The following is a 52549-nucleotide window of genomic DNA, read 5'->3' as shown; positions in this document are numbered from 1 at the left end:
GCGTACGTGCTCTACACCTCCGGCTCGACCGGCCGGCCCAAGGGCGTGCTCGTCTCGCACGGCGCGTTGGCGAACCAACTGGCCTGGGTCCAGGGCGAGTACCGGCTCGGCCCCGCCGACCGGGTGCTGCACAAGGCACCGATCGGGTTCGACGTGTCGCTGTGGGAGCTGTTCTGGCCACTGGGCGAGGGCGCCGCCGTCGTGTTGGCCGCCGCCGAGGGGCACCGCGACCCCGCGCACCTGGCCGCGCTCCTGGCCACCCACGCGGTCACCGCGGCGCACTTCGTGCCGCCGATGCTGGACGCGGTACTCGACACCGTCGAGGCCGGATCCGCGCCCCGCCCCCCGTCGTTGCGGCTGCTCCTGTGCGGCGGCGAGGTGTTGCCGCCGGCCACCGCGGCGCGCAGCGCCCGAGTACTCGGCCTGATGCCGCACAACACGTACGGGCCCACCGAGGCCACCATCACCGCAACCGCGTGGAATCCGGCCGCACCGGGCGCCGGCTCGGACACGGACGCGGTACCGATCGGCCGCCCGGTGTGGAACACCGGTGCCCTGGTCCTGGACGCCCGACTGCGCCCCACGCCGATCGGCCTGCCCGGCGAGCTGTATCTGACCGGCGCCCAACTCGCCGACGGATACCTGCATCGGCCCGGACAGACCGCCGAACGTTTCGTCGCCGACCCCTACGGCCCCGCCGGCACTCGGATGTATCGCACCGGCGACCTGGTGCGCCGGCGCGCCGACGGCGTCCTGGTCTATCTGGGCCGCACCGACCGGCAGGTCAAACTGCGCGGGGTGCGCGTCGAGTTCGGCGAGATCGAAGCGCACCTGAACCGTCGGACCGACCTCGCGACCGCCGTCGTCGGCGCCCGACCCGGGCCGACCGGCGCGCCGATCCTGGTCGCCCACGTGGTGCCCGCCGCGGCGGCCGACGTGGACCCCGAGGCGCTGCGCGCCGAACTGGCCGAGCACCTGCCGGAACACCTGGTCCCGGCCGCGATCGTGGTGCTGTCCGCGCTTCCGCTGATGCCCAACGGCAAGCTCGATCGGGCGGCGCTGCCCGATCCGGTGGTCGCGCCGAGCACTCCGGACACCGTGCCGAGCGACGGAGCGCAGGCCGAACTGGCCCGGATCTTCGCCGAGGTGTTGCGGGTGGACCGGGTCGGCGCGCGGGACGGGTTCTTCGCACTGGGCGGCGACAGCATCGGCGCCACCCTCGTGGCGACCAGGGCCCGGTCGATCGGGCTGCGGTTCACGGTCAAGGACGTCTTCCGACACCAGAGCGCCGCCGCGCTCGCCCGGGTCGCCCGACGCGAGGACCCGAAGGCGGCGGTGTCGGCCGCACCGGCCCCGCCCGCATCGGTGCCGGCCGCGCCGGTGCCGCTCGCCGATCCGCCGCTGTCGCACGTGTTCCGCGACGGCGGGACCGGGCCGAACGGCCACCACGTGTGCGCCGTGCGCCCGATCGCGGCCGGCCGGGACGAGTTCCCGACCGGGGCAGTGACCGAACTCGTCGGTCGATACCCGGCCTTGCGGCTGCGGATCGAAACGGTCGGCAAACGGCTGTGGCGCACCACCTCGGTCGCCGAGGCGGACCCCACCGTGCGCGTCGTCGCGAGCACGACGGCGGACCCCGCGGGGGAACCGGGCCGGATGGCCGCCGAGTTGGATGTGACGCGCGGACCGACGCTGGCGGTGACCCTGACGCCGGAGCGCCTGTTCGTGGTCGCGCACGCGCTCGCGCTCGACGCGGCGGCGGTCGAACGGGTCGCGGACGAACTGGCCGCCGTGTTGGCGGAGGAGTCGCCGGGGACACCGTCGCCGCCCACGGCCGGGACGCTCGACGCGGACCCGGACGAGGTGGCGCGCGCCGACGCGGACGAGAGCACCTGGGCCGAGGAACTGCGCGACGCGGCACCGGCACCCGCCGTCCAGGGCACGGCTTCGGGCCGCCCCCTGTTCCTGGCGGCCGTCGTCGCCCGCGCCGGCGGAGCCGACCCGGACGAAGCCGTCCGGGCCGCCGCCTGCGCGGCGTTCCTGAGCGCCCTACAGGCACGCACCCCCGACGTGGAGAAGTTGCTGATCGACCGGCTCGTGGATCCGTTCCGCCGCCGAGCGCCCGAATCGGCGCCCCCGGTCGGCTCGTTCGCCTACGTCTACCCCCTCACCGTCACCCGGGGCGGCCCCGCGCCGGAACCGCGCGCCGCCGACCTGCGCGGGGCCGGCTACACCCGGGTGCGCTACGCGAGCCGGTCCGGCGCACGGGTGCTGGGCCGGGGCGCCCGCGCGGAGATCGTGCTGCGGGACGCGCCCGCCCGAGGGTGGGCCGACGACATGCCGTCGGCGGTGAGTACGCGCTGGCCCCTGGACGCGGCGATCGCCGTGGCGGCGGGCGAGGACGGCACCCGATGCCGGCTCACGCTGTGCGCCGGGCCGAGCGTCGACGCGGACGACGCCCGCCGCCTGCTCGCGGCCTGGGCCGCGGAGACGGCCGCGCGCATCCCGGGCGCCACGATCACCACCGGCACCACGACGACGACAGCGAACACGAACTCGGGGCGGACGACGTGAGCGACCTCAAACCTTCGAACGACCACCCGGTGCACACCCCCGTGGCGCTGTGGCGGCGCGAGGCGTTCGAGCACGCCCCGCCCACGGTGCGCGCGCTGATCGCCCCGCCCGAACTCACCGCCGAGACCGCACATCTGCGGGCGACCGCGGTGCTGGCCCGCCACCAACGCCTGCGCACCGAGCAGCCCACGGCGTGGTGCGGCACCTTCAGCGTCGGCGCGGACGCCCGGCGCTCCACCGCCCGGGTGGCCCGCGTGGACGCGACTCCCGCGACCGCGTGGGTGGATCGCGGCCCCACCCGGCCGGGGCTGCTGGTCGTCGCGGTGCCCGGCGGCCTGCTCGACGGGACGTCGTGGCGCATCCTCGCCGAGGAACTGCGCGCCGGACTGCGCGGCGAACCGCTGGGGCCCGAGCCCGCGACGCCCGCGGACTACGCCGCCGCCGTCGCTCGGGACGCCGCCGACCCGGACCTGCTCGACCGCGCCATCCGCTGGTTCACCCTGATGGACCGGGTGGACGAGCTGGAGACACCCGCGCCGTGGGCCACGAACGAACCCGGGATCGCCGACACACCCCCCGCCGTCGTCGCCGACGTTCTCGAACTCCCGCCGGGGACGGTCGCGTTGACCCCGGATACGCCACTGCGGGCGATCCTGGCGGCGACCGTGGCGAAGGTGCTGGGCGAGTCGGCCGCCGGACCGCTGTTCCTCGACATCGCCGAGGACGACCGGGACCGGCACGGCGATCGATTCGCGCACACCGTCGGCGACCTGCGACGGGTCTTCCCCGCGCTGCTGGAACCCGGATTCGGCGATGCCGGTGTATCGGCCGCCGACGCGCTGCCCGCCGATCCGCGCGGCGCGGCGGACTTCGGCATGGCGCTGCATCTGGTCGAGCAGATCGCCGGTGCGCTCGCCGATGCACCCGAGGCCGGCGTGCTGCTGGCCTACGGGCACACCGACCTGGGTGACGAACCCCTGCTCGCCCACGACCGGGACAGCGACGGGCACTCGCTCTCGCGCTATCCGCTGCGCCTGGACCTGTGGGTCGACCACTCGCCCTCCGGCGCGGGCCGACGCATCGCGCTGCGGGTGGTCGCCGACCCCAAGACGCTGCCCGAACTCGACATCGCGGCCCTGCTCCGGTCCTGGCGCGCGGCCCTGCTCCCGGCCCTGCCCGACGCGGGCTCGGCCGGGAACGCGGAGGGCGGCCGGGTCGACGAGGCCGCGCTCGATCGCGCGCTCGGCGGCGCGGGCGTTGCCGAGGTGCTGCCGCTGTCCCCGTTGCAGGAGGGGCTGCTCTTCCACCTCATGCTCGACGGCGCGGCCCGCGACATCTACGTACAGCAGGCCGTGTTGTTCCTGGACGGCCCGGTGGACGTCGAGCGGCTCGCGGACGCGGCTCGCCGGGTCCTGGAGAAGTACCCGAACCTGCGGGCCGGCTTCGTCGGCACCGAGGACGGACCCGTGCAGGTGGTGCCCCGACGGTTCACCGTGCCGTTCACCCACACCGACCTCACCGCAGCCGATGCCGCGGCCGGACCCGGTGACGGACCCGTCGACGTCGAGGCCGCGTTCGAGGCGTTCGCCGACCGCCGGCGCGAGATCCCGTTCGACCCCGCTCGCCCACCGCTGATCCGCTTCGCCCTGGCCCGTACCTCCGCCACCGGCCACCGGCTCCTGCTCACTTCACAGGTGGCCCTGCTCGACGGCTGGTCCGGCGGCCTCGCGCTGACCTCGCTCCTGGAGTTCTACACCGACGCCGCAGCCGAGGACGCGCGGTCCGCCACCCCCTTCCGGGTCTTCCTGCGCTGGTTGGGCACCCGCGATCACGACGCGGCCCGCGCCGCGTGGTACGCCTATCTGGGCGACGTCACCGAACCCACACTCCTGGCCGGCCCACGCCCGCCCGGCGACGACGCCACCCCGGACTCGGCCGGAGAGATCCACCGCGAGGTGCCCGCCGCCCTGGCCGGCCGCCTGGCCGCCCGCGCCCGTGCGGCCGGGGTCACCGTCGGCACGCTCTACGAAAGCGCCTGGGGCCTGCTGCTGGGCCGGCTCACCGGACGCGACGACACCGTCTTCGGCGCCCTCGTCTCCGGCCGGCATCCGGACGTCGAAGGCATCGACACCACCGTCGGCGTGCTGTTCAACACCGTCCCGGTACGCGTGCGTTCGGCGCCCCACGAGTCGATCGCCGAGCTGTGGCGGCGCACCCAGGACGACAAGGCGGACCTGCACGACCATCCGTACCTGGGCCTGAGCGAACTCCAGGCCATGGTGGGCGCGGGCCCGCTCTTCGACACCTTCTTCGTCTTCCAGAACCTGCCGCTGCCGGACAAGAACCGCGGGTTCGGCCCCGACGGGGCACTGCGCGTGCTGGGCCACGCGGTCCGCGACGCCACCCACTATCCGGTGTCGGTGGTGGTCACCCCGGGCGAGGTGACCCGCCTGCGGGCGATGTACCACGACGACGCCTTCACCCGCGCCGACGTCGAAGTGCTCACCGAACGCTACCTGCGGATCCTGGAAGCCTTCGCCGACGACCCGACGCGCGGCTGCGCCCGGATCGACGTACTCGCCCCCGCCGAACGCGGCCGGCTGGTCGCCGGCTGGAACGACACCACCCACCCGGTACCCGAACTGACCGTGGCCGATCTGCTGGAGGAGCGTGCGGCGCTGGTCCCGGATGTGGTGGCGGTGGTGCAGGATCCGGAGGGTGTCGCGCCGTTGGTGTGGTCGTATCGGGAGTTGAACGAGCGGTCGAATCGCATCGCGCGGTTGTTGCGTGCTCGTGGTGCGGGTCCCGAGCGGGTGGTGGGGTTGGCGCTGCCGCGTACGGCCGACATGGTGGCGGCGCTGTTCGCGGTGCTCAAGACCGGCGCGGCCTACCTGCCCATCGAACGCGACCTGCCGCACGAGCGCATCGCCTGGATGGTCGAGGAGGCCCGACCGGTCTGCGTGTTGACCGCCGGGGACGACAGCGTGGCCGGACCCCTCGTCGACCTCGACGACGCGTCGGTGCGAGCGGAGTTGGCGGAGTTGTCGGGTGCGGATCTTTCCGATGCCGAGCGCCCGGACTTCGTGCGGGGGGACGCGGGGCGGTTGGCGCATCCGGCGTATGTGATCTATACATCCGGTTCGACGGGTCGGCCCAAGGGTGTGGTCACGCCGTATCGGGGCTTGACCAATATGCAGGTGAATCACCGTCGGGAGATCTTCGATCCGGTGGTGGCGGCGGCGGGTCGGCGGTTGCGGGTGGCGCATACGGTGTCGTTCGCGTTCGACATGTCGTGGGAGGAGTTGTTGTGGCTGGTCGAGGGTCACGAAGTGCACGTGTGCGACGAGGAGTTGCGTCGTGACGCGCATGCCTTGACCCGGTATGTGGACCGGCACCGGATCGACGTCGTCAACGTCACCCCCACCTACGCCCAACACCTCCTGGAGGAAGGACTCCTCGACTTCGACCCCGCCGCCGGCCGCCACCGACCCGCGCTGGTGCTGCTCGGCGGCGAGGCGGTCTCGGACGGCGTCTGGGCCGCGCTGCGCGACACCGACGGCGTGTTGGGCTACAACCTGTACGGGCCGACCGAGTACACCATCAACACCCTCGGCGCCGGCACCGAGGACAGCGCGACGCCCGCGATCGGCCGACCGATCCTCAACACCGCCACGCACATCCTGGACGGCAACCTGCAACCGGTCCCGGTCGGCGTGCCCGGCGAGTTGTACATCACCGGCGTCGGTCTGGCCCGCGGCTATCTGAACAGCCCCGGGTCGACCGCGGCGCGGTTCGTGGCCAACCCCTTCGGACCACCCGGTTCGCGGCTCTATCGCACCGGCGACCTGGCCCGGCGCCGCCCGGACGGCATCATCGACTACCTCGGCCGGACCGACGACCAGGTCAAGATCCGCGGCCACCGCGTCGAACCGGCCGAGATCCAGAGCGTGTTGGACGCACACCCGGAGGTGGCACGCAGCGCCGTCGTGCCCACGACCGGCCCGGACGGCGCGGTACAGCTCACCGCCTACCTCGTCCCCGAGACCGCGGCCGGCACCGACGGCCACGCCGACGCCGAACACCTCGACGAATGGCGGCAGATCTACGCCGACGAATACACCACCATCGACACGGCCGTGTTCACCGAGGACTTCGCCGGCTGGGACAGCAGCTACGACGGCGCCCCGATCCCGCTCGCGCACATGCGCGAATGGCGCGCCGAGACCGTGCGCCGCATCACCGAGCTGCACCCGTCCCGCATCCTGGAGATCGGCGTCGGTACCGGGCTGCTCCTGGGCGAACTCGCGCCCGCGAGCGAGAGCTACTGGGCCACCGACTTCGCCGCGCCGGTCGTCGACAAGCTGCGCGCGGACCTGACCCACGCCCCCGAACTCGCCGCCAAGGTCGAACTGCGCACCGCCGCCGCGCACGAACTCGACGACCTGCCCACAGGGTTCTTCGACACGGCGGTGATCAACTCGGTCGCCCAGTACTTCCCGAGCCTGGACTACCTCACCGACGTGCTGCGCCGGGCCCTGGACCTGGTCCGCCCCGGCGGAGCGGTCTTCGTCGGCGACATCCGCAATTTGCGACTCGCCCGCACCTTCCACAGCGCGATCCGGCTCGGCCAGGCGAGCCCGGACGCCGACGACGCTACCGTCCGCGCCGCGATCGAGCGCGCCGTCCTGCTGGAGAAGGAACTCCTGGTCGACCCGGACTACTTCGCCGGGCTGGCCGACCTGCTGCCCGACCTCGCCGGCGTCGACCTGCGGATCAAACGCGGGCACCTGCACAACGAACTGACCCGGCACCGTTACGACGCCGTGCTGCGTCGCACCGGCGGCGCCGACGTCCCCTCGCTCGCCGACGCCCCGAGCCTGTCGTGGAACGCCGGCACCGGCATCGAGCCGGTGGTTCGCCGGCTGACCGAGGACCGCCCCGAAGGGCTGCGGGTGCGTGCCGTGCCCAACGCCCGCCTCGCCGGCGAACTCGCCGCCGAGCGTGTGCTGGCCAACGGCGGCACCGTCGACCAGGCCCGCCGGGCGCACACCGAGGCCGAGCGGGCCGACGACGCGGCGGCCGAACCCGAGACGTGGTACGCGCTCGGGGCCGAACTCGGCTACACCGTGGCCGTGACCTGGTCGGCGACCGGCTCCGGCAGCTTCGACGTCGTGTTCACGGCCGGTGACGCGACCGCGCACGGCGTCGTGGGTACCTACCTGCCCACCGGTGCCGGCCGTGCCGACGGGTCCGGCCACGCCAACCACCCGGCCGCCGCGCGCGAGGCGGCCGGCCTGGTCCCGCGACTGCGCGCCCACCTGCGCGAACGGCTGCCCGAGTACATGGTGCCCGCCGGATTCGTGCCGCTGGACCGGCTCCCGCTCACCGTCAACGGCAAGCTCGACCGTCGCGCACTGCCCGCACCGGACGCCGTTGTCGGCCGCTCCGGTACCCGCCCGCCGTCCGGCGCCGCCGAACTCGCGCTGAGCGCCCTGTTCGCCGAGGTCCTCGGCGTCGCCGAGATCGGTGCCGAGGACAACTTCTTCGACCTCGGCGGCCACTCCCTGCTCGCCGCCCGACTCGCCGCCAAGGCCCGGGGCACGCTCGGCGTCGAGATCGCCATCCGCGACGTCTTCACCGCCCCCACCATCGCCACGCTGGCCGGGCTGCTCGCCGAGCGCACCACAGCGGACCCGTCCGCCGCCGAGCCACTGCGCCCGCCCGTCACCCGCCGGGAGCGTCCCGATCGGGTGCCGCTGTCGTTCGCCCAGCGACGGCTGTGGCTGCTCGGCCAATTCGAGACGGCGAGCGCGGCCTACCACGAACCGATCGCGGTCCGGCTGCACGGCAGCCTGGATCGGCAGGCGTTGCAGGCGGCCGTACAGGACGTGGCCAACCGGCACGAGACGTTGCGCACGCTCTGTGTGGCGGCCCGGGAGCCGGCCGGAAACGGCGACACCGATGTCTACCAACACATCCTGGCGCCGGAAGTGGCCCGACTCGCGGTCGAGTTCGTCGACATCGACGCAGCCACGCCCGCCGCCGAAGCGGAGGCGGGCACCCTGGCCGCGCTCGTCGCGGCAGCCACCCGACGTCCGTTCGATCTGGGTACCGAACTGCCCCTGCGCATCACGGTCTTCCGGGTCGGCCGGGACGAACACGTGCTGCTCGCGGTGTTCCACCACATCGCGATCGACGAGTGGTCCATCCGCCCGTTCGCGCGGGACCTCGCCGCCGCCTACACCGCACGCGCCGCGGGACGAGCGCCCGCCTGGGAGCCGCTGCCGCTCCAGTACGCCGACTACACCCTGTGGCAAAACGATCTGCTCGGCGATCCGACCGATCCCAGCGGCCGGTACGCCCGCCAACTCGCCTACTGGACGTCGGCCCTGGCCGAGCTGCCGGAGGAACTGGCGCTGCCCATCGACCGCCCGCGTCCCACGGTGGCCGGCTACCGCGGCGGCACCGTCGAACGGCTGATCCCCGCCGAACTCGCGAACCGGATACGGGCGGTCGCCTCGGCGGCCGGCGCCAGCGCGTTCATGCTCTATCAGGCGGCGGTGGCGGCCCTGCTGCACCGGCTCGGCGCGGGGCAGGACATCGCGCTCGGCAGTCCGGTGGCCGGGCGGGACGACGAGGCATTGGGCGAACTGATCGGGTTCTTCGTCAACACCGTGGTGATCCGTGCGGACGTGACGGGAAACCCGACGTTCGCGGAGCTGCTGGCCCGGGTGCGGGACACCGACCTGGACGCGTTCGCCCACCAGGACCTGCCGTTCGAGCGACTCGTGGAGGAACTGAACCCGGCCCGCTCGCTCGGCCGAAACCCGCTGTTCCAGGTGATGGTCGGCTACCAGAACCAGGGCGTGGGCGAGGTCCGCTTCGGCGACATCACCCCGGTCGGCGAACGATTCACCCCGCCCACCGCCAAGTTCGACCTCGACTTCGTTTTCCGCGAGACGGATCTGGCGGCCGTGCCCGACGGCGCGGTCGAACTGGGCATCGAATACGCGGCGGACCTGTTCGACCACACCACCGTCGAGGACTTCGCCGAGCGGCTGTTGCGCCTGCTCGCCGCGATCGCCGACGATCCGAACCGCCGGGTGGGCGCCTACGAACTGTTGTCGGCGGCGGAGCACACGCGCATCGTGCGCGAGTGGAACGCGACCGAACTGCCGCTCCCCGACGCCACGGTGGCCGATCTGCTGGAGGAGCGTGCGGCGCTGGTCCCGGACGAGGTGGCGGTGGTGCAGGATCCGGAGGGTGTCGCGCCGTTGGTGTGGTCGTATCGGGAGTTGAACGAGCGGTCGAATCGCATCGCGCGGTTGTTGCGTGCTCGTGGTGCGGGTCCCGAGCGGGTGGTGGGGTTGGCGCTGCCGCGTACGGCCGACATGGTGGCGGCGCTGTTCGCGGTGCTCAAGACCGGCGCGGCCTACCTGCCGCTGGAGCGCGACCTGCCGCACGAGCGCATCGCCTGGATGGTCGAGGAGGCCCGACCGGTCTGCGTGTTGACCGCCGGGGACGACAGCGTGGCCGGACCCCTCGTCGACCTGGACGACGCTTTGGTGCGGGCGGAGTTGGCGGAGTTGTCGGGTGCGGATCTTTCCGATGCCGAGCGCCCGGACTTCGTGCGGGGGGACGCGGGGCGGTTGGCGCATCCGGCGTATGTGATCTATACATCCGGTTCGACGGGTCGGCCCAAGGGTGTGGTCACGCCGTATCGGGGCTTGACCAATATGCAGGTGAATCACCGTCGGGAGATCTTCGATCCGGTGGTGGCGGCGGCGGGTCGGCGGTTGCGGGTGGCGCATACGGTGTCGTTCGCGTTCGACATGTCGTGGGAGGAGTTGATGTGGCTGGTCGAGGGTCACGAAGTGCACGTGTGCGACGAGGAGTTGCGTCGTGACGCGCATGCCTTGACCCGGTATGTGGACCGGCACCGGATCGACGTCGTCAACGTCACCCCCACCTACGCCCAACACCTCCTGGAGGAAGGACTCCTCGACTTCGACCCCGCCGCCGGCCGCCACCGACCCGCGCTGGTGCTGCTCGGCGGCGAGGCGGTCTCGGACGGCGTCTGGGCCGCGCTGCGCGACACCGACGGCGTGTTGGGCTACAACCTGTACGGGCCGACCGAGTACACCATCAACACCCTCGGTGCCGGCACCGAGGACAGCGCGACGCCCGCGATCGGCCGACCGATCCTCAACACCGCCACGCACATCCTGGACGGCAACCTGCAACCGGTCCCGGTCGGCGTGCCCGGCGAGTTGTATGTCAGTGGGGTCGGCCTGGCCCGGGGCTATCTCGACAGTCCCGGGTCGACCGCGGCGCGGTTCGTGGCGAACCCGTTCGGGCCGCCGGGTTCGCGGCTCTATCGCACCGGCGACCTGGCCCGGCGCCGCCCGGACGGCGTCATCGACTACCTCGGCCGGACCGACGACCAGGTCAAGATCCGCGGCCACCGCGTCGAACCGGCCGAGATCCAATGTGTGTTGGACGCACACCCGGACGTGCAGCGGTCCGCGGTCGTGCCGAGCGCGGACGGGACCCGGTTGACCGCCTACCTGGTCGGCGGAGCCGACCCGCACGCGCTGCGCACGTGGGCGGCGGCTCGGCTGCCGGACTACATGGTGCCGAGCGCGTTCGTGCCACTGGAGGCACTGCCGCTGACCGTCAACGGCAAACTGGATCGGGCCGCGCTGCCCGAGCCGGACTTCGCCGCGTCGGTTTCCGACCGAGGGCCCCGGGACACCGTCGAGGCGGTGCTGTGTCGGGTCTTCGCCGACGTCCTGGACCTGCCTCGGGTGGGCATCGACGACAACTTCTTCACTCTCGGCGGGCATTCGCTGCTCGCGGTGCGTCTGGTCGGCGCGATCCGGGCCGCCGATCCGGGGCGCGACCCCGATGCGGTCACGGTCGCGATGGTGTTGACCGCACCGACGGTCGCCGACCTCGCGGAGCGGTTGCGCGCCGGCCGTGCCGCGCACGACCCGACGGCGCCGGTAGCGGTGCTGCGGGCCGGCGGCGAACTCCCGCCGCTGTTCTGTGTGCATGCCGGCTTCGGCTTCGCCTGGCCCTACACGAGCCTGCTTGCGCAGGTGCCGGCCGATCACCCGGTGTACGGGCTCCAGTCCGCGATGTTGTCCGGCGCCGCCGCGCCGGACCGGTTCGAGGACCTGGTCGCGGAGCACCTGCGCAGCATCCGCACGATCCGGCCGCACGGCCCCTATCGGCTCCTGGGCTGGTCCTTCGGCGGCGAACTCGCGTACGCGCTGGCCACCGAGTTGCAGCGTGCGGGCGAGCGGGTGGACCTGCTGGTGCTCGTCGACGCTCAGCCGCCGGTGCCACGAGCGGACGGCGACCCGGCCCAGGACGACGGGTTCGGCGAAGAGGCCGCGCGGGCACAGTTGTTGCGGTCGACGGCGGCCGGGACGGACCTGGTCGGCGCGCTGGGCGAGGAGTTGGTGGCGGCGCTGCTGCGCACCCGCATCGCGTACGAACCCCTCGCACCCGCCGACCCCTACCCGGCGTTCCGCGGCGACGTGTTGTGTGTCGCCGCGCGGGAGAACACCGAGCGCACCGGCCGTCGGGCCTGGGCGGCCCATGTGCGCGGCGTGGTCGAGGAGCACGTCCTCGACCACGCGCACGACGATCTGCTGACCTCGGCCGCGGTGGCCCAATGGGGCCCGCACGTACGCCGAAGGTTGCCTGCACCACACCGAGAGAGGCACTGACCCATCATGCGAACATTCGCAGCGCCGGCCTTCGTCCGCCGGCACACCGCCCGCCGTTCCGGCCCCTCCCGGATCGCCGCGGTCGCGATAGTCGCGGCCCTCGTGTCGGGCCTGGCGGCCTGCGGCGACGGCGACGACAAGAAGGACTCCACCGGCACCGGGCCCGCCTCGGCGCCGGCCTCTCCCGGTACGGGCGGGGCGGCGGCGCCGGCGTACCCGATCACGATCACGCACAAGCTGGGCACGACCACGATCAAGAAGGCGCCCAAGCGCATCGTCGCGCTGGGCGAGGGCGATCAGGACGCCGCGCTCGCGCTCGCGACCAAGCTGGCCGGCATGGTCGAGACGACCCCGCCGGACGGGGTGGCTCCGTGGGCCAAGCCCAAGCTGGGCGGGGACAAGCCGCAGATCATCACGATGGGCGAGAACGGCGCTCCGCTGGAGAAGGTGCTCGCGCTCCAGCCCGATCTGATCCTGGCGAACACCGACTACTGGGTCGAGCAGGAGTACGAGAAGCTCAGCAAGATCGCGCCGACCACGGCGTTCGAAACCGGCCCCTCGCAGGACAGTTGGCAGCAGGTGACCCGGCAGGTGGGCAGGGCGCTGGGCAAGTCCACCGAGGCCGAGAAGCTGGTGACCGATCTGGAGGCCAAGGTTGCCGGCGTCGCCAAGCGCCATCCGGCGATCACCGGCAAGTCGTTCGCGCTGACCAACGCGCAGAACGCGGGCACGGTCGCGGTGCTCAAGGACCGGTCCGACACGTCCGTGAAGCTGCTCGCCGGGTTCGGGATGACCTTCCCGGACAGCCTCGCCGGGCTGCCGGGGGCCGGATTCGCGGCCGAGTTGAGCATGGAACGGCTGGACGTGCTCGAAGTGGGCGTGTTGCTGAGCAACTACAACGGCGACGACGTGCTGCGCAAGGCGATCGAGGGCAATCCGCAGTTCGCGAAGCTGAACGTGGTCAAGCGGGGCTCGTACGTGCCGCTGGACTCCAACGACTTCTGGGCGCTGCGCGCGCCCACCCCGCTGGCGGTGGAGTACGTGGTCGACAAGATCATGCCCCGCGTGGACGCCGCGGCACAGGCCGCGAAGAGCTGACCACAGGTTGCCGGTTGCCTTCGTGAAATGACCTCAACTCCCGCTCCGTCTCCGGGAGTTGAGGTCATTTGCCGTATCGCGACGGCGCTCCGGGCACGGTGGGCCGGTGTGCGGTCGGTGTCAGAGTACGGCGACCGTGGTGCCGGCGATCTGGCCCGGCATGCCGGGTACCGGTTCGGCCGGGTCGGCGCCGAGCGCCACGATCCGGTTGTCCGTGTCGACGTGCACCACGCGGGGTCGATGCCCGGCGATCTCGGTCTCGTCCAGGAGCACGAAGGCCATCACGATCACCAGGTCGCCGGGGTGGATCAGCCGTGCGGCGGCCCCGTTGGCGCCGATCACCCCGCTGCCACGCGGGCCGGGGATCGCGTAGGTGGTCAGGCGGGCTCCGGTGTCGATGTCGACCACCTGGACCACCTCGCCCTCGGCGATGCCCGCCGCGTCCAGCAGGTCCTCGTCGACCGTCAGCGAACCGACGTAGTGCAGGTCGGCCTGGGTCACCCGGGCCCGATGGATCTTGCCGCTCAGCAACGTGCGCAACACCGGTGTTCTCCGCTCAGTTCTCGGTGGCGGCCACGAGGGAGCGCGGTCGCATGTCGGTCCAGTGGCTCTCGATGTGTTCCAGGCAGTGCGCTCGGGAGGCGGGTCCGTGCTCGGTGTGCCAGCCGTCGGGCGGGGTCAGGAACTCGGGCCACAGCGAGTACTGGCCCTCGTCGTTGACCAGGGCCAGGAACGTGCCGGAATCGTCGTCGAACGGGTTCGTCACAGCCGTCGGCCTTTCGTGGTCGGCGTGTTGGTCGTCGATGTGCCGCCGGGGGAGTCGGCGGTGGGTGCGTGGTCGGCGGGGCCGGGGTCGTCGGCCGGGAGTGTCGCCGTCTCGCCGGGTTCCGGTGCCGGGTCCGCGATCGGCGCCGAGGTCGGTCCGGCGGCGCGCAGCGCGGGCAGGGCGCCGGCGACCGCGAGCACCGCGGCGACACACGCCACGCCGCCCGCGACCAGGGTGGCGCCGGGGCCGAGCAGCCGGGCGACGCCGCCGGAGAGCGCGTTGCCGGTTGCCGGACCTGCGGTGGCCTGGGCCAGCCACAGGCTGCCCACCCGGCCCTGGAGCCGGTCGGGCGTGTACTGCTGGAGGAGCGCGCGGCGCAGGATCTCGGAGATCGTGTCGGCGCCGCCCGCGAGGGCCAGCAGGAGCAGTCCCAACCACAGGTGCCGGCTCAGACCGAACGCGGCGATCGCCGCGCCCCACAGCGCGGCCACCATGATCAGCGTCGTCCCGGGGCGTCGGGCCCGGCCGATCCAGCCGCTGGCCAGGGCGCCCAGGAAGGCGCCCACGGCGGGTGCGGTGTAGAGCAGGCCGACGGCGGTGGGGCCGCCGTCGAACACCTCGTTGCCCATCTCCGGGAACAGCGCGTACGGCATCGCCAGGACGACGGCGGCCAGGTCGACGAGCATCAGCCCGCGAATGATCCGGTTCGCCCGCACGTGCCGCAGGCCGTCCAGGATGGCCTGTACCGGGTGTTGCGTGGCGTCGTGATCGGGGTCGGCGTCCGCGTCGGGTTCGGGGCGCAGATCCGGCAGCCGCCACAACAGGGCCGCGCCCACCACGAATCCGGCCGCGTCGATCAGGTAGCACACCGCGACCCCCGGACCGGCGGCGATCAGGCCCGCCAGGCTGGGGCCGACCATGGCGCCGAACTGGGTGGTCAGGGTGAGCAACGCCCCGGCGGCGGCAAGGTGTTCGCGTCCGGCCAGGGCGGGGGTGACGGCCATCAGCGCGGGTGCGCCCAGGCCGCCGGCGACGCCTGCGGCGATGGCGGCGAGGTAGACGAACCACAGTTGCGGCTCGGGGGCGAGGGCGTTGCCGGCCAGGGCCAGGACCACGACGGCGGAGCCGGCCCGGGTGGCCAGGATCAGCCGGCGTCGGTCGGCCCGGTCGGCCAGCACGCCGCCGGCGAGCAGGCCGACGCACAGGCTGACGCCGATCACCAGGTTGACCAGCCCCACGTGCAGCGAGGAGTTGCCGAGGTCGTACACCTGGATGCTCGCGCCGACCGAGGTCAAGGCGGTGCCGAGCATGGACAGCGCGGTCGCGGTGAACAACAGCCGGAAGTCGCGGTTGGCGCGCAGCGGCGTGATGTCCACCGCGATTTCGCCCAGACGCACGGATCAGCCCTGTCGGGAGGAGGTCACCGGGCCGGACGCGAGGTCGGCCCCGGTCCCGGCCCGGGACGTGGCGTCGGTTTCGGCCTCGGGGGCGGGGTCCGAGGCGGTGTGTTCGTTGATCGAGGCGAGGATCTCGCCGGCGCGGACCGCGATGTTGGACAGGAGGGTGGAGCCGAGGCCGTGGGTGTGCTCGGTTCCGCCCTGGAGGTAGATCCCGGCGTCGAGCGGGGGTTCGGTGACCACGCGGTAGTCGCGGCCCAGCCGCGGGCGTCCGTATTCGTCGCGGGCGCACGCCCGGGCGGTGTCGCCGAGGAGCGCGAGACCGTCGCCGGGTCGGTAGCCCGTCGCGTAGACGACCACGTCGGCGCGCAGCGTCTCGGTTTTGCCGGTGGGCAGGAACTCGACGTCCACATGGGCGGCTTCGGGATCCTCGCGCACCTCCACGACCCGGGTGGCGTGCCGGATGTACAGGCGCTGCCGGCCCCGGACGCGCTCCTCGTACACGCGTCGGTACAGCTCCTCGATCAGATCCCCGTCCACGACCGAGTAGTTCGTGTTGCGGTGATAGTCCGTCAGTTGCCGTTTGACCTGCTCGGGCGCCTCGAAGTAGTGGTCGACGGCGGCCGGGTCGAAGATGCGGTTGGCGAACGGGCTGTCGTCCGCAGGGGAGTAGCCGTAGCGGCTGAAGACCGCGTGTATCTGTGCGTCCGGGAAGCGGCGATGCAGGTAGTCCGCGCTCTCGGCGGCGCTTTGCCCGGCGCCGACCACCACCGCGGTGCGCACGTCGGCCGGATCGAGGTCGGCGACGTTGGGCACCAGCCGGGAGTTGTGCCACACCCGCGTGGTGATGCCGACGCCGTCCGGCAGATGCGGGCTCAGGCCCGGGGCGAGGACCACGTTGCGGGCGCGGTGTACGACGGGGTCGTTCGCGACGGTGACGTCGAAGGCGGTGATCCGGCCGTCGGTGACCACGGGTTCGATCGCCAGGACCTCGGCGGCGTAGCGCACCTGGTGGGCCACCCGGGCCGCGGCCCATTCGAGGTAGCCGTGGAACTCGGCCCGGAGCGGGAAGAACACCTTGTGGTTGACGAAGTCGACGAGGCGGTCGATCGAGTGCAGGTAGGCGACGAAGCTGAAGTCGCTGGTCGGATTCCTCATCGTGGCAAGGTCCTTGAGGAACGAGACCTGCATGGTCGCGCCGTCGACGAGCATGCCGCGGTGCCAGCCGAAGGTCTGCTGTTTCTCCAGGAACAGGGCGTCGACCCGGTGTTCCGGTGCGGCGAGCGTGTTGTGTTCCTCGATCGCGACGGCGAGCGCCAGGTTCGAAGGCCCGAATCCGACCCCGACGAGGTCGTGAATGGTCTTTCCGTCGTGCCGAGCTGAGGTCAACGCACGCGTCCCTTCTGGGTGGTGGCCTCGAAGGGCACACAGAGCACTTACGGCGGTACGTAGGCGAGGCTAACCTAACTTCGATCGCTGTGACCAGGGTCGGACGCGGTTCGCCGGCTAGCGACGCCCGCCGAGCGGGATGACCAACGGGGTGCCGGCGATGGGGCATTCGATCACCGCGGCGCGCAGGTCGAACACCTCCCGGACCAGGTCGGGGGTGACGATCTCGGTGGGCGGTCCGGCCGCGAGCACTCGGCCGTCGCGCATCGCGATCAGGTGGTCGGCGTACCGGCACGCGTGGTTGAGCTCGTGGATGACCATCACCACGGTGCGGCCCTCGGCCCGCCCCAACTCGGCCACCAACTCCAATACGTCCACCTGGTAGGCCAGATCGAGGTAGGTGGTGGGCTCGTCCAGGAGCAATACCGGGGTGTCCTGGGCCAGTGCCATCGCGATCCACACGCGTTGGCGCTGCCCGCCGGAGAGTTCGTCGATGGCGCGTCCGGCGAGGGCGTCCACGCCGGTGGCCGACAGCGCGGCGTCGACCACGGCGTCGTCCCCGGACGACCACTGTCGCCACCAGCGCTGGTAGGGCGTGCGACCGCGGGCGACCAGATCGCGCACGGTGATTCCCTCGGGGGCGGTCGGCGACTGCGGGAGCAGCGCCAGCCGTTGCGCGAAGTCCCGCCCGGAATGGCGGGCCACGCTCTCGCCGTCGAGCAGGACGGTGCCCTGACGCGGTTTCAGCAACCGGGCCAGAGCGCGCAGCGCGGTCGACTTGCCGCACGCGTTGGGGCCGACCAGGGCGGTCACCCGGCCGGCGGGGATGTCCAGGTCCAGGTCTCGGGCGACGGTGCGTTCGCCGTAGCCGAGGGTGAGTCCCTCGGCGGCCATCCCGGGGGCGGTTGTCGGGGAGGCGGTGGCGGGAGGATGCGGCAGGGTTGCGACGGCGCTCGGGGACGGGGCTGCCTTTCCCGCTGCCGACTCGGTGGATTGCCTTGTGTGCGGCGTTTGTTCGACGGACGCGATCGAGTCGTCGGCTTCGTTCGCCTCGTTCGCTTCGGTGCCGTCCGGGTGCCCCGTCGGCTTCGTCTGCTCTGTCGCGGAACCCACGTCAGCCTCCCTTTCCGGCCCGGTTGTTCCGGGCGAGCAACCACAGCAGGTACGGCGCCCCGACGGCGCCGGTGACGATGCCGACCGGGAGTTCGGTGGGGAACGCGGTCCGGGCGACCACGTCCGCCAGGACCACCAGGGCCGCGCCGACCAGGCCGCTGAGCACCAGCGGCAGACCGGGGGTGCCGGCCAGTCTGCGGGCGATCTGCGGGGCGGCGAGCGCGACGAAGACCACCGGCCCCGCGCACGCGGTCGCCACCGCCGTCAGCGCGGTGGCCAGCACGAGCAGCCCGATCCGCGAGCGGGTGACCGGCATGCCCAGGCTCGCGGCGGTGTCGTCGTCGAACTGGAGCATGCGGTACGGCCGGGCGAGTGCGATGGTCGCGGGCACCAGGACGACGAGCGTGTAGCCCAGCCAGCGCACGTGGGTGTATTCGCGTCCGTCCAGGCTGCCGGTCAGCCACGAGGTGGCCCGGGTCGCGGCGTCGATGTCGACGCGCGCGAGCATCCAGCGGGTGGACGCGGCCAGCATGCCGTTGACCGCGATGCCCACGAGCACGAAGCCGTACCCGGAGATGGTGCCGCCGCGAAACGCCAACAGGTAGATGGCCGCAGCCGTGGCGAGTGCGCCGACCAGGGCGCCGAACGGGACCGCGCCGTAGGTCGTGGACCGCGTGGTGCTCACGCCGCCCAGCAGGATCGCCAGGACGGCGCCGGCGCCGGCCCCGGCGGTGATCCCGATCAGGTCCGGCCCGGCCAGCGGATTGCGCGTGACGGCCTGGAAGACCGCCCCGGACATGCCGAGTGCGAGCCCGACCAGCATGCCCACCAGGGCGCGCGGGAGCCGGAGTTCGTGCACGACCAACTCGGCGTCGGCGGGCCCGGCCCCGAACAGCCCGGTGACCACGTCGCGCCAGGCGAGCGGATAGTCGCCCAGCGCCAGCGACGCGATCAGCCCGCCGAAGACCACCGCGACCAGGCCGAGGACGGCGACGAGGGTGCGCGGGCGCACGGCGAGCCCGAGCGGCCCGCGTTCCCACCGCAACACGCGCGGCAGGTGATCGGCAGTCTTCATCCGGAGTGCTCCCCGATCCTTCCACGCCTGACCAGATAGATGAGGAACGGCGCTCCCAGGAACGCGGTGACCACGCCGACCTCCACCTCCGTCGGGCGCGCGATCACCCGGCCGACCACGTCGGCGAGCAACAACAACACCGCGCCCGCCAGCCCCGAACACGGCACCAACCAGCGGGCGTCCGGCCCGGTGAAGGCCCGCAACACGTGCGGGACGACCAGGCCGACGAACACGATCGGCCCGGCGGCGGCGACCGCCGTACCGGTCAGCAGGACCACCGCGAGTGCGCCCAGGGTGCGGGTGGCGCCCGCTCGGGTGCCGAGCGTGGTGGCGAGTTCGTCGCCCAGGGCCAAGGCGTTGAGCCGGCCGGTCAGGCCGAGCGCGAGGCAGACGCCGACCAGTACGAACGGCAGCAGGAACAGCGTGGTCTCGCCGTCCCGACCGGCGAGCGAACCGACCGCCCAGGAGCGGTATCGGCCGAGCGAGTCGGGGTCGGTCAGCACGAGGGCGCTGGTGCCGGCCTCCAGCAGGGCGCTGACCGCCGCCCCCGCGAGCGCGAGTTTGGCGGGAGTGGCGCCGCCGACGCCGGCTCCGCCGACGAGATAGGCGATCGTGCCCGCGATCGCCGCGCCGACGAAGGCGAACCACAGATAGCTGTGCGATCCGGTCAGTCCGAGCAACCCCACGCTCGCCGCGACCGCGAAGGCCGCGCCCGCGCTGACCCCGATCAGCCCGGGATCGGCCAGCGGATTGCGGGTCACGTCCTGGGCCACCGCACCGGCCACACCCAGCGCGACGCCGACCAGCAGCCCGAGCAGGGTTCGCGGGACCCGCAGATCGCGGATCAGCCCGGCGTCACCGGTGCGTTCGCCGCCGAGCATGGCGAACACCTCGCTCGGCGCGACGGTGCGGGTGCCGATGGCCAGCGACGCGAACACCGCGCCGAGCAACAGCACGGCCAGCAGCACCAGCAGCCCCAGCCGTCGCGAACGGCCGGACGCGGCACGGGCGTCGGGCACGGCGGCGACGACGGACGAAGCGTCGGGGGAATCGACCCGGAGAGACACTCCAGTAAGGTAAGGCATACCTGAACGACTTGCCCAGTGTGCCCCGTCGCGGCGCCACGACGACCCCGAACCATCGAGTCCGCAACGACGAAGGAGTCCCATGGCGCGAGACGACACGGCGAACCCGGTCACCGAGGGCCGCGGCCGTACCGGGCGTTCGCCGATCCGTACCTGTCTGGCCACGGTCGTGCGCTCGGTCGAGGTGACCCCGCGAATGTTGCGACTGACGCTCGGCGGCGAGCGGTTGCGCGGATTCGACGGTGGCAGGCAGGCGGATGAACGGGTCAAACTATTCTTTCCGCCTCTGGGCGAGTCGATCCCGGTGATGCCCGAATTCGGCCCGGACGGCCCGGCCCATCCCGACGGCTGCACACCGGCGCACGCGCGCAACTACACCGTGCGACGCTTCGACCCGGCCGGACCCGAACTCGACATCGACTTCGTGATCCACGGCGGCGGCCGCGCGGTCGAGTGGGCGCGCGACGCCCGACCCGGTGACGTCCTGGGCATAGCCGGCCCCCTGCCCGGCTCGCTCCCGCCCGCCGACGCCGACCAGTTGCTGATCGCCGGCGACGAGACGGCACTGCCGGCCGTCGCCTCGATCCTCGAACGTCTCGCCCCCGGCACCCGCGCACACGTCTTCGTCGAGGTCGCCGACCGCCACGAGGAACAGCCCCTGGTCGCCGCCCCGGACACCGACGTGCGGATCCGTTGGCTGCACCGCGATACCGCGATCGACGCGGACGAGGACCAACTGGCCGACGCGGTCTGCGAATTCCCCTGGCCAGACGGGACCGTGCACGCCTGGGTCGCCGGTGAGGCACTCACCGTCCGCACCATCCGCCGCTACCTGCGCAACGAACGCGGCCTGAACCGGGACACCCTGCACGCGGCCGGCTATTGGCGCCGCGGCAAGACGGTGGAGGAGTGGCTGAACGAAGCGGAGGACACCGAGAGTTGACACTCGACCCGGCCGCCGGGCGCCGAAGGCGCACGGCCGACGCACGGGTTCGAGAACAACTCCGGCCAGGGGTGTCATGAAACCGCACGGTCGAGGCGTTACTCGTGTGACGCCAACGTGTGGAGGCCCCATGTCGGGAAGCAAGGCCGCGGACTTCGAGGAGTTCGCGCATGCGCGCAGCAGCCAACTGTTGCGTACCGCCTGCCTGCTCACCGGCGATTGGCACCTGGCCGAAGACCTGGTGCAGGAGACCTTCGGGAAGTTGTTCCCACGCTGGAACCGGGTGAGCACGATGGACGCCCCGATGGCGTACGCGCACACCACTCTGGTCCGCACCTTCCTGTCCGCGCGCCGACTCAAACGCTGGTCGGAGCATCCCGCCGAGGAACTCCCGGAGCCGCACGCGCCGGCCACCGCCGACATCGAGCTGCGGCTGACGCTCCTGGAAGGGCTGGCCCGGCTGTCCCCGGCCGATCGCGCGGTGCTGGTGCTGCGCTATTGGGAGGACTACTCGGTCAAGGAGACCGCGGACATCCTGCGGACCGCGCCCGGCACCGTACCGGTGCGCGCCAAGCGGGCCCTGGGCCGGCTGCGCACCCTCCTGGGCACCGAACTGGGCATCCCGGCGCCGACATGCTGACCGGACCCGAAGGCCACCACCGACCCCGTGATCGCGACCGGAAGGACGTGCAGGCCGTGTTCACCGATACGGACCCGTTCAGCGACGAGGACTTCGAACGGTACGAACGGGAGTTGCCCGGTGCGCTGCGCGCGGTCGGCGACACGTTTCCCGGCCCCAGCTCCGACCTGGTAGCGCGTGGTCTCGCCCGCGGCCGGCAACGCCGGCGGTTCCGCACCCTGCGGCGGAGCGCCCTCGCCGCCGTCCTGGTGACGGCGAGCGTCGCCGGCTGGGCCACCGTCCGGGGCACGTTCGACGCGTCGACGGCCGGGCCCGGGGACCGCCCCGACACGCCCTGGGTGACCAAGGCGCCGCGCGACCTGATGCCCCTGCTGGCCGCGGCCGTTCCCGCCGACGGTGGACTGACCGACGGGGAGACCCACTTCGAGGCCGGCCTGCCGAGGGTGCTCCGGACCGAGGCGCGGGTCCAGGCGACGTACCGCAATCCGTCCGGATCCTCGGTGCTCACCGTGGTGATCAACCGCCCGGGTCCCGGAGACGACCAGGACCCCGCCGCCACGACCTGCGCCGGGACCCGCCCGGAGGACGAGTGCACCCGCTCGACCGACCCGGACAACGGCGTGCTGATCGCCCGCAAGACCTCGAAGCAGGCGGGAAGCGTCGAGCAGGAGTGGCGTGCGGTGTACATCCGTGCGGACGGTGCACACGTCGACGTGCGCGTCGGCGGCAGATACCTGCTGCCGGGCGATACCACCGGCATTTCGGTGCTGAGCCTGGAGCAGATCGCCGCCGTCGCCCGCAGCGCGAGCTGGGAGCCGGTGGTCGCCGCCATACCCACCCCCGCCCAGCAGGTCGCCGGGCTGGTGCCGGCCCTGTTGTCGCCCGGCTCGCACGTGGTGTCCGCGGACGGCTCCTCGGGCACGGGCGAGTTCGTGGTGGACACCCAGGGCAGGACGAACGGGCTGAACGTGAGCGCCGAGGCCGGCCCGGTCGGCGAGCGCCCGGTCTGTCCGCCGGGCGTCGACGGCAGCACCTCGGCGGGGGGTTGCGAGATCGTCAAGCTGTCCGACGGCACCCCGGCACGGATCGACACGGAGCGCACCGAGGACGGCCGGTACGTGCCCTGGGCCCTGACCGCGTTCCGCGCCCACGGACTCAGGATCCGCTTCGAGGCGAACACGCCGCCCGTGAAGGAGCGGGGCGAGAAGCGCTCGATCGACTGGGCCGGACTCCCCGTGATCCAGGAGCAGGCGAAGACGATCGCGGTCTCCCCGCGCTGGGACGCCCCCTGACCGGCCGGCACCGGTGATCCCGGGCCCGGGCCGCTGATCCACGTCGGCGATCGCCCGAACCCCCGCCCCTCGTCGGGCACCCGATTCCCCGAGGCAACCACCGCGTCGCCCCGGTGCGGACACACCGCGCCGGGGTGTGCTTCGCGCTGCCCGAAAGTGCCCGGCCGAGCCCGGCGGACCCGACTCCCCTCCAGCGACGAGAAAGCGCCCATGTTCCCTGCATCACGCGCCCGCCTGCGCCGGTCGGCACCGGAGGTGTCGAGGTTCGCCCTGGTGGGCGGCCTCGGATACACCACCGATGTCGTCCTGTTCAACATCCTTCGGACCCTCCTGGACACCCCCTCCCTCCTCGCCAAGCTCGTCTCGCTCGGCGCCGCCACCGTGGTGGCCTACCTGGGCAACCGCCGCTGGACCTATGGCGACCGCGTCATGGGTGACGAAGTCGCCGATGTCCGACGGCGCTTCCTGCTGTTCGTCGCCTGGAGTTGCGGCGGCCTGGCCATCCAACTCGGCTGCCTCGCCTTCTCCCGTGACGTGTTGGGCTTCGACGGCCTGCTCGCGGACAACATCGCCGGCAACCTGATCGGCATGGCCCTGGCCACGGCGTTTCGCTTCTGGGGCTACCGCACCCGGGTCTTCCGCGCCGAGCCCGCGGTCCCCGACGCGGCGTCCTCGCCGGTGGGCGCCCACGACGGGTCCGGGTCCGCGCGGTGAACGCCGCCGCACTCGTGGTCGCGCTGCTGTGCACGCTGACCGGATGCTGGCATCTCGCCTGCGCGAGCGGGATGCGCCGAGCGGTGGACCTGGTGCTGGTCTGGCTGTTGCTGAGCACCGCCCAACTGTCCGCCCTGACCCTGCTGGTCGGCGGCCTGCTGCGGCACCTGGAGGCGGGCGCGCTGTTCGGCGCCGCGCTGGTGCTCGCCGCCGCGGAGATCGTGGCCACCCGACGGCCGGGCGCCGACCCGGCCCGCCGCCGCGGGGTCGCCGTCGCCGCCGGGTTGTGGCCCCGCGTCCTGCGTTGCGGCCGGCACCCGCTGGTCGTCGTGTCGGCGCTGCTGGTGGCCGCCCAGTACGGCTGGCGCGCCGCGCTGGCCGCGTTCCTGGGCCCGCTGGACTACGACGGACTGTGGTACCACCTGCCCGGACCCGCCATCTGGCTGCAACAGGGCTACGTCGGGCACACCCCGCAGGTGTTGTGGGCCGACGTCTACCCACAGGGCCAGGAACTGCTCACCGGCTTCAGCGGCGCCTTCGTCGGCGACACCCGACTCGGTTGGGCCTCCGGCCTCGCCTTCCTCGCCCTGGGCGCGGTCGCCACGGCCGGCCTCGCCCGTACCGCCGGTGCCCGGCGCGCACACGCCACCCTCGCCGGCCTCGGCCTCCTGGCCGTCCCCGCGGTATTCCTGGAAGCCTCCACCACCTACGTCGACTTCGCCACGGCCGCGACCGGCCTGACCGCGCTGCAGCTGACCCTCGGCATCCACCCCGCCGTCCGGGACGCCATCGAACACGGCGGCCTCGACGCGCGCCGCCGGCTGCGTGGCCGGGTCCTGTTCGTCGGGATCGCACTGGGACTGGCCATCGGCGTCAAGTCCTCGAACCTGCTGACCGCCGGCATGGTCGCGGCCCTGGTCGTGGTGCAGACCTGGCGCGTGGTCGGCGACCTGCGCCGCGCCGCGCCGAGCACGCGGCGGCAATCGGCCACCCGCTTCGCGCGGTTGCGCGAGCACGGCGCCGCCACCGCGCGGCTCGCCCTGCCGAACGCGGCCGTACTGGGCCTGCCCGCCCTCGCGTTGGGCGGCTACTGGTACATCCGCACCTGGATCAGCTACGGCAACCCGTTTTATCCCTTCACCATGCTCGGCTTCCACGGCAAGGGATCCGTCGACGAACTGATCATCGTGCGCAACACCGCGCCGGAGGTCGCCGGCGAGAGCAAACTGCGCGCCACCTTGCACTCGTGGCTCCACGACCGCGAACGGGTGGCCTACACGCACGACCAACAACCCGGCGGCTTCGGGCTGCAATGGATCTACGTACTGCTCCCGATCGTGCTCGTCGCCCTCGCCCTGTTCCTGCTCAGGCGCCGCTTCGATCTGTTGTGGGGGCTGTTGCTGCCGGTGCTCGTCTCGGCGACGGCCTCCCCGGCGCCGTGGTGGGCGCGCTACCAGTTGATCCTGCCGGCGTTCGGCTGCGTGTGTCTGGCGGCCGTGCTGACCGCCGTAGCCCAACGGCCGAGCGGCCGGGGGCCGCGTGGGTCGGTGCCCCGGGTACTTCGCCGCGGTACGGCCGGCCTGGTCGCGGGCGCGTTCGTCGCGACCACGGCGATCTCCATGTGGTGGGCGACCCAGCCGACCAACACCTGGATCGGCGACCGGACGTCCGCGCACCGGGCGACCGTCCGCGAGACGGTGGATCTGATGCGCGACCCGGATCGGGACCGACGCATCCTGCCCACGGCCGCCTACGCCGCGATGAACCGGGTCCCCGACGGCCGGACCGTGGCCTTCACCGAGTTCACCCACCAGCGCTTCGTGAACCTGATCATGGGCGAACGCGGACAACGGCGCGTCACCAGCCTCGGCGAGCCGCGCGACGCCGCCGATTTCGACCGCCGGCTGCGGGCGTCCGGCGCCGGATACCTCCTGCTGACGACCGGCGGCCCGGACCGTGATCTGCTGCTCGCCGTGCTGCGCGATCGGGCCCACTATCGGCCGGTGGTGCGTGGGAGCGGCGCGATCGGCTGGTTCGGCGGCGGAGCCGGCGCGGAACTCTTCGAGGTCGGCGACTTCAGCGCGACCGTGTGTGCCGACCGGAAGCCCCGGCTGGCCGCCACGAAGCCGGACCGGGAGACCATCGCGGTCCTGCTGCAGGACGCCTGCGCGGCGCCGCTGTTCGAGGTGGAGGTGGCGCTCGTGGACGAGCGTGCGACGGCGATCGTTCGTACCTGGACCTCCCGGGAGGGCGAAGCCGTCCTGCGGATACCGCCCGACCTGGTCGGGAAGCCGCTGCGGGTGCGGTTCGAGGGCGACGGCTACTACGGCCCGGCCGAGAAGACCGCCGAAACCGGCCCCGGCGGTTGACGGTCCGGGCGGGGCCGGGTCCCGGGGTCCGTTCCGGGGACTTGTCGTATCCGACCGAAGGGGTACGCGAGTCCTGGGTCTTTCGGACGAGGCGCGGAGTGGGGTGTATTACCTAGCGTCGGAGTCATGAAATCGGATGATTTTCCCCCACCTCATGACGCCGACGATCCGGCGGTCGAACCTCGGCACGGGCCGCGAGCGCGCCCGATCTCGGGCCTGCGCCCGGTCGGACCGTTGTTGTGCATGGCCGCCGCGGCCGCCGGCGGACCCGCGCACAGCGCCGCTTCGGCCGCGACGCCCACCGATACCGCCGCCTCACGCGGTGACCCGGCGTGTGCGCTGGCCCGCTTTGCGTATCCCTTGGGCAGCACCGTCCCGGGCGGTTCCACGGCGGATCTGGAGCCGTTCGACACGATGATCCGCGGCGCGGACGTGGTCGGCGTGGGCGAGGCCACGCACGGTTCGAGCGAGTTCTGCACCATCAAGCACCGGCTGTTCCGCCACCTGGTCGAACACCGGGGCTTCCGCGGCTTCGTGTTCGCGGTGCACTGGGGTGCCGGGGTGCGCCTGGACGCGTGGGCGCGGCACGGCACCGGCCACCTGAGGACGATCATGGACGAGGAGTTCCAGGCCGGCAGCAGCCAGTGGAACACCGTCGAGACGCGTGATCTGTTCCGCTGGATGCGCACCTGGAACGTGCGCCACCCCGACGACCCGGTCCGGGTGGCCGGGGCGGGCGCCGACTACGCCGACCCCGCGCTGTTCGACACCGTGACCGCCTACGTCGCCCGGACCCGCCCGCATCTCCTGCCCGAGGTGCAACGGCTGTACCGCGAGTCCCGGCCCGCGGCCCGCATGGACGAGACCATCCGCGCCCGACTGGCCCGCCCCCTCGCCGATCGGGCCCGCCTGCGTGCGGACACCCGCCGCGTGCTCTCGCTCCTGGAACCGTGCCCGCCCGGCACCGCCGCCGCCGAACACGAGCTGATGCTCCGGCACGCCGCGGTGATCGCCCGAAACGCCACGCTGTTCGCGTTCGACACCACCGACGAGGTCGAGGCCGCGACGCGCTACCGCGAATGGGTGATGGCCGACAACACGCTGTGGTGGCAACGTCACACCGGCACCAAGATCTTCCTGTCCGCGCACAACGGCCACGTCGCCGCCCGGCCCCGGGTGCCCGCCGGTGGGCCCGAGACCCAGGGTCGACTGCTGCGCGAGCAGCTCGGCGCCCGCTACGTCAACGCCGGATTCACCTTCGGCCAGGGGTCGTTCAACGCCGTGGACGCGAACGCCCCCGGTACGCCCTGGCGTCGCTTCGACATCGGGCCGGCGATCGCGTACGCCGGCGAGGACGTGCTGGCGCGGGTCTCCCGACGCGACTGGTACCTCGACACCCGCGCCGTGCCCGCCGGCCCCGCCCACGCCTGGCTCGCCGCCGCCCACCCCACCCGCAACCTCGGCGCCTCCTGGCCCGCCGACGAGTACGAGAACACCCGCCTGCACCCGACCTACGACATCCTCGTCCACGTCCACCACATCAGCGCCGCCCGCCACCGCTGATCCGCCGGTCGGATCCGCCGCGGATCAGGGAACGGGCGGCGTCGGGGGTGAGTTGTGCGGCCACGATCGACGTCAGGGCGAGCACGAAACCCACGCTCTGGATCGGGCTCAGGGACTGATCCAGTACCAGCCAACCCAGTGCGGTGGCCACCGCCGGGGACAGCAGGGTGAGGAACGAGACCGCCGTCACCGGGAGTCGGCCCAGCCCCTGGAACCACAACGAGTGGGCGAGGGCCGTGGCGACCAGGGCCAGCCAGGCGTATCCGCCCAGCGCCGCGGCGTCCGGTATCGGGGGCGGCCCCTCGACGGCGAGCGCGACGGGCGCGAGCAGCAGGCCGCCGGCGGTGAGTTGCCAGCTCGTGAAGGCCAGGGTGCCGGCGTCCGGCGGACGCCCCCAGCGTTTGGTCAGCACCAACCCGGCCGCCATCGAGGCGGCGCCGCCGAGGCCGGCCAGGATGCCGATCGCGTCGAAGGAGATCTGCCCGCGAAGCACGATCAGGCCGACCCCGAGCACGCCGGCCACGCCCCAACCGAGTTGCCATCGCGTGGGGCGAACGCCGAGCAGCCCGAAGGCGATTCCCGCGACCAGGAGCGGTTGTACGGCGCTGAGCGTGCCCGCGACGCCACCGGGCAGCTGGTAGGCCGCGACGAACAACAGGGCGAACAGGGCCCCGATGTTCAGCGCGCCCAACACGGCCGAGCGCCACCACCACTCGCCGCGCGGCAACGTCCGGGAGATCAGGAGCAGGAGCAGGCCCGCCGGCAGTGCGCGGATCACGCCGGCCCCCAGCGGTACGCCCGGCGGCAGGTATTCGGTGGTCACCAGGTAGGTCGTGCCCCAGGTCGCCGGCGCCAGGGCCGCGAGGCCGGTGAACCCCCAGGTGCGCGCGGAGGTCCGGGCGGCAGCCGGTCCGGCGACCTCACGGGTCTGGGTCATCCGCCGTCCTTTCAACATTGAAATGTTCAACGTTGGGGGACGGTAGTACTCCTGTTAGCATCAGGTCAAACAGTTCAACGTTGAGGAGTGCCGTGCGGGACAACGTCGACTGGCGGCTGGACCAATGGAGAGTCGAGCGGCCCGACATCGACCCCTCGCCGATGGGCGTGGTCGGCCGGATCCAGCGCGCCTCCCGCTTCCTGGACCGCGAACTCGGGCACAACTTCGGCACCCATGGCCTGCAACTGTGGGAGTTCGACGTGCTGGGCACACTGCGCCGGGCCGGGCCGCCCTTCCGGCTGACCACCGGGGCCATCGTGGAAGCGTCCATGGTCACCTCCGGCGCGATCACCAATCGCATCGACCGATTGGTCGACCGAGGTCTGGTGACCCGGGAGACCGATCCCGGCAACCGGCGCTGCGTCCTGGTCACCCTGACCGACCAGGGTCGCGAACTCGTCGACGACATCCTGGTCGGTCACGTGGCCCTCGAAAACGAACTCCTGACGCCGCTGACCACCACCGAGCGGGAACAACTGGCCACCCTGCTCCGCAAGCTCCTGCTCGGCCTGGGCGACGGTTCGTCCGCCTAGCGGGCGGTGCTCGGCGCGCTACCGGGGGGTCAGCGGAAGCGGGCCAGGTTTTCGTGCAGGAAGGCGTCCAGGGTGCGCGGGGCGCGGCCCAGGATGCGGGCGACCGTGTCGGTGGGGGATTCCGGGCGGGACACGGCGAGTTGCTGGATCTCCACCACGTGTTCGGCCAGCCACGGGGGCAACTGGCCGCGGTGGATCAGGCTTTCCCGCAGTTCGTGCGGGGGCAGGTCCACGTAGCGGACGTCGCGGCCGAGCAGGCGGGTGAGGGTTTCGGCGAGGTCGCCGTAGCCGGCCGCCTCGCTGCCGGTGAGGACATGGGTGCCGCCGGCGATCTCGGGGCGGGTCAGCGCCGCCGCGGCGACGTCGCCGATGTCGCGGCAGTCGACCCAGTTGCACGGGGCGTCCCGCATCGCGCCCAGGACGACTCCCTGCGCGGCCACCGCCGGCGCCAGGAGCAGCAGGTTCTGCATGAACGCGTAGGGGCGGAGCACGGTGTGGGCGAGGCCGGACGCGCGCAGGTGTTCCTCGACGGCGTGATGCCCGCGCGAGACCGCCACCGGGGAGTCGGGTTCGGCGGCCGGCGCGGAGATCTTGACGATGTGCTCGATGCCGCTGTCGGCCGCCGTGTCGACGACCCGCTTTTCCAGCTCGACCTGCGTCGGGCCGTTGGCCATGGCGAGGAAGAGTTGCCGGGCGCCCTTGAAGGCGGCGCGCAACGAGTCGACGTGCGCGGCGTCGGCGGACACGACCTCGACCACTCGGCCGGCCGGGTCGCCGAACCGGGCCCGCAGCCGGTTCGGGTCGCGGGTCAGCGCCCTGCTCGGCACGCCCTGCGCGGCGAGGCTGTGCAGCAGTGCGCCGCCGGTGGTTCCGGACGCTCCCATGACGACGATCATCGGGTGCCTTTCGGTCCTGCCCCGGGGTGGTCCCGGGGAGTGGTGACTGGTGATGTGTGTTGGGCGTTGGGTGTCGCGTGCGTTGGGTCGGTGGGTGTGCCGGGCGCCGGGTCTGCCGCCGGCGCGCGTGGTGGATGTGGCGCGGGTGGTGTGGAGGGGCGGGTCACGGCTGCGACGGGTGGGCTCGTTGCGCCCCGCGCCAGCGCCAGGTGACGATGCTCGCGGCGAGGGCGGCCGACAGCGGCAGATCGATCCGCAGGCGAGTGATCCACGGGGTATCGGGCACGGCGGTGTGCGCGGGCAGCCATTGCGAGGCGAACCACCCGAGGAGCCCGGCGATCGCAGCCGCGCCGACGGCGAACAGCACGGTCATGACGACGCGCGGCAGGGCCGTGGTCCACGGGCGCGGACCCCTGCGACGTTGCAGCCAACCGCCGATCAGCAGTGCCACCACGGCCGAGGTCCCGGCGATGGAGGTGCAGGCCGCCACGGTCAACTCGGTCTGCCCGCCGATGACTCCGCCGGCGCCGGCCATCAGCGCCGGGGCGAGATAGGCGACCAGCACCTCACGCCACAGGACGAACGGGCGAGCGGCGCGGCGACCTGCGGCGGTGTCGTTTCCTCGGGGCACGGTGACCTCTGTTCCGTTTTCGCGCGGGATCGACGGGGTGAGTCGTGACATGGGAAGATGACCAACTTTCGAGTTTGTACTTAGGAGGCTAACTATTGGGGTATAAAAACTGTCCGCACCCAGGGGCGGTGCGGACTACTCCGCGGTCAGGGCTCCGATGCCCCGGACGACCCGGGAGAGCAGATCCAGGAACGTCGCTCGCTCGTCGACGGTGAGTTCGCCGACCATCTCCTGGAGTCGGGCGAAATGCTCGGGCGCCATGTCGCGCAACCGCTGCGCACCGCGAGCGGTCAGCACCACCACGGCACCCCGGCCGTCCTCCGCGGACGCCCGCCGGGCGACCAGGCCCTCGCGCTCCAGCCCGTCGACCAGTCCGGTCACCGTGGCCCGCGAAACGCCGAGGTCCGCCGCCAGCCGCGAGGGGGACTTCTCCCCGTCGTGGTCCTCCAGGTCCGCCAGCAGCCGGTATCGCCCGGTCGACAACCCGTACCTGGCGAAGTGCACCTCGGTGGCCCGACCCAGTCGGGCCCCCGCCGAGATCAGCCGCACCGCGACGAGCACCGCCTGCGGGTCGACCCCGAGGTCGTAGTGCGCCAACTGCCGCTTGGCCTGCTCCAGCGTGGGTGACTCGTTGTCGAGATCGTCCGTTGCCATAAAACTAATATGGCACCTAACTACATTCGGGTCAACCCGACCCGCGCCGACCCGAAGCATGCCGACCCGACCCGGCGCCGAGAGCCGTGGCGGCGGGTCGGGTCGGCGCGGTCACCGTGCGAGCGAGCGGCCCGGGTCGATGCGTCCGTGGTCGAACGCGTGTCCTCTCGGCGGTCGACCGCGTCGGCCCGGGCGGGGCCACCGGCGCCGGCCCATGCGCATCGGTGAGTCCTGATTCCTGATCCGCTCCAGGCGCGCCGTCTCGTCCCGGTCGCCGCCGGAGCCGTACGGGCCGGTGAGCGGGGCGGGATGGCGCAGCGGGTCGGACAACGCGACCAGGAAGGGCAACTCCTCGCCGCGGCCGTCGGGTTCCTCGAACTCCATGCTCCAGCCCTTGGCCACCAGCACCGGACCGGACTGTCGACACCGGTTGTAGTCGATCAGGCCGGACAGGTCCTCGATGGTGGGTACTCCCTTCGTCGCCGAGGGCAGCCGCCCCCGGCGATACGCCTGCCGCTCCCGCGCGGAAGCGCCTTCGTATTCGGGCACCTTGACGCTCCAGTAGGCGTGAATCGCCTGCCACAACACCGATTCGGGCGCGGTGACGAGGCCGTCGGTCCAATGCCTGCCACCGCCCACCTCGAAGGTCAGGAAGCCGCCGTCCCAGTTGTTCGGCTTGATCTCGGCGATGCCACGGGCGCCGGAATCGTCGAAGCCGAGCAGGTGGTGCGGGACGTCGATGTAGAGGGCGAGGCCCTTGTCGACCATCGTATGTTCGAACTTGCGCCCACCGGCGGCGACATGCTCGCGGTGTCGGTAGGCCAGGCTCGGACAGCCGGCCACCGCCTTCTCGTATCCGGCGACGGTGTCCGAACGCCCGGTCCACTCGCCGTACAGCTGAATGATCACGCGTGACTCCCCACCTCAGCGCGCTGACGGACGGAAGTCAGCCAATCACTATCAGCGAATGCCCCGCAGGTAGGTTTTGCGCCAAGTCCCCTGCTCACCAGGGGATCCGGCCATCCGTGGCCGGATGTGGAGCCGTCATTCGATGCCCTGATCGCGCAGGCCGCAGTCGAATTCCCGACGGCGTCGGTGCGGTGCTTCGGTCGTCGAACCGCCTTTTGCGGTGGGGTCGGTGGGGCCGGCGTCCGGTGTCGTCGAGCGCGGTTGTGGCCAGCCGTGGAGGGCGTAGAGGATGTCGAAGTCGGACAGGTCCATCCAGCCGATGGGGTGGCCGGGGTCGTGTTCGACGTCGCCGAGCAGGACGGCCGCGGTGCCCTCGTGCGGACGGAGGTCGACGGCACGGCGCACGTCCAGCACCCGGACCAGCCCCGGAGAGAAGTCGGACGTGGGAGTGAAGTCCTCGCGTAGGCACCAGGTTTGCCCGGGTTCGGCGATCAACCAGGGCGAACCGTCGGCGAGTCGCTCGCACGCCACCCGCGTGGCGGCATCGCGGCTGAGGAGATCGTCGGTCATGAAGGCGTCGATCCACGCGTTGACGAGGGCCCCGGCAGCCTGGGCACCGAGGATCTGATCGATGTGCCTGTCGTTGGGGTTCACGGAACTCTCCTGAATGGACGGCCTTCGCGGAAGGCGGTGTGCGGACTCCGGCGGCGGATCGCCCGCCGGGCGGTACCCGATCCGGGACAACACGGGGAACGACGAGACCCATACCGGCGAGGAGTGTGATCCCGACGGCACGTTGCCGAGCAGAGCGGCGATCGCCGCCCGGGGCGGGCCGCGGTCGGGGAGTGCGTGGGCGCCGGGCACGGTGGCCCCTACCTGAACACGAATCCCGGATCCGCCCGGTTGCCCCGTGCGGCGCTTCTTCTGCGCCGGAACTCGCGCACGGTCATGCGCGAGAGCCTGGCACCGGTTCCGCCGAGATCGGTAGCGGCGCATCGACGGCGCATCCGAGCCCGCCGCGTCAATCGGGGAGCGCGACGGGGGAGGCGCCGATCGCGAGCTCCGTCGGGGAATCCGGCGCGGGCGCGTGGTCGCTTCGGGTTGCCTACTCCGGTCCCCACCGGCTCGGGGAGACGCTCAGGGACCACAGGTCGCCGACGCGTGGGTCGTCCGGGTCGATCGGTTCGTCCGGGTCGGGGCCCGATCCATACGGGTCGGTGTCCGCGATGACGTGGATGCGGGTACCGGAGCCCGGCACGCGGTACCGGTGCATGTCCGGTGCCTCGTCTTCGAGTTCGATCCGATATCCCAAGTCCTGGACGGCGACGCGCAGTTCCTCGAAAGCCATGCGCGGCGCGAAGGTCCCGTACCGCCGGGAGAGCGACGGCGGCACGGCCTCGGCGGACGGGCGGTGGGCCAGGCGGTGGATCTCGACGCCGAAGCCGAAGCACGCCATCCGGCCTCGGGAGTCCCGCGAGAAGTCGATCTCCAGCAGTCCGTAGTCCCGTCGCAGCAGGCCCTCGCCGGCAACATCGTCGAGATGGTCCGCGCCCAGGGCCGCCTCCCAGTCCGTCGGCCCCGAGTCGATTCCCGGACCGCCTTCGAAGACGGCGCGGCGGGTGGCGACGCCGGCGTAGAAGTCCAGGTCGCGCAGCCGGATCGGGTGAGCGGCGTCGATGGCCGCCGTGATGTCCCCGATCGTGTCCAGGTCGTTCCTGGTGGTGAGAACGACGCCGTGCTCCCCTTCCAGGTTGAAGAGCAGTTCCGCCTTCTGGATCGAGTCGAACCCGAGGTCGGCTTCCAGGTTCGTCGCCCCGGTGATGTCGCGCACGCTCACCCAGGCCAGGTTCGCCGCGGCCGCGATGACGGCCTTCTCCGTGGTGGTCACCTCGTACTCCCGGGTTCTCGGGTTGTCCAAGTCCAGGGTCTCATGATCGTGTCCACGCCAAACAACGATTGGGTGTCGTGCCGCGCTCGGCACGGCAACGCGGTGTGGCGAAGCGAGGAATTGGATTCCGGTCTGTAACCGAAAGGTTCGATCCTGCTACTGTGCAGCGCAGAATATGGAGATGGTTTCGGGGGAGGACGGCGATGGTCGAGGCAATGTCCGAAGACGGCAATAACGGCAACGATGCCAATGACGGTGATATCGAGACGTTGACGCTCGGGCCCGGTTGTTTCTGGTCATTCGATGCGGTGGCGCGCCGAACCCCCGGGATCGTGTCGAGCGTGGCGGGCTACGCCGGGGACAACGGTCCGCTGCCCGACTACGAGGCGTACATCCGTCATGGGCTCAACCCGCAGAAATTCGTCGAGGCCGTGCAACTCACCTTCCGGCCGGGCGAGATCTCGTTCGAAGAAGTATTGATCTTCTTCTTCCAGAGCCATGACCCCACCACGCCCAACCAGAGCGGCGCGGATCATGGCTCCATCTACCACTCGACGATCTTCTACGCCGACGAGGAACAGCGTGTGCGTTCCGAGAAGGTCATGGATTCGGTACGGCAACAACTGGGCCGGGATATCGTGACCGACCTGCGGTCGTACGGGCAGTTCATCGAGGCGGAATCCGACCAGCAGGACTTCTACAACAAGCATCGTTTCGAGCCGTACTGCCGGGTGGTAATCGAGCCGAAGTTGCGCACACTGGGGCTGAAGGTCGACTGAGCACGCCGTGGTGCGGCGCGGTTCCGTGCGGTTCGGCCCGGCGGAGTCACCCGAGTACGGCTGCCACCGTCTCGGCGGTGGCGGCGATCAACGGCTCGTCGGCGGGCGCGGCGGCGTCGTGCTTGCCGGCCAGGACCGCGATCACGATCGGGTCCCGGCCGGGCGGCCGGACGATGCCCACGTCGTTGGTGGTGCCGTAGCCGCCGGTGCCGGTCTTGTCCGCGACGGTCCAGTCCGCGGGCAGCCCCGCCCGCAGGCGGTTGCCGCCGGTGGTGTTGCCGAGCAGCCAACCGGTCAGCCGCTCGCGGTCGCGTGCTTCGAGTGCGTGCCCCACGGCGAGCCGGGCGTAGGTGCGGCCGATCGCGCGTGGGCTGGAGGTGTCGGTCACGCGACCGGGCTCCGCCGAGTTCAGCTTGGGCTCCCAGCGGTCGAGGCGGGTCACCTCGTCGCCGACGGAGCGGCAGAAGCGGGTGACCGCGCTCGGGCCGCCGAGTTCGCGCAGCAGGAGGTTCGCCGCGGTGTTGTCGCTGTGGGTGATGGCGGCGGCGCACAGGTCGGCGACGAGCATGCCATGGGCGAGGTTCTCGGGCAGGCCGGTGATCGGAGCGTAGCCCGACTCGGTGACGTCCCGATCGGTGTAGCGAATGCGCGTGGCGAGGAACTCCCCGTCCCGATCGAGGTCGCGGAGCACCGCGGCCACGGCGATCGTCTTGAACGTCGAACACATCGGGAACAACTCGTCCGTGCGGTACACCACGGTCTCGCCCGTCCCCGTGTCCCACGCGAAGACCCCCAACCGCGCGGCATGCGTCCGCTCCAGAGCCCTCAGCCGCCCGGCAACCCCCGTGCCCGCGACGGCCCTCCCGCCACCGGCAAGCACAACCCCGAACGCCGCCCCGACAACCCCGCCCAGCACCCCACGCCGACTCGGCCGCAACTCCATGCCCGTTCCCCTCTGTTCGCCCGAAGCCCATCCGATCATGCAACCCAACCATCCATACGCCGATCCGCCCACCCGCAAACCCATTCGACTCCACGGACGTCGCCATCGGGCCGACGGGCCCTTCCCCCGAAGACGCAAGAGGACGACGACGAGGCGTCCGGCAGGGTCGGTGTCCCCGGAACCGGGCGTCGTCGGTGCGGGTTTCGCCGACGTCGACGGCGACACTCGGTCGTGCCGACGGCACGAACGGCGGGCAGAGCGGATGCGTGCTCGTAGGCTCGCCGTATGACCGATCGTGTGTTGCAGATCGTGGGCTGCGCCGCCCCTCCCGTGCGCGAACTCGTGGATTTGGTACGGGTCGTTCGTGGGCTGGGCTGGGACGTGTGCCTCACGCTCACGCCCATTGCCGCCACGTGGCTCGACGCAAGCCTCGACGAACTGGCCGACGCCGCAGGCCGACCGGTGCGCACGCGCGAGCGCGGCCCCGACGATCCGCGGCCGTTCCCCGATCCGGACGCGTTGCTCGCGTATCCCCTGACGTTCAACACCTTGAACAAGTGGGCCCTGGGGATCTCGGACAACGTGGCTCTCGGCACGCTGAACGAGGCGCTGGGCGTGGGGATCCCGATCGTCGCCGTGCCCTGGTTCAAGGGCGCTCTCGCGGCGCATCCGGCGTCCGCTCGAAGTCTGGAGACGCTCAGGACATCCGGCGTCGACCTGGTCCTCGACGAGCACGGCGCATCACCGAGTGGCCACGGCGCCCTCGACTGGTCGACGGTGGTCGACCGCCTGCCCGCCACCGGGTAGCGGGCATCGCCGGACCGCCCTCGTCCGGTCCCGAGACGCAGGACGCCGGGGCTCCGAGCGCCTCGGGAGAGAGGGGGCTTGCGGGGGGCCTGTGACAGTCAGTACAATGTCACACCTTATTGGATCTGACGTTGTCTCGCTGTCGGCGGGGGTTCGTTCGTCGAATGGGCACTCGCTGCCATGGAAGGCGTTTGTATGAGCACTGTTGACCTGACGGTTGTGGGCCGTATGGGGGCCGGGCGTTGAGCGCCGGGGAGGGCACGGTCGTCGAGACCGTCGACTACCACACGGCGGGGGAACCGTTTCGGATCGTGTCGCGGGGGTTGCCGGCCATCGCCGGGGACACCGTCGCGGAGCGTCGTGCGATCGCGATCGGGGTGGGGGGCAGTGCCACCGCGCCTCGGCCGGGGCCGTTGGACGACGTGCGGCGGCTGCTCACCCATGAACCGCGCGGCCACGGCGGGATGTACGGCGGGTTCGTGGTGCCGCCGGACGACAACGAGGCGCATCTGGGGGTGTTGTTCTGGCACAAGGACGGCTACTCCACCGCCTGTGGCCACGGCACCATCGCGCTCGGGGCCTGGGCCGTCGAGTCGGGGCTGGTCGCGGCGCCCGCGGACGGTTCGGCGCGGGTGTACATCGACGTGCCCTCCGGCCGGGTCACCGCCATCGTCCACCGCCGGGCCGGCCGTACCACCTCGGTGACCTTTCGCAACGTGCCCACCGCCATCGGCGCCCGGCAGATCCCGGTGGCCACCTCCCGCGGTCTCGTGCGTGTCGACCTCGCCCACTCCGGGGCGTGCTACGCGTCGGTCTCCGCGGCCTCGCTCGGCCTCACCGTCACCCCGGACCGGCTCCCCGAAATCACCGCGATCGGCCGGGAGATCCGCGCCGCCCTCGCGGACGAACCCGCCACCCGGCACCCGGCCGATCCTCGACTCTCCGGCGTCTACGGCGTCATCCTGTACGAGGACCTCCCGGCCACCCCGGCGGGCCCCAATCAGCGCAACGTCACCGTGTTCGCGGACGGACAGATCGACCGATCCCCCTGCGGCTCGGGGACCTCCGCCCGGCTGGCCCTGCTCGCCGACAGCGGTCTGATCGGACCGGACGACGAACTGCGCCACGAATCCGTCATCGGCACGGTCTTCACCGGCAAGGTCGTCGGGACGCAGCCCACCGGCGTGATCACCGAGGTCACCGGCACGGCCCGGCGCACCGGCGAACATCGCTTCATCCTCGATGCCGACGACACCCTCGGAACGGGATTCCTCCTGTGACGGCGGACGAACTCCCCACGATCGCGGTCACCTCGACGCCGACCGAGGCGATGGAGGCGATCGAGCGCACACTCCTGGCGGGGCTGGACCCCGAAGGTGTCCCGCCGCGATCGAGCGTCGCCGTACCGGCCGGCGAACTGCTGCTGATGCCCGCGGCCGGACCGTCGCACGTGGGCGTCAAGATCGCCGGAGTGGCCGCCGGCAACCCGGCCAGGGGCCTGCCGCGCATCACCGGCAGCTATCTGTTGCTGGACGGACCCACCCTCCGGCCGCTGGCCCTGTTCGACGGCGCCGCGCTCACCGCCGTGCGCACCCCCGCCGTCACCGCCGTCGCCCTGCGCCGCCTCGCGGTCCCGGACGCCGCGCACCTGGTGCTGTTCGGTACCGGCCCGCAGGCGTACGGCCACCTGGACGCGATGCTCGCCATCCGTCCGCTGACCCGGCTCACCGTGGTCGCCCGCAGCGCCGGCCCGGCCCGGGCACTGGCCGACCACGCCCGCACCCTGGGTCTCACGGCGACGGTCGGCAAGCCGGACGCCGTGGCCGACGCCGACATCGTGGTGTGCGCCACGACGGCCCGTGATCCGCTGTTCGACGGTGCCCTGGTGCCGGCGCACGCGGCGGTGGCGGCGGTGGGCTCGCACGAACCGGCCGCGCGCGAGGTGGACGGCACGCTGGTGCGTCGTTCCGCCGTCTACGTCGAGGCCCGAGCCGCCGCGATCCGGGAAGCCGGGGACCTGCTGGCCGCCGGCTGGGACGACCTCTTCCACGGGGGGCCCGGCCCGACCAACCTCGCGGAGTTGGTGCACGGCCGGGCGACCGTCCCCGACGACCGACCCCGCCTGTTCAAGAGCGTGGGCATGTCTTGGGAGGATCTGGCCGTCGCCGTCGAACTCCACCGCCGTCACCGACCCTGAGCGCCGCTCCGAGGTGACCCCGGGGCGTGCCTTGGTCGACCCCGCTACCGGCGGGGCGGCTGAGGCCCGCCGGTGCCGGGGCCGCCGGGTGGTGCGGGGCGGGTCGGGTCGGGGCCGTGGGGGGATCGGCCGGGGATCGTGCCGAAGTTGCGGGTGCGGGTGGTGTAGGTCGTGAGGGCTTGCCACAGGTCGCGGCGGTCGATGTCCGGCCAGCGGGTGTCGGTGAAGGCGAGTTCGGCGTAGGCGGCGTGCCAGGGCAGCAGGTTCGAGGTGCGTTGTTCGCCTCCGGTGCGCCACAGCAGGTCGACGTCCGGCAGGTCGGGCAGGGCCAGGTGGGCGGCGAACACGCGCTCGGAGATGTGCGCCGGGTCGAGCCGGCCCGCGACGGCGGCACGGGCCAACGAAGCGGCGGCTTGGGCGAGTTCGATCCGGCCGCCGTAGTTGACGCACAGGGTCAGGGTCAGCCCGGTGCGCTTGCCGGTGCCGTGTTCCAGGCGGACCAGCTTTTCCAGCACGTCCTGGGGCAAGCCTTCGGCGGAACCGGCCCAGCGCACCCGGATGTCGTGGTCGAGCACGGTCTCCTCGATCATGTCGTCGCGTACCAGCGCGAGCAGGCCGTCGATCTCCTCGGGACGGCGGCGCCAGTTCTCGGTGGAGAAGGCGTAGAGGGTCAGGTGCCGCAGGCCGACTTCCAGGGCGCCGTGGACCACGTCCTGCATCGACCTGCCGCCCGCGCGGTGGCCTTCGGTACGCGGCAGGCCCCGGTCGGTGGCCCAGCGGCCGTTGCCGTCCATCACGACGGCCACATGCCGGGGGAGCCGCTCCGCGGGCCAGATCGGCGGGTGTACCCCGGAGGAGTGCGGCCGCGCAGGCACCGGAGCGTCGGAGCGCGGCGCCGGGAGCAACCCGGCCGGGGTCGGCGGGCGCCGAGTCGCGCCGTCGGGTCGAGCACGCGCCGGGGCGATCGGCGTGAGGAACCGCCAGGCGATGTGGGCCTTCAGCCGGGCGGGCAGGAGGATGCGCTCGGTGGCGATTCGGGGCAGCCGGGGCCGGTGGCGCAGCAGCCCGATCCCGGTGTGTTCGACCCGGTCCAGGCGCAGCCGGGCCAGGTCGGTCACCGCGCGTGCCACCACCGCGAGCGCGGGGGGCAGTTCGTGGAACAACTCGGGCTGGGCGAGCCACTGTCGGGCCCGGGCGACCAGCCGGCCGATCAGGGCTTCGACGGACGCGTCCGGCCCACCGTCCGGAGCCTTGCCCGGCCCGCGTTTTCGTGCCGCGCGCTCGGCCGCGCCGGTGAGGTCCGCCGCCGTGAGGGCGTGTTCGGTGAGCACCTCCATCGGCATGGTGATCCGACCCTGGGCGAGGTCCTCGGCGAGGTCCTCCAGGTTGTCGACGATGCTCAGTGCGTCCACCCACTGCCGCGCGGCTTCCAGATAGCGCAACCGCAGCGGCAGATACAGGCCCGCGGCGGCCAACAACGCCGCGCCCTGGGCGAAGAAGGAGGTGTTGACGGCCTGGGAGTAGGCGCTCCACGCGGCCCAGGTGGGATGGGTGCGCCCGTCGATGTCCGCGCGGGTCGCGGCGAGGGCCGCCGTCAGGCCGTCGGTCGGCAGGTCCCACGTCCGCATCGTGTGCACCAGGGCCCGGCGTACCGGATCCGCGCTGTCGCCGCGCCGCAGGTCGTCGTGGAACGCGGCGGTCCAGGCGTCGAACCGTGCCTTGCGGCCGGTGGGATCGCCGGTGTCGGCGAGGTCGTCCATCACCCGGCCGGCCGCGTAGATCGCCCACAGCGCCGGTCGTAACGCCGGCGGCATCAGATGGGAGGTCCGGTACTCGGTCCCGCCCGCCTTGCGGATCGCCGTGCGGCACGCTTCGTAGGCTTCGACGAGACGCGGGTCGTCGATCCCGGCCGCGCGGTGGACGGAGCGGGGTCGGGTCATGGGACTCCTCGGCCGGACGGGATGGTATCCGCCGTGCGGCGGGCACGTCGGTGTGGGACGGGCACTCCCCGCACGGCGGAGCGGAGACCACGCGGACCCCGCCCGGGTTCGACCCGGATCCTCCCCGATCCGGGCAATACCCCTGCTACGACGCGGCGTTGATACGTCGCCCGAACACGGGAAGAGACAACCGGCCGGCCGCGCACCGTGTCACGCGGATGGGTCGAAGATGCCTCGCAGGGGTGACGTCACCAGGGCCGAACGGGTGATGCGTGGCGGGTCACGGGGGACCGAACCACCCCGTGCCGCTCGCATGTCCTTCGCGCGCCCCGATCCGGGCGACGTGCTCTCCGCTCGCGATGACCACGAACGGGTGACCGACGGTGTCGGGCTCGGTGCTCAGGCGCAGGAGACCTTCGGTGCCGGCGGCCAGGACCGGGCCGTTGTCGATGATGGCACTCCACGGGCGCGGCAGCACGTCACCGTCGACCGGCCAGTCGAACAGGTCGAGCCCGACCTCGAAGTCGCCGTGACCGGGGATCGTGAGGTGCCCGTGGGCCTGGTGGATTTCCATCATTCGAGTCTGCGTCGCCGTGCCCGATCCCGCCGGCGCGTGGTCGGTTCAGCCGCTTGTCGAGTTGCGGTCGACGAAGGAGAGCGGTGGGGCGATGTCCTCCAGCGAGCGGCGTTCGGCGTCGACGGCGAGGAATCCGGCGACGATGCCCGCGGCGAGCATCAGGCCGGCGCCGATGCAGAAGGCGAGGACGGTGTCGCCGACGTCGCCGGACTCGGTCAGGTCGGAGAAGACCAGCGGGCCGGAGATGCCGCCCGCCGCAGTGCCGACCGCGTAGAACAGTGCGATGGCCGAGGCGCGCGCCTCCATCGGGAAGATCTCGGAGACGGTCAGATAGGCACTGCTCGCGCCGGTCGAGGCGAGGAAGAGCACGACACACCAACACGCGGTCAGCGTGGTCGCGTTCAGGCGGCCGGCCCCGAACAGCCAGGCGGTGGCGAAGAGTGCGAGGGCACTGCCGACGTAGGTCGAGGTGATCATCACGCGTCGTCCGAGCGAGTCGAACAGCGGGCCGAGCAGCAGTGGGCCGAGCAGGTTGCCGACCGCGATGACGGCGAAGTAGTAGCCGGTGCGGTTGCCGGGCACGTCGTAGAAGGTCTCCAGGATCGACGCGAAGCCGAAAGTGATGGCGTTGTAGAGGAACGCCTGCCCGATGAACAGCGACAGACTCAGTGTCGAACGGCGCGGATGGTCGCGGACCACACTGCGGGCGATGGCGCCCAGACCGGTGGCCTTGCTCGGGTCGATGGTCAGTTCGCCGTGCGCTTCGGGCAACGTGCGACGCTCGCCGGTGTCCTTGGAGGTTTCGGCCTCCACCTTCCGCTCGACGTCGGCGACCAACTCCTCGGCCTGCTCGCCTCGGCCGTGCAGGTAGAGCCAGCGGGGCGACTCGGGGACGTGTCGACGCACCAACAGGATGACCAGGCCGAGCACGACGCCGAGCGCGAAGGTCAGCCGCCAACCGAGGTCGGCCGGGAAGAGCGCGGTGTCGAGCATCAGCACGGACAGCAGTGCGCCGCCGGCGGCTCCGGCCCAGTAGGTGCCGTTGACGGCCAGGTCGACCCGCCCTCGGTAGTGGGCCGGCATCAACTCGTCGATGGCGGAGTTGATCGCCGCGTACTCGCCGCCGATGCCCAGTCCGGTGACGAACCGGAAGAGGAAGAACATCCACGCCTGGACGGACAGCGCGGTCAGCGCGGTGCCGACGAGGTAGACGGCGAGCGTGACCATGAACAACTTCTTGCGGCCGAATCGATCGGTCAGCCAGGCGAAGAACAACGCACCCACACACGCTCCCGCGACGTACATCGCGGCGCCGGGACCGGTGACCTGAGCCGCGGTGATGTCGAGCCCGCTGTCCGGTTCGGACAACCGGCCGGCGACGTTGCCGACCACGGTGACTTCCAGACCGTCGAGGATCCACACGGTGCCGAGACCGATCAGGATGCGCCAGTGCCAGAACGACCACGGCAATCGGTCCAGGCGGGCCGGGACATCGGTGGCGAAGGTCGTCGGTTCGGCCGGTGTGTTGCCGGCGGGCGTCGTCTTGGTGGGCATCGTGGGCGTCCTCCGATCATGTGTTCTCGCGGCTGCCCGGGCATCGGGGTGGGAAACCCCTTGCAAGATCGGCCTGTTGCGGTGAGCACGCGGGATCGGCGCGGGATCGGTACGGGACCGCGCGGAAGCGGGCTGGTGTCGTCGCAGCGGCGAAATGCCCTATATATAACTCTTCATGTGCATACAATTGCGCAGCGTTACCAAGCCCGGAAGCTCCGAGGCCCCGCATGATCGGTGCCGTACCACGAGAGTGAGAGCTCGATGGACATCACCTTCGCGTCCGGCTCGGACGGCTCGGACGCCCCGGACGGTGCGCGAGGCTCCGGCTCGCCGCCCCCGCCGATGGATGCCACGCTCTACGCCCCGGACCGCCCGCACAACGAACTCGCCGTCCTGCTCGACCGGCCCGGCCCACTGCGGGTGGCGGACCTGAGCGCGTACGACCAACTTCACTACCTCGGCACGCAGGCGTTGGACCACGCGGCGGCCGAACTGGCGCTGCGCCCGGGCGCCCGGGTGCTGGACGTCGGCTCCGGCCTCGGCGGCCCCGCCCGCTACCTGGCCGAGCAGCACCGGTGCCGGGTCACCGGCGTGGAACTGCGCGAGCCGCTGCACCGGTTGAGCACCCGACTCACCGAACGCACCGGGCTGCACGAGCGCGTCGACCTGGTGCACGCCGACATCCTCACCGCCTCGCTCACCCCCGGCTACGACCACCTGCTGTCCCTGTTGGCGTTCCTGCACATCCCCGAACGCGAGCGGCTCCTGCGGGTCTGCGCCGACGCCCTCGCCGACGGCGCGACGTTCTACATCGAGGACTTCTACGCCCGACGCCCGCTCACCGACGCCGAGCGTCGCCTGCTGCGCGACGGCGTCAGTTGTCCCGACCTCCCCGAAGCGGCGCGCTATCGAGCGGACCTGGCCGCAGCCGGCCTGCAGGTGACCACGTGGCGCGATGCCACCGAGCCGTGGACCGACTGGGTCCGCGACCGTGCCGACCGCTTCCGCGCCGATCTGTCGGAGCAGACCCGCCGGCACGGAGCCGAACTCGCCCACGGGCTCCTGGCCTTCTACGACCTCATGGTCGACCTGCTGGCCGGCGGCGGTGTCGGCGGCGTCCGGATCACCGGCCGACGCGTCCCCGCGCCGCCATCGGCCGACCGGGGATCGGGGAAGCGGGCGCCGGGCCTTCGGTAGCCGTCGGCCCCGGTAGATCCGCGCCGGGCCGCGGGCGGATCCGCGCGTCGACCCGGGTCTCCCGGACGACGGCGCGGAAGTGCCCGGCCACCTGCCCGGCGAATCTGCGGCGGGTCGTACCGAGCACCGTGAGCGCCGGGCCGTGGTCGTGCACGACCACCGCGGTCGCGCCCGCGGCGATCACCCACCAGCCGGCGACGGCGACCGCTCGGGTCGGGCGCGCCAGGTCGGCCAACGAGGCGCGCAGGAAGTCGCAATGGAACGGGACGTGGCGTTCCTCGTCGGCGAGGATGCGGGCGGCGACCTCGGCGGCGAGCGGATCGTCGACGCCGTCGCGGAGCGCGCCGTAGTAGGGCAGCGCGATCACCTCGGCGACCATCAGCACCATCAACTCCAGGCGCAGGCCGAGCGAGCGGCGCAGCCGGCGAAAGACCGCGTCGGACCAGTGGCCGGGGATGGTGTCTTCGCCGGCCGCGGCGAGCAGGTGTGCCAGCAACCGGGCGTGGTCTTGTTCCTCGGCCACGAACAGCCGGATCGTCGCGGTGTAGACGTCGTCGCCGTCCGCGGCGGCCTTCGCGATCAGGACCCGGCCGTCGCTGCCCTCGCCGACCTGGAAGCGTTGGATGCTGCGGACCAGGGCCGGGTGCAGGCGGGCGCCGTTCGTCCACCGGGGATCCCCAGCGGCGGCGCGTGCTCGGGCCGCCGCCCGGAAGTCGCGCAACCAGCGGCTGTGGTCCGTGCTCGGTGGATCTGCGATCGGTGACATGAGATCTCCCCCTGGATGCCACGACACGTGCCGATGCGGCCGGATACCGCGTGTTGCGGAGGACGCGGCGCCGGGCGGGATGGTTGTCGCTCCGGGCAAAGTCCGGGAGTTGCGCACCGGCCTGCGGACCGGGCCGCAGCGCACCGGGGGCCGGTGCCCGACAACCCGGCCCGAGCCCGGTGGGGGTTCGGCGCGGGTCGGGTGGTCGGGGTGCCGCCGGCTCAGGTCAACAGTTTCTGCTTCGCCTGTTGGAACTCGGCGTCGGAGATGGCGCCGTTGTTCTTGAGGTCGGCGAGCTTGGCGAGTTGGTCGACGGGACTCGCCGGTGCGTTGGCCATGTTCGCCGCGCTCGGCGTGCCGGCGGCGTCGCGGACGTACGCCTTGAAGGCGGCCTCGTTCTCTTGGGCCTGTGCGACGTCGCGACTGCTCATCGAACGGCCCCGAACGACGAGATAGATCAGGACACCGACGTAGGGCAGCACCATCGCGAGGATGAGCCAGCCCGCCTTCGCCCAACCGCTCAGGTCGTGGCTCCGGAAGATGTCGGTGATCACCTTGAACAACAGGAAGAACCACAACACCCAGAGGAAGAGCCACATCATCGTCCAGAACAGGTTCAACAGCGGATAGTCGTCCACGGGAACTCCAGTCTTCGCGAAGCCGTGACCGGCACCGAAGCCGTGACCGGCACCGTCGACATCCGGACCCCGATTCGCCGGACGGCCGGGCCGCCACGCGGTGCCGCGACGCGCAGCACCAATTCCAGGATTAGCACCTGCCTTCGGGGTCGGCACGTCGAGAGCGGGTGCGGGGCGTATTCGGGCAGGGAAACGAACCCCGAATATCACAGTGTGCGGGCATTCGAGTGCACAGTGTCACGCTCTCCCGTCCGTCGCCGACCGGCCGGCCGGCATGGATCGCGTCGAACGCTCACAAATACGCCCCTCGCGCGCTCTCCCGGTGTGCACCGAACACGGCACAGCATGTTCAGTCCGTACCCTCGCCGGGGCGGACCCGGCGACGAGACGATCGAGGGACGCAGATGGCCGAGGAGACCCGACAGCCGTATTCGGCCCGCCCGTTGCGCCGGCGGGTGCGCGGCGAGCGACGCCGGGCCGCGGACGACGCCGCGCGGGCGGCGGGAGAGGACACCGCGGCCACCCTGTTCGGGGGCAGCCTCACCCCCGCCTGGTCCGGAGCGCAACGATGGCGCCGGGCCTCGGAGTTGTCCTTCCTGGGGACGCTGCGGCGGCTGCCGCGACTGGTCGGCCGATCCTTTCGGCTGGGGTGGCAGGCCGACCGCGCGGCGCTGATCGTGGTGGTGGTCGCCGAGATCGGCCAGGGGCTGACGGCCGCGTTCGGTTTGTTGGCGACCAATCGCATCCTGCTGGAGTTGTTCGCCGCCGGGCCGACACCGGATCGGGTTCGCTCCGCCGCGCCGGCCCTGTTGACCGTGGCGATTCTCGGCTGTGTCGGGGCGCTGTTGCGGGCCGGCTCCACGGCCGCCACCGGCCGACTGGAACCCAAGGTCGAACGCGCCGCGGAGGTCGAACTCCTGGAGCGGGTCATCCGGGTGGAGATGACCAGGATCGAGGATCCCGAGTTCAAGAAACTGCTGAGCACGGCCCGCTACGGGACCAACGCGAGCCGCCAGATGATCACCTACGGCGTGCAGGTCGTGAACGCCCTGGTGTCGCTGGTCGCCGTCGGTGCGGTGCTGGCCGTCCTGCACCCGCTGTTGTTGCCGCTCCTGGTACTGATCATCGTGCCGCAGGGGTGGGGGACGGTGCACTCGGCGCGCCGCCGGTATCGCTCCGTGCTGGCCTGGACGAACCACAGTCGCCAGCAGACCGAGATCGCCTATTCGTTGTCGCACCACGGCACCGGCCAGGAGATCCGGGTCCACGGCGCCGGGGCCTACCTGCTGCACCACTACCGCGTCATGGCGCGCTGTTCCGAGGCGGAGCAGACTCGACTGGCCCGCGCGGACGCCACGACCGACCTGCTCACCTCGGGACTCTCCGGGGTCGCGTCGGCCATCACCTACGCGACGCTCGCGTGGCTCGTGCTCAACGGCCACGCCGGCCTGGCGACCTCGGGTACGGCGGTGCTGGCCATCCGGACCGGCACCACCAACCTCGCCGCGCTGGTCCGGGCGATCAACAACCTCTACGCCCAGGCCCTGTGGCTCAACGACCTCGAACAGGTCTGCGCCATCGCCGACGCCCACGCCATCCCCGACACCGGTGCCGCGCTCGGTCCGCCGACGACGATCGAGGTGCGCAACGTGTCCTTCACCTATCCGGGCCGCGACCGGCCCGCCCTGGAGGACGTGACGCTGACCCTGCCCCGGGGCAAGGTGATCGCCCTGGCCGGCGAGAACGGTTCGGGGAAGTCCACGCTCGCCAAGATCCTGGCCGGCCTGTACCTGCCCTGTGCCGGGCACGTGTTGTGGGACGGCGTGGACATCCGCGAGGCCGACCGCACCGCGTGGTTCGAGCACATCGGCCTCGTGCAACAGGACTTCGCCCGCTGGGACCTCACCGCCCGAGCCAACGTCGTGATGGGCCGCCCCGACATCGCGGCGGGCCCGGACCCGGTGCTGTTCCAACAGGCGTCCGACTACGCCCAGGCGCACAAGGTGACCGACGAGCTGCCCCGGGGATGGGACACGCTCCTGGACCAGACCTACGACGGCGGTGTCGAACTGTCCGGCGGCCAATGGCAACGCCTGGCCCTGGCCCGGGCCCGATTCCGCAACGCCCACGTGGTCGTCTTCGACGAACCCACCGCCGCGCTGGACGCGCACGCCGAACACGAGGCGTTCACCCGGATGCGCGAACTCGTGCGCGACGGGGTCACCGTCGTCCTGATCACCCACCGGCTGGCCTCGGTGCGCCGCGCCGACCACATCCACGTGCTCGACCGCGGCCGCGTCGCGGAGTCGGGCACGCACGAGGAGCTGATGGCCGCCGAGGGCCGGTACGCCGGGATGTACCGGATCCAGGCCGACCAGTACCGCCAGGACCACCCGAAGGCCGAGCCGCCGTCCTGACCGCGGTTCCGGCGTGGGAGTCGGGAACGGGGCGGGTGGTCGGGCGAAGGCCGGCGGGGGAACGGTGCCGCGTGGCCCAAGCCTTCACCCGGATGGCCGCGAGCCTTGCGACCCCGGGGCCCGGGACGGGGCCCGAGCCGGAGCCGGGAGGGGAGTCGGCGCGGCGGCACCGGGCGATCGCGCCCCGTCGGGCACGCGCCGCCCCGCGTCGGTACCGGCGCGTGGGTGGGCCCATCGACGGGTGATCGGCAGTTCGTAGTACCGGTGGACGGCCAGGGACAGCGCGACCGAGGCCGCGGCCAGGGTCGCGATGATCAGGGTGCCGGGCAGCAGCCCGAAGGTCCGTTCCGCGCCCAGCATGTGACGGGCCGTCAGTATGAGCGGGTAGTGGGTCAGGTAGAGGGCGAAGGACGCCTCGCCGAGCGTGATCAGGCGCGGGTGGCGCATCAGTCGGGTGCGCCCCTGCACGTCGGCCCGGGCGAGGGCGGCGATGACCAGGGCGAACGGGGCGGCCATGACCATGCCGAAGGCGTACTGGGTGGGCAGGAACGGCAGTGCCCCGAACACGACCACCGCGGGGGCGGCGAGCCGTGCCCGGTTCAGGTGCGGCCAACGGCCGGTCCGGACCAGCCGGGCGGTGACGATCCCGAGGGCGAATTCCGGCAGCCGCACGAGCGGGCAGAGGTAGACGAACCAGATGCTGGTCGCGTTGGTGGGCATCCAGTCGTACAGCGGCGGCCCCGGCACCGCGGTGGCGACCAGCGGCAGCAGCAGGGTGGTCGCGGCGAGCGCCGCCCAGCACCCGCGCAGGCGTGGCACCGGGATCCGGGACACGGCGGCCAGGAGCGCGGGGAAGAGCGCGTAGAAGAACGCCTCGCAGGAGATCGACCAGGCCGGGGCGTTGAAGCTGAAGAAGTAGTCCGCGTCCGGGAACCAGCTCTGCACCAGGAACAGGCTCGCCACCGCGGCGCCCGGGCTGTCGCCGTCGGGCAACACCGTGGCCGGCTCGGCGACGATGACGGCGAAGAAGGCGACGGCCAGGGCCCAGGTCAGCACGTGGTTGGGGACGATCCGGCAAAAGCGCCGGCGCCAGAACGCCCGGGCCGTCCCGCCCGGGTCGTGGGCCCAGGTCAGCACGAATCCCGACAGGACGAAGAAGCCACTGACCGCACCGGTGGCGAGCGGCTGCAGCACCCGCAGCGGGCTGTCCGGCGCCAGGGCGAAGATGCCCGAGATGAGGGACAGATGACACAGCACGACACACATGGCGAGGAGGAACCGCAGCCCGGTCAGCGCGGGAAGACGTGCGGGCAGGAGCTGGTCGGACACGGGCTGATCTCCTTGGCCGGGGGTTGCCGGCGTCCCGGACAGGCGTGATGGGGGATGCTCCTCTGGCGGGCGGACCGCGCCCGAGGTCTCACCGGAACGGACACCCGACGGTGACGCTCTCGTCCGGTCTCCCCTCGATCCGCGCCGCGGGTACCTCCGGTTCGACCGGGCCGGCGGTGTGCACGGGCAGGCTGTGCAGGTGCCGCAGACCGCCTCGGTGCCAGGTCAGCTCGGCCGGGTCGACGGCCGGTGCGAGCAGGGGCAGCCGGGTGAACAGTCGGGTCAGCGCGATCCGGGTCTGGGCCCGGCCCCGGGCGGCGCCGAGGCAGTAGTGCGCGCCGTGCCCGAACGAGAGGTGACCGCGGGGCGTCGCCCGGTCGACGCGGACCTCGGTGGGGTGCGGCCAGCGTCGCGGATCGAGGTTGGCCTCCAGGAAGGACACCACCACCACGTCGCCGGCCGCGATCGGCGTCCCGTCCAGGACCAGCGGCTCACGGGCCACCCGCCAGGCGCTGTGGTGGAACGGCGAGGACAGGCGCAGTAGTTCCTCCACCACCGCGTCCGTGCGCGGCGCGTCGCCGGACCGTAGCGCGGCCCGCACCTCGGGGCGCTGCATCGCGATCAGCGCGGCGGTGGGGACGATGGTGGTGAGCGACTCCACCATGCCGACGAGCAGCAGTCCCACCATCGCGGCCGTCTGCGCGCCGGTCAGCCGCCCTTCGTCGTGGGCGGTCAGCAGGGCCCGGGCGGCGTTGTCCCGACGGGTCCTGCGGGCGGTGGCCATGGTCTGCACGATCCGCAGGACGAACGCCTGGTGCGCGGCCCGGCCCTGCGCGCTGTCGGGGTGGCCGGCCAGGCCCCCGGCCATGGTGGCGCGGACGACCGCCGTCGCCCGGTCGGGGGCCAGGCCCAGCATGTCGGCGACGCCCGAGGCGGCCAGCGGCACCGCGAGATCGGCGACCAGATCGCCCTGCTGCCGCCCGGCCAGGGCCTGGACCAATTCGTCGGTGTGGGCTTCGAGTTCCGCCTCGTCCAGCCCGGCCGTCGTGGCCTGGAAGTACGGACCGACGATCCGGCGCATCCGGCGGTGCTCGGCGCCGTCGCGGGCCAGGAGTTGGGGTTGGGTGGACAGGAAGCTCTCGGGGTAGCGGGCGTGCGGCAGCCCGTGCGGTGTGGCCGAGCCGAGCTCGCCCACCGTGGTCATGTCGTTGACCAGCCGTGGATCGGTGAGCATGGCCTGCGCGGCGGCGTGCCCGGTCACCGCCCACGCGGGCAACCCGCCGGCCAGCCGCACCGCCCGCACGCCGGGCCGCGCCGGTGGCGCGTACCGCTCGGGGAAGTCCGCCGCGGGCACTGCGGGGCAGTACAGGGACGGTGCGCGCGACCAGGGCGCGGACGACGACTCTTGCACAGTCATGGATCTCCGAACCATCGGGAGATGGCGGCCCGAAGCCGTCACCGACGGGTCGAAGCGTATGAGCGGGATATTTAGGAACGAAATCGATAAGTCGTACGAGTAGCCCAGGTGGCGGGTGCACGCCGGTCCCGCCCGGGCCTCACGCGGGGGTGTCCGGCGGTGCCGGCGGGTTCCTCGGGTGCGGCACGACCTGCGGCACGACGTGCGGGGCGACGGCGGCGAGGGTGTGGCACGTATCGCGATATTCCCGCACCGGCCGGGAATCGGCCACGATGCCCGCGCCCACGCGCAGCCAGGTGCCGCCGTCGCGCGTGTAGACCATGCGCAGGGCGAGTGCGGCGTCCAACTCCCCGGCGTGGGTGGCGCGCACGACCACGCCCGCGTACAGGCCGCGTGGCGTGTCCTCGTAGCCGGCGATCATCGAGCACGCGGTGGTCTTGGGGATGCCGGAGGCGGTTCCGGCCGGGAACAGCGCGACGAGCGCGTCCCACGGCCCGTGCCGGGGGTCGAGTCGGCCGTGCACGCGGGACCCGAGGTGGTGCACGCTGCCGTGTTCCTCGACGGTCGTGAACGCGTCGACGGTGACGCTGTCCGGCTCGCACAGGGCGCGCAGTTCGGTGTCGGCCTGGTGCACCGAGACGGCGTGTTCGTAGACCTCCTTGGCGTCCCGGAGCAGGGCGGTGCGGCGTCGGGCGTCGAAGGCGGGGTCTCCGTCGCGGGGACAGGTGCCCGCGAGCGGTCGGGTGGTGATGCGCGCGTCGGCGTCGATCTCGACGAGAGTCGTGGGGCTGAATCCGGCGGCGCGCAGTCCGGGCAGGTCGAGCAGGAACGACCGGGCCGGGGTGTTCGCGCGCCGTCCCCGGAGGTAGGTCGCCGGGAAGTCCACGGGGTAGGGGACCGGCACGGATCGGGACAGGACCAGCTTGTCGAGTTCGCCGGCGCGGATGTGCTCGACGGCGGCGGCCGCGGCGGTGGTGAACCGGGCCGGTTCCCCGGCCTCGACGTCCACGGGCCGGGTCGGGGCGATCGGCCGCGGTGCGGCGGCGAGGGCGGTGCGCAGCACCCGTTCGAGGTCGTCGGGGTCCAGGGCGCGCACGGTGAGGGTGTGCGCGTCGATTTCGACCTCGACGCGCGGGACGGTCAGTCGGCCCAGGGCCCGTTCCCCGTCGGGGGAGGGCAACCCGGCGATGGCGGCGCCGAGTTCGAAGTCCCAGTGGCCGTACAGGCGCCAGTCCCGGACCGGCGCGCGGCGCAGCGCGGCGTCGATCGCCCGGGCGGGGGATCGGGTCCACGGCATGCTCGTGTGTTCGTCCGCGTGGGTGGCGGTCACGGTGTCGTGGTGGATGGCGAGCACCAGGACGGCGCCGCCGGCGAACCACCAGCGGGCGTCGCGTTCGTAGACGAGCGATTCGTCGAAGAGCCCGGATTCGGCCAGGGCGACCGCGACGCCGGCCGGATCGTAGGTTCCTTCGCGGCGGGCGCGCAGATAGCGACGGGTGGGCGTGGTGGTGGGGGAGTCGATGGGCACGGGTGGCACCGTCCTCGATTTGAGTGGTGAACAAGTAGGTTAGCCTTACCTAACTTGAATCACCACATCGAGGCCGGACGCCGACCCTGGACCGAACGGACCGCCCGAGCCGCGGCCGCCGGAACGCCGAAGGCGGGGTCCCGGTGGCCGTGGTCGCCGACGAGGGCACCGACTACCTGGTGTCCCTCGAGCAGTTG

The 52549-nt window shown here is 72.2% G+C and carries 38 protein-coding genes and 1 pseudogene; 16 read left to right on the top strand and 23 right to left on the bottom strand.

Annotation, left to right across the window (positions count from 1 at the left end):
* Positions 1-6 precede the first annotated feature (6 nt).
* From ACFXMF_RS22945 to ACFXMF_RS22935, 3 genes and pseudogenes are all read left to right on the top strand, one after another.
* Positions 7-1293: pseudogene (locus tag ACFXMF_RS22945) on the top strand (non-ribosomal peptide synthetase); the annotation flags it as partial.
* A gap of 1118 nt (positions 1294-2411) precedes the next feature.
* Complete coding sequence (locus ACFXMF_RS22940) at positions 2412-12311, top strand: amino acid adenylation domain-containing protein (protein WP_380020745.1); 9900 nt, start codon at positions 2412-2414, stop codon at positions 12309-12311.
* A 6-nt stretch (positions 12312-12317) separates the two neighbouring features.
* Entirely contained in the window at positions 12318-13409 is a 1092-nt protein-coding gene (locus ACFXMF_RS22935; protein ID WP_379987953.1) for an ABC transporter substrate-binding protein, read from the top strand.
* 120 nt (positions 13410-13529) lie between these two features.
* On the opposite strand, the gene panD is transcribed toward ACFXMF_RS22935, so the two are convergent.
* The 7 genes from panD to ACFXMF_RS22900 form a co-directional block, all read right to left on the bottom strand.
* Positions 13530-13952, bottom strand: coding sequence for an aspartate 1-decarboxylase (gene panD, locus ACFXMF_RS22930; protein ID WP_360320322.1), 423 nt, complete (start codon positions 13950-13952; stop codon positions 13530-13532).
* Between the two features lie 13 nt (positions 13953-13965).
* Positions 13966-14175, bottom strand: a complete 210-nt coding sequence (locus tag ACFXMF_RS22925) for an MbtH family protein (protein WP_360320319.1) — start codon at positions 14173-14175, stop codon at positions 13966-13968.
* Positions 14172-15572 (bottom strand): enterobactin transporter EntS, encoded by a 1401-nt coding sequence (gene entS / locus ACFXMF_RS22920; RefSeq protein WP_379987952.1) that lies wholly within the window; start codon positions 15570-15572, stop codon positions 14172-14174. The genes ACFXMF_RS22925 and entS overlap by 4 nt, the downstream gene beginning before the upstream one ends.
* A gap of 3 nt (positions 15573-15575) precedes the next feature.
* Positions 15576-16961 carry a lysine N(6)-hydroxylase/L-ornithine N(5)-oxygenase family protein gene (locus ACFXMF_RS22915; protein WP_379987951.1) on the bottom strand — a complete coding sequence of 462 codons (1386 nt, stop codon included), beginning with the start codon at positions 16959-16961 and terminating at the stop codon, positions 15576-15578.
* A gap of 117 nt (positions 16962-17078) precedes the next feature.
* Positions 17079-17855 (bottom strand): ABC transporter ATP-binding protein, encoded by a 777-nt coding sequence (locus ACFXMF_RS22910; protein WP_360320311.1) that lies wholly within the window; start codon positions 17853-17855, stop codon positions 17079-17081.
* Positions 17856-18075: 220 nt separating this feature from the next.
* On the bottom strand, positions 18076-19149 hold the full coding sequence (locus ACFXMF_RS22905; RefSeq protein ID WP_360320308.1) for an iron chelate uptake ABC transporter family permease subunit: 1074 nt from the start codon (positions 19147-19149) through the stop codon (positions 18076-18078).
* Positions 19146-20216 carry a FecCD family ABC transporter permease gene (locus ACFXMF_RS22900; RefSeq protein WP_379987950.1) on the bottom strand — a complete coding sequence of 357 codons (1071 nt, stop codon included), beginning with the start codon at positions 20214-20216 and terminating at the stop codon, positions 19146-19148. Before ACFXMF_RS22900 ends, ACFXMF_RS22905 begins: the two co-directional genes overlap by 4 nt.
* A 100-nt stretch (positions 20217-20316) precedes the next feature.
* On the opposite strand from ACFXMF_RS22900, the gene ACFXMF_RS22895 reads away from it, so the two are divergent.
* The 6 genes from ACFXMF_RS22895 (at position 20317) to ACFXMF_RS22870 (ending at position 27755) form a co-directional block, all read left to right on the top strand.
* Complete coding sequence (locus ACFXMF_RS22895; protein ID WP_379987949.1) at positions 20317-21177, top strand: siderophore-interacting protein; 861 nt, start codon at positions 20317-20319, stop codon at positions 21175-21177.
* A 130-nt stretch (positions 21178-21307) separates the two neighbouring features.
* Positions 21308-21817: a SigE family RNA polymerase sigma factor gene (locus ACFXMF_RS22890; protein ID WP_360320299.1), complete on the top strand. Its 510-nt coding sequence runs from the start codon at positions 21308-21310 to the stop codon at positions 21815-21817.
* A gap of 56 nt (positions 21818-21873) precedes the next feature.
* Entirely contained in the window at positions 21874-23109 is a 1236-nt protein-coding gene (locus ACFXMF_RS22885) for a hypothetical protein (RefSeq protein ID WP_379987948.1), read from the top strand.
* 210 nt (positions 23110-23319) lie between these two features.
* A complete protein-coding gene (locus ACFXMF_RS22880) occupies positions 23320-23823 on the top strand; it encodes a GtrA family protein (RefSeq protein WP_379987947.1) in 504 nt (167 codons plus the stop codon).
* On the top strand, positions 23820-26192 hold the full coding sequence (locus ACFXMF_RS22875; RefSeq protein ID WP_379987946.1) for a hypothetical protein: 2373 nt from the start codon (positions 23820-23822) through the stop codon (positions 26190-26192). The genes ACFXMF_RS22880 and ACFXMF_RS22875 overlap by 4 nt, the downstream gene beginning before the upstream one ends.
* A gap of 126 nt (positions 26193-26318) precedes the next feature.
* Complete coding sequence (locus tag ACFXMF_RS22870; protein ID WP_379987945.1) at positions 26319-27755, top strand: erythromycin esterase family protein; 1437 nt, start codon at positions 26319-26321, stop codon at positions 27753-27755.
* Here the strand turns inward: ACFXMF_RS22870 and ACFXMF_RS22865 are convergent.
* Positions 27733-28692, bottom strand: a complete 960-nt coding sequence (locus ACFXMF_RS22865) for an EamA family transporter (RefSeq protein WP_379987944.1) — start codon at positions 28690-28692, stop codon at positions 27733-27735. The genes ACFXMF_RS22870 and ACFXMF_RS22865 overlap by 23 nt on opposite strands.
* Before the next feature lie 92 nt (positions 28693-28784).
* On the opposite strand from ACFXMF_RS22865, the gene ACFXMF_RS22860 reads away from it, so the two are divergent.
* Complete coding sequence (locus ACFXMF_RS22860) at positions 28785-29285, top strand: MarR family winged helix-turn-helix transcriptional regulator (protein ID WP_379987943.1); 501 nt, start codon at positions 28785-28787, stop codon at positions 29283-29285.
* A gap of 29 nt (positions 29286-29314) precedes the next feature.
* Here ACFXMF_RS22860 and ACFXMF_RS22855 read toward each other — a convergent pair whose 3' ends face one another.
* From ACFXMF_RS22855 to ACFXMF_RS22830, 6 genes are all read right to left on the bottom strand, one after another.
* Complete coding sequence (locus ACFXMF_RS22855; protein WP_379987942.1) at positions 29315-30169, bottom strand: NmrA family NAD(P)-binding protein; 855 nt, start codon at positions 30167-30169, stop codon at positions 29315-29317.
* Positions 30170-30344: 175 nt separating this feature from the next.
* On the bottom strand, positions 30345-30863 hold the full coding sequence (locus ACFXMF_RS22850) for a hypothetical protein (protein ID WP_379987941.1): 519 nt from the start codon (positions 30861-30863) through the stop codon (positions 30345-30347).
* 84 nt (positions 30864-30947) lie between these two features.
* Entirely contained in the window at positions 30948-31466 is a 519-nt protein-coding gene (locus tag ACFXMF_RS22845) for a MarR family transcriptional regulator (protein ID WP_360320272.1), read from the bottom strand.
* 111 nt (positions 31467-31577) lie between these two features.
* Entirely contained in the window at positions 31578-32375 is a 798-nt protein-coding gene (locus tag ACFXMF_RS22840) for a hypothetical protein (protein WP_360320269.1), read from the bottom strand.
* A gap of 135 nt (positions 32376-32510) precedes the next feature.
* Positions 32511-33029 carry a hypothetical protein gene (locus ACFXMF_RS22835; RefSeq protein ID WP_360320266.1) on the bottom strand — a complete coding sequence of 173 codons (519 nt, stop codon included), beginning with the start codon at positions 33027-33029 and terminating at the stop codon, positions 32511-32513.
* A 451-nt stretch (positions 33030-33480) separates the two neighbouring features.
* Complete coding sequence (locus ACFXMF_RS22830; RefSeq protein WP_360320263.1) at positions 33481-34263, bottom strand: acyl carrier protein; 783 nt, start codon at positions 34261-34263, stop codon at positions 33481-33483.
* Between the two features lie 203 nt (positions 34264-34466).
* Between ACFXMF_RS22830 and msrA the strand changes: the two genes are divergently transcribed.
* Positions 34467-35042, top strand: coding sequence for a peptide-methionine (S)-S-oxide reductase MsrA (msrA, locus tag ACFXMF_RS22825; RefSeq protein ID WP_360320260.1), 576 nt, complete (start codon positions 34467-34469; stop codon positions 35040-35042).
* Positions 35043-35088: 46 nt separating this feature from the next.
* Here msrA and bla read toward each other — a convergent pair whose 3' ends face one another.
* The gene (gene bla, locus ACFXMF_RS22820) at positions 35089-35985 is read right to left on the bottom strand and encodes a class A beta-lactamase (protein WP_379991543.1); all 897 of its coding nucleotides are present in this window, start codon (positions 35983-35985) and stop codon (positions 35089-35091) included.
* Positions 35986-36270: 285 nt separating this feature from the next.
* Here bla and ACFXMF_RS22815 point away from each other — a divergent pair, with 285 nt between their 5' ends.
* The 3 genes from ACFXMF_RS22815 to ACFXMF_RS22805 all read left to right on the top strand — a co-directional run bounded on the left by ACFXMF_RS22815 (position 36271) and on the right by ACFXMF_RS22805 (position 38989).
* Positions 36271-36792, top strand: a complete 522-nt coding sequence (locus ACFXMF_RS22815) for a flavoprotein (protein WP_379991542.1) — start codon at positions 36271-36273, stop codon at positions 36790-36792.
* Between the two features lie 242 nt (positions 36793-37034).
* Positions 37035-38072 carry a proline racemase family protein gene (locus ACFXMF_RS22810; protein ID WP_360320251.1) on the top strand — a complete coding sequence of 346 codons (1038 nt, stop codon included), beginning with the start codon at positions 37035-37037 and terminating at the stop codon, positions 38070-38072.
* Positions 38069-38989 carry an ornithine cyclodeaminase family protein gene (locus tag ACFXMF_RS22805; RefSeq protein ID WP_379991541.1) on the top strand — a complete coding sequence of 307 codons (921 nt, stop codon included), beginning with the start codon at positions 38069-38071 and terminating at the stop codon, positions 38987-38989. Before ACFXMF_RS22810 ends, ACFXMF_RS22805 begins: the two co-directional genes overlap by 4 nt.
* A 44-nt stretch (positions 38990-39033) precedes the next feature.
* On the opposite strand, the gene uppS is transcribed toward ACFXMF_RS22805, so the two are convergent.
* The 3 genes from uppS to ACFXMF_RS22790 form a co-directional block, all read right to left on the bottom strand.
* The gene (gene uppS / locus ACFXMF_RS22800; protein WP_360320245.1) at positions 39034-40929 is read right to left on the bottom strand and encodes a polyprenyl diphosphate synthase; all 1896 of its coding nucleotides are present in this window, start codon (positions 40927-40929) and stop codon (positions 39034-39036) included.
* Between the two features lie 280 nt (positions 40930-41209).
* Positions 41210-41503, bottom strand: a complete 294-nt coding sequence (locus ACFXMF_RS22795) for a hypothetical protein (RefSeq protein WP_379991540.1) — start codon at positions 41501-41503, stop codon at positions 41210-41212.
* 48 nt (positions 41504-41551) lie between these two features.
* Positions 41552-43060: an MFS transporter gene (locus ACFXMF_RS22790; RefSeq protein WP_379991539.1), complete on the bottom strand. Its 1509-nt coding sequence runs from the start codon at positions 43058-43060 to the stop codon at positions 41552-41554.
* Positions 43061-43321: 261 nt separating this feature from the next.
* Here ACFXMF_RS22790 and ACFXMF_RS22785 point away from each other — a divergent pair, with 261 nt between their 5' ends.
* The gene (locus ACFXMF_RS22785) at positions 43322-44257 is read left to right on the top strand and encodes a methyltransferase domain-containing protein (protein ID WP_360320236.1); all 936 of its coding nucleotides are present in this window, start codon (positions 43322-43324) and stop codon (positions 44255-44257) included.
* Here the strand turns inward: ACFXMF_RS22785 and ACFXMF_RS22780 are convergent.
* Both ACFXMF_RS22780 and ACFXMF_RS22775 read right to left on the bottom strand, forming a co-directional pair.
* Complete coding sequence (locus ACFXMF_RS22780; RefSeq protein ID WP_379991538.1) at positions 44184-45023, bottom strand: ferritin-like domain-containing protein; 840 nt, start codon at positions 45021-45023, stop codon at positions 44184-44186. The genes ACFXMF_RS22785 and ACFXMF_RS22780 overlap by 74 nt on opposite strands.
* Positions 45024-45244: 221 nt before the next feature.
* On the bottom strand, positions 45245-45661 hold the full coding sequence (locus tag ACFXMF_RS22775; RefSeq protein ID WP_360320230.1) for an SHOCT domain-containing protein: 417 nt from the start codon (positions 45659-45661) through the stop codon (positions 45245-45247).
* A 404-nt stretch (positions 45662-46065) separates the two neighbouring features.
* On the opposite strand from ACFXMF_RS22775, the gene ACFXMF_RS22770 reads away from it, so the two are divergent.
* A complete protein-coding gene (locus ACFXMF_RS22770; protein ID WP_360320227.1) occupies positions 46066-48078 on the top strand; it encodes an ABC transporter ATP-binding protein in 2013 nt (670 codons plus the stop codon).
* An 84-nt stretch (positions 48079-48162) separates the two neighbouring features.
* Here ACFXMF_RS22770 and ACFXMF_RS22765 read toward each other — a convergent pair whose 3' ends face one another.
* The 3 genes from ACFXMF_RS22765 to ACFXMF_RS22755 all read right to left on the bottom strand — a co-directional run bounded on the left by ACFXMF_RS22765 (position 48163) and on the right by ACFXMF_RS22755 (position 52352).
* Positions 48163-49407, bottom strand: coding sequence for an acyltransferase (locus ACFXMF_RS22765; protein ID WP_360320224.1), 1245 nt, complete (start codon positions 49405-49407; stop codon positions 48163-48165).
* An 88-nt stretch (positions 49408-49495) separates the two neighbouring features.
* Entirely contained in the window at positions 49496-50824 is a 1329-nt protein-coding gene (locus ACFXMF_RS22760) for a cytochrome P450 (RefSeq protein ID WP_379992330.1), read from the bottom strand.
* A 139-nt stretch (positions 50825-50963) separates the two neighbouring features.
* Positions 50964-52352 carry a salicylate synthase gene (locus ACFXMF_RS22755; RefSeq protein ID WP_379992329.1) on the bottom strand — a complete coding sequence of 463 codons (1389 nt, stop codon included), beginning with the start codon at positions 52350-52352 and terminating at the stop codon, positions 50964-50966.
* Positions 52353-52549 lie beyond the last annotated feature (197 nt).

It is taken from the genome of Embleya sp. NPDC059213 (assembly GCF_042754445.1).
Lineage (GTDB): Bacteria > Actinomycetota > Actinomycetes > Streptomycetales > Streptomycetaceae > Embleya.
This window is presented reverse-complemented; position numbering and strand designations above follow the sequence as displayed.

What these genes read in the sequence shown, in the direction of transcription:
- bla (WP_379991543.1), bottom strand. Translation starts at nt 35,985, where the DNA reads ATGGAGTTGCGGCCGAGTCGGCGTGGGGTGCTGGGCGGGGTTGTCGGG.
- ACFXMF_RS22785 (WP_360320236.1), top strand. Translation starts at nt 43,322, where the DNA reads ATGGACATCACCTTCGCGTCCGGCTCGGACGGCTCGGACGCCCCGGAC.
- ACFXMF_RS22790 (WP_379991539.1), bottom strand. Translation starts at nt 43,060, where the DNA reads ATGCCCACCAAGACGACGCCCGCCGGCAACACACCGGCCGAACCGACG.
- ACFXMF_RS22880 (WP_379987947.1), top strand. Translation starts at nt 23,320, where the DNA reads ATGTTCCCTGCATCACGCGCCCGCCTGCGCCGGTCGGCACCGGAGGTG.
- ACFXMF_RS22815 (WP_379991542.1), top strand. Translation starts at nt 36,271, where the DNA reads ATGACCGATCGTGTGTTGCAGATCGTGGGCTGCGCCGCCCCTCCCGTG.
- ACFXMF_RS22935 (WP_379987953.1), top strand. Translation starts at nt 12,318, where the DNA reads ATGCGAACATTCGCAGCGCCGGCCTTCGTCCGCCGGCACACCGCCCGC.
- ACFXMF_RS22870 (WP_379987945.1), top strand. Translation starts at nt 26,319, where the DNA reads ATGAAATCGGATGATTTTCCCCCACCTCATGACGCCGACGATCCGGCG.
- ACFXMF_RS22895 (WP_379987949.1), top strand. Translation starts at nt 20,317, where the DNA reads ATGGCGCGAGACGACACGGCGAACCCGGTCACCGAGGGCCGCGGCCGT.
- ACFXMF_RS22865 (WP_379987944.1), bottom strand. Translation starts at nt 28,692, where the DNA reads ATGACCCAGACCCGTGAGGTCGCCGGACCGGCTGCCGCCCGGACCTCC.
- ACFXMF_RS22855 (WP_379987942.1), bottom strand. Translation starts at nt 30,169, where the DNA reads ATGGGAGCGTCCGGAACCACCGGCGGCGCACTGCTGCACAGCCTCGCC.
- ACFXMF_RS22940 (WP_380020745.1), top strand. Translation starts at nt 2,412, where the DNA reads ATGCCGGCTCACGCTGTGCGCCGGGCCGAGCGTCGACGCGGACGACGC.
- ACFXMF_RS22770 (WP_360320227.1), top strand. Translation starts at nt 46,066, where the DNA reads ATGGCCGAGGAGACCCGACAGCCGTATTCGGCCCGCCCGTTGCGCCGG.
- ACFXMF_RS22905 (WP_360320308.1), bottom strand. Translation starts at nt 19,149, where the DNA reads ATGAAGACTGCCGATCACCTGCCGCGCGTGTTGCGGTGGGAACGCGGG.
- msrA (WP_360320260.1), top strand. Translation starts at nt 34,467, where the DNA reads ATGGTCGAGGCAATGTCCGAAGACGGCAATAACGGCAACGATGCCAAT.
- ACFXMF_RS22910 (WP_360320311.1), bottom strand. Translation starts at nt 17,855, where the DNA reads ATGGCCGCCGAGGGACTCACCCTCGGCTACGGCGAACGCACCGTCGCC.
- ACFXMF_RS22890 (WP_360320299.1), top strand. Translation starts at nt 21,308, where the DNA reads ATGTCGGGAAGCAAGGCCGCGGACTTCGAGGAGTTCGCGCATGCGCGC.
- ACFXMF_RS22845 (WP_360320272.1), bottom strand. Translation starts at nt 31,466, where the DNA reads ATGGCAACGGACGATCTCGACAACGAGTCACCCACGCTGGAGCAGGCC.
- ACFXMF_RS22795 (WP_379991540.1), bottom strand. Translation starts at nt 41,503, where the DNA reads ATGGAAATCCACCAGGCCCACGGGCACCTCACGATCCCCGGTCACGGC.
- ACFXMF_RS22760 (WP_379992330.1), bottom strand. Translation starts at nt 50,824, where the DNA reads ATGACTGTGCAAGAGTCGTCGTCCGCGCCCTGGTCGCGCGCACCGTCC.
- uppS (WP_360320245.1), bottom strand. Translation starts at nt 40,929, where the DNA reads ATGACCCGACCCCGCTCCGTCCACCGCGCGGCCGGGATCGACGACCCG.
- ACFXMF_RS22780 (WP_379991538.1), bottom strand. Translation starts at nt 45,023, where the DNA reads ATGTCACCGATCGCAGATCCACCGAGCACGGACCACAGCCGCTGGTTG.
- ACFXMF_RS22850 (WP_379987941.1), bottom strand. Translation starts at nt 30,863, where the DNA reads ATGTCACGACTCACCCCGTCGATCCCGCGCGAAAACGGAACAGAGGTC.